The organism is Ruegeria atlantica, from assembly GCF_013032455.1.
In the GTDB taxonomy this organism is placed as follows: Bacteria; Pseudomonadota; Alphaproteobacteria; order Rhodobacterales; family Rhodobacteraceae; genus Ruegeria; species Ruegeria atlantica_B.
Map to the genome: position 1 here is coordinate 112,328 of NZ_WQCF01000003.1, position 54,731 is coordinate 167,058.

At 57.3% G+C, this 54,731-nt stretch carries 61 protein-coding genes (2 of these 61 running past the window's edge); 38 read left to right on the top strand and 23 right to left on the bottom strand.

What is annotated here, in order from left to right; all coding sequences use genetic code 11:
* The 3 genes from GOW93_RS07405 to tig all read left to right on the top strand — a co-directional run.
* Positions 1–131, top strand: partial view of an NAD(P)H-hydrate dehydratase gene (locus GOW93_RS07405; protein WP_170382734.1) — the final stretch only. 1,474 nt of this gene lie to the left of the window's left edge; only the last 131 of its 1,605 coding nucleotides appear in the window; its start codon lies beyond the left edge, outside the window; the stop codon is at positions 129–131.
* A gap of 305 nt (positions 132–436) precedes the next feature.
* Entirely contained in the window at positions 437–1,561 is a 1,125-nt protein-coding gene (locus GOW93_RS07410) for a porin (protein WP_170382735.1), read from the top strand.
* 184 nt (positions 1,562–1,745) lie between these two features.
* A complete protein-coding gene (gene tig / locus GOW93_RS07415; RefSeq protein WP_170382737.1) occupies positions 1,746–3,077 on the top strand; it encodes a trigger factor in 1,332 nt (443 codons plus the stop codon).
* Between the two features lie 100 nt (positions 3,078–3,177).
* On the opposite strand, the gene GOW93_RS07420 is transcribed toward tig, so the two are convergent.
* The 6 genes from GOW93_RS07420 to rpsF all read right to left on the bottom strand — a co-directional run bounded on the left by GOW93_RS07420 (position 3,178) and on the right by rpsF (position 6,934).
* The gene (locus tag GOW93_RS07420) at positions 3,178–4,026 is read right to left on the bottom strand and encodes an acyl-homoserine-lactone synthase (protein ID WP_170382739.1); all 849 of its coding nucleotides are present in this window, start codon (positions 4,024–4,026) and stop codon (positions 3,178–3,180) included.
* Between the two features lie 97 nt (positions 4,027–4,123).
* A complete protein-coding gene (locus tag GOW93_RS07425; protein ID WP_170383193.1) occupies positions 4,124–4,825 on the bottom strand; it encodes a LuxR family transcriptional regulator in 702 nt (233 codons plus the stop codon).
* 237 nt (positions 4,826–5,062) lie between these two features.
* On the bottom strand, positions 5,063–5,506 hold the full coding sequence (locus tag GOW93_RS07430; protein ID WP_438826186.1) for a transglycosylase SLT domain-containing protein: 444 nt from the start codon (positions 5,504–5,506) through the stop codon (positions 5,063–5,065).
* Positions 5,507–5,692: 186 nt separating this feature from the next.
* Positions 5,693–6,313 carry a 50S ribosomal protein L9 gene (rplI, locus tag GOW93_RS07435; RefSeq protein WP_170382743.1) on the bottom strand — a complete coding sequence of 207 codons (621 nt, stop codon included), beginning with the start codon at positions 6,311–6,313 and terminating at the stop codon, positions 5,693–5,695.
* Positions 6,314–6,325: 12 nt separating this feature from the next.
* Positions 6,326–6,553, bottom strand: a complete 228-nt coding sequence (rpsR, locus tag GOW93_RS07440; RefSeq protein WP_005608650.1) for a 30S ribosomal protein S18 — start codon at positions 6,551–6,553, stop codon at positions 6,326–6,328.
* 27 nt (positions 6,554–6,580) lie between these two features.
* Entirely contained in the window at positions 6,581–6,934 is a 354-nt protein-coding gene (rpsF, locus tag GOW93_RS07445; protein WP_170382745.1) for a 30S ribosomal protein S6, read from the bottom strand.
* Positions 6,935–7,238: 304 nt separating this feature from the next.
* Between rpsF and GOW93_RS07450 the strand changes: the two genes are divergently transcribed.
* The 3 genes from GOW93_RS07450 to GOW93_RS07460 all read left to right on the top strand — a co-directional run bounded on the left by GOW93_RS07450 (position 7,239) and on the right by GOW93_RS07460 (position 9,343).
* Positions 7,239–7,748 (top strand): hypothetical protein, encoded by a 510-nt coding sequence (locus GOW93_RS07450; RefSeq protein WP_254443487.1) that lies wholly within the window; start codon positions 7,239–7,241, stop codon positions 7,746–7,748.
* Between the two features lie 126 nt (positions 7,749–7,874).
* Positions 7,875–8,465: a YceI family protein gene (locus GOW93_RS07455; protein WP_170382749.1), complete on the top strand. Its 591-nt coding sequence runs from the start codon at positions 7,875–7,877 to the stop codon at positions 8,463–8,465.
* A gap of 293 nt (positions 8,466–8,758) precedes the next feature.
* On the top strand, positions 8,759–9,343 hold the full coding sequence (locus GOW93_RS07460) for a YceI family protein (protein WP_170382750.1): 585 nt from the start codon (positions 8,759–8,761) through the stop codon (positions 9,341–9,343).
* Positions 9,344–9,400: 57 nt separating this feature from the next.
* Here the strand turns inward: GOW93_RS07460 and GOW93_RS07465 are convergent, their stop codons facing one another.
* Positions 9,401–10,627, bottom strand: a complete 1,227-nt coding sequence (locus GOW93_RS07465) for a cytochrome b/b6 domain-containing protein (RefSeq protein ID WP_170382752.1) — start codon at positions 10,625–10,627, stop codon at positions 9,401–9,403.
* Positions 10,628–10,797: 170 nt separating this feature from the next.
* Here GOW93_RS07465 and fabD point away from each other — a divergent pair, with 170 nt between their 5' ends.
* The 7 genes from fabD (at position 10,798) to mltG (ending at position 17,126) form a co-directional block, all read left to right on the top strand.
* On the top strand, positions 10,798–11,736 hold the full coding sequence (gene fabD, locus GOW93_RS07470) for an ACP S-malonyltransferase (RefSeq protein ID WP_170382754.1): 939 nt from the start codon (positions 10,798–10,800) through the stop codon (positions 11,734–11,736).
* Between the two features lie 40 nt (positions 11,737–11,776).
* On the top strand, positions 11,777–12,514 hold the full coding sequence (gene fabG, locus GOW93_RS07475) for a 3-oxoacyl-[acyl-carrier-protein] reductase (RefSeq protein ID WP_170382756.1): 738 nt from the start codon (positions 11,777–11,779) through the stop codon (positions 12,512–12,514).
* A 208-nt stretch (positions 12,515–12,722) separates the two neighbouring features.
* Positions 12,723–12,956 carry an acyl carrier protein gene (locus GOW93_RS07480; protein WP_008756330.1) on the top strand — a complete coding sequence of 78 codons (234 nt, stop codon included), beginning with the start codon at positions 12,723–12,725 and terminating at the stop codon, positions 12,954–12,956.
* Positions 12,957–13,095: 139 nt separating this feature from the next.
* Positions 13,096–13,635 (top strand): GNAT family N-acetyltransferase, encoded by a 540-nt coding sequence (locus GOW93_RS07485; protein ID WP_170382758.1) that lies wholly within the window; start codon positions 13,096–13,098, stop codon positions 13,633–13,635.
* Between the two features lie 118 nt (positions 13,636–13,753).
* Positions 13,754–14,497, top strand: a complete 744-nt coding sequence (locus tag GOW93_RS07490; protein WP_170382759.1) for a HisA/HisF-related TIM barrel protein — start codon at positions 13,754–13,756, stop codon at positions 14,495–14,497.
* 202 nt (positions 14,498–14,699) lie between these two features.
* Positions 14,700–15,965, top strand: a complete 1,266-nt coding sequence (gene fabF / locus GOW93_RS07495; protein WP_170382761.1) for a beta-ketoacyl-ACP synthase II — start codon at positions 14,700–14,702, stop codon at positions 15,963–15,965.
* Positions 15,966–17,126: an endolytic transglycosylase MltG gene (mltG, locus tag GOW93_RS07500; protein ID WP_170382763.1), complete on the top strand. Its 1,161-nt coding sequence runs from the start codon at positions 15,966–15,968 to the stop codon at positions 17,124–17,126. It begins immediately after the preceding gene.
* Between the two features lie 36 nt (positions 17,127–17,162).
* Here the strand turns inward: mltG and GOW93_RS07505 are convergent, their stop codons facing one another.
* Positions 17,163–18,419, bottom strand: coding sequence for a DEAD/DEAH box helicase (locus GOW93_RS07505; protein ID WP_170382765.1), 1,257 nt, complete (start codon positions 18,417–18,419; stop codon positions 17,163–17,165).
* A gap of 835 nt (positions 18,420–19,254) precedes the next feature.
* On the opposite strand from GOW93_RS07505, the gene GOW93_RS07510 reads away from it, so the two are divergent.
* From GOW93_RS07510 to GOW93_RS07590, 18 genes are all read left to right on the top strand, one after another.
* On the top strand, positions 19,255–20,625 hold the full coding sequence (locus GOW93_RS07510; protein WP_170383194.1) for a DNA-packaging protein: 1,371 nt from the start codon (positions 19,255–19,257) through the stop codon (positions 20,623–20,625).
* Positions 20,626–20,986: 361 nt separating this feature from the next.
* Positions 20,987–21,298 (top strand): luciferase domain-containing protein, encoded by a 312-nt coding sequence (locus GOW93_RS21000; RefSeq protein ID WP_438826187.1) that lies wholly within the window; start codon positions 20,987–20,989, stop codon positions 21,296–21,298.
* Positions 21,299–21,439: 141 nt separating this feature from the next.
* Complete coding sequence (locus GOW93_RS07515; RefSeq protein WP_170382767.1) at positions 21,440–22,600, top strand: phage portal protein; 1,161 nt, start codon at positions 21,440–21,442, stop codon at positions 22,598–22,600.
* Positions 22,593–22,811, top strand: a complete 219-nt coding sequence (locus GOW93_RS07520; protein WP_170382768.1) for a GTA head formation protein, RCAP_rcc01685 family — start codon at positions 22,593–22,595, stop codon at positions 22,809–22,811. The genes GOW93_RS07515 and GOW93_RS07520 overlap by 8 nt, the downstream gene beginning before the upstream one ends.
* Positions 22,812–22,837: 26 nt before the next feature.
* Positions 22,838–23,383, top strand: a complete 546-nt coding sequence (locus GOW93_RS07525; RefSeq protein ID WP_254443488.1) for an HK97 family phage prohead protease — start codon at positions 22,838–22,840, stop codon at positions 23,381–23,383.
* Between the two features lie 36 nt (positions 23,384–23,419).
* Entirely contained in the window at positions 23,420–24,598 is a 1,179-nt protein-coding gene (locus GOW93_RS07530) for a phage major capsid protein (RefSeq protein ID WP_170382770.1), read from the top strand.
* 171 nt (positions 24,599–24,769) lie between these two features.
* Positions 24,770–25,369: a head-tail connector protein gene (locus GOW93_RS07535; protein ID WP_170382772.1), complete on the top strand. Its 600-nt coding sequence runs from the start codon at positions 24,770–24,772 to the stop codon at positions 25,367–25,369.
* The gene (locus GOW93_RS07540) at positions 25,366–25,704 is read left to right on the top strand and encodes a phage head closure protein (protein WP_170382774.1); all 339 of its coding nucleotides are present in this window, start codon (positions 25,366–25,368) and stop codon (positions 25,702–25,704) included. Before GOW93_RS07535 ends, GOW93_RS07540 begins: the two co-directional genes overlap by 4 nt.
* Entirely contained in the window at positions 25,701–26,114 is a 414-nt protein-coding gene (locus GOW93_RS07545; RefSeq protein ID WP_170382776.1) for a DUF3168 domain-containing protein, read from the top strand. The genes GOW93_RS07540 and GOW93_RS07545 overlap by 4 nt, the downstream gene beginning before the upstream one ends.
* Before the next feature lie 20 nt (positions 26,115–26,134).
* On the top strand, positions 26,135–26,548 hold the full coding sequence (locus tag GOW93_RS07550) for a phage major tail protein, TP901-1 family (RefSeq protein ID WP_170382778.1): 414 nt from the start codon (positions 26,135–26,137) through the stop codon (positions 26,546–26,548).
* A gap of 4 nt (positions 26,549–26,552) precedes the next feature.
* Positions 26,553–26,873: a gene transfer agent family protein gene (locus GOW93_RS07555; protein ID WP_170382780.1), complete on the top strand. Its 321-nt coding sequence runs from the start codon at positions 26,553–26,555 to the stop codon at positions 26,871–26,873.
* On the top strand, positions 26,870–27,079 hold the full coding sequence (locus GOW93_RS07560) for a rcc01693 family protein (protein WP_170382782.1): 210 nt from the start codon (positions 26,870–26,872) through the stop codon (positions 27,077–27,079). The genes GOW93_RS07555 and GOW93_RS07560 overlap by 4 nt, the downstream gene beginning before the upstream one ends.
* Complete coding sequence (locus GOW93_RS07565) at positions 27,066–27,728, top strand: phage tail tape measure protein (RefSeq protein WP_170382784.1); 663 nt, start codon at positions 27,066–27,068, stop codon at positions 27,726–27,728. Before GOW93_RS07560 ends, GOW93_RS07565 begins: the two co-directional genes overlap by 14 nt.
* A 16-nt stretch (positions 27,729–27,744) precedes the next feature.
* Positions 27,745–28,377 (top strand): DUF2460 domain-containing protein, encoded by a 633-nt coding sequence (locus tag GOW93_RS07570; protein ID WP_170382786.1) that lies wholly within the window; start codon positions 27,745–27,747, stop codon positions 28,375–28,377.
* Complete coding sequence (locus GOW93_RS07575) at positions 28,377–29,264, top strand: DUF2163 domain-containing protein (RefSeq protein WP_170382788.1); 888 nt, start codon at positions 28,377–28,379, stop codon at positions 29,262–29,264. Before GOW93_RS07570 ends, GOW93_RS07575 begins: the two co-directional genes overlap by 1 nt.
* Positions 29,261–29,707 (top strand): NlpC/P60 family protein, encoded by a 447-nt coding sequence (locus tag GOW93_RS07580; RefSeq protein WP_170382790.1) that lies wholly within the window; start codon positions 29,261–29,263, stop codon positions 29,705–29,707. The genes GOW93_RS07575 and GOW93_RS07580 overlap by 4 nt, the downstream gene beginning before the upstream one ends.
* Entirely contained in the window at positions 29,708–33,670 is a 3,963-nt protein-coding gene (locus tag GOW93_RS07585) for a baseplate multidomain protein megatron (protein WP_170382791.1), read from the top strand.
* An 8-nt stretch (positions 33,671–33,678) separates the two neighbouring features.
* Entirely contained in the window at positions 33,679–33,975 is a 297-nt protein-coding gene (locus GOW93_RS07590; RefSeq protein WP_170382793.1) for a DUF7742 family protein, read from the top strand.
* Here the strand turns inward: GOW93_RS07590 and GOW93_RS07595 are convergent.
* A complete protein-coding gene (locus GOW93_RS07595; RefSeq protein WP_170382795.1) occupies positions 33,956–34,294 on the bottom strand; it encodes a TraR/DksA family transcriptional regulator in 339 nt (112 codons plus the stop codon). The two genes, GOW93_RS07590 and GOW93_RS07595, sit on opposite strands and share 20 nt — an antisense overlap.
* A gap of 84 nt (positions 34,295–34,378) precedes the next feature.
* Between GOW93_RS07595 and cysE the strand changes: the two genes are divergently transcribed.
* Entirely contained in the window at positions 34,379–35,188 is an 810-nt protein-coding gene (gene cysE, locus GOW93_RS07600; RefSeq protein WP_170382797.1) for a serine O-acetyltransferase, read from the top strand.
* Between the two features lie 21 nt (positions 35,189–35,209).
* Here the strand turns inward: cysE and GOW93_RS07605 are convergent, their stop codons facing one another.
* The 7 genes from GOW93_RS07605 to GOW93_RS07635 form a co-directional block, all read right to left on the bottom strand.
* The gene (locus GOW93_RS07605) at positions 35,210–35,452 is read right to left on the bottom strand and encodes a hypothetical protein (RefSeq protein WP_170382798.1); all 243 of its coding nucleotides are present in this window, start codon (positions 35,450–35,452) and stop codon (positions 35,210–35,212) included.
* A 154-nt stretch (positions 35,453–35,606) separates the two neighbouring features.
* Positions 35,607–36,917 (bottom strand): pyruvate dehydrogenase complex dihydrolipoamide acetyltransferase, encoded by a 1,311-nt coding sequence (locus GOW93_RS07610; protein ID WP_170382800.1) that lies wholly within the window; start codon positions 36,915–36,917, stop codon positions 35,607–35,609.
* Between the two features lie 12 nt (positions 36,918–36,929).
* Positions 36,930–38,303 carry a pyruvate dehydrogenase complex E1 component subunit beta gene (locus GOW93_RS07615; RefSeq protein WP_170382802.1) on the bottom strand — a complete coding sequence of 458 codons (1,374 nt, stop codon included), beginning with the start codon at positions 38,301–38,303 and terminating at the stop codon, positions 36,930–36,932.
* Positions 38,304–38,318: 15 nt separating this feature from the next.
* Positions 38,319–39,308 (bottom strand): pyruvate dehydrogenase (acetyl-transferring) E1 component subunit alpha, encoded by a 990-nt coding sequence (gene pdhA / locus GOW93_RS07620; RefSeq protein WP_170382804.1) that lies wholly within the window; start codon positions 39,306–39,308, stop codon positions 38,319–38,321.
* 141 nt (positions 39,309–39,449) lie between these two features.
* Positions 39,450–39,731 (bottom strand): DUF3144 domain-containing protein, encoded by a 282-nt coding sequence (locus GOW93_RS07625; protein WP_170382806.1) that lies wholly within the window; start codon positions 39,729–39,731, stop codon positions 39,450–39,452.
* Between the two features lie 83 nt (positions 39,732–39,814).
* Complete coding sequence (locus GOW93_RS07630) at positions 39,815–40,114, bottom strand: FtsB family cell division protein (protein ID WP_068331927.1); 300 nt, start codon at positions 40,112–40,114, stop codon at positions 39,815–39,817.
* Between the two features lie 268 nt (positions 40,115–40,382).
* Positions 40,383–41,573, bottom strand: a complete 1,191-nt coding sequence (locus tag GOW93_RS07635) for a phosphoglycerate kinase (RefSeq protein WP_170383198.1) — start codon at positions 41,571–41,573, stop codon at positions 40,383–40,385.
* A gap of 135 nt (positions 41,574–41,708) precedes the next feature.
* Between GOW93_RS07635 and GOW93_RS07640 the strand changes: the two genes are divergently transcribed.
* Together GOW93_RS07640 and GOW93_RS07645 are read left to right on the top strand one after the other, a co-directional pair.
* Complete coding sequence (locus GOW93_RS07640) at positions 41,709–42,215, top strand: peptidylprolyl isomerase (protein ID WP_170382808.1); 507 nt, start codon at positions 41,709–41,711, stop codon at positions 42,213–42,215.
* Positions 42,208–42,756 carry a peptidylprolyl isomerase gene (locus GOW93_RS07645; protein WP_170382811.1) on the top strand — a complete coding sequence of 183 codons (549 nt, stop codon included), beginning with the start codon at positions 42,208–42,210 and terminating at the stop codon, positions 42,754–42,756. Before GOW93_RS07640 ends, GOW93_RS07645 begins: the two co-directional genes overlap by 8 nt.
* A 43-nt stretch (positions 42,757–42,799) precedes the next feature.
* Here the strand turns inward: GOW93_RS07645 and aqpZ are convergent, their stop codons facing one another.
* The 6 genes from aqpZ to GOW93_RS07675 form a co-directional block, all read right to left on the bottom strand.
* Positions 42,800–43,486, bottom strand: a complete 687-nt coding sequence (gene aqpZ / locus GOW93_RS07650) for an aquaporin Z (RefSeq protein WP_170382813.1) — start codon at positions 43,484–43,486, stop codon at positions 42,800–42,802.
* A 124-nt stretch (positions 43,487–43,610) separates the two neighbouring features.
* Complete coding sequence (locus tag GOW93_RS07655; protein WP_170382815.1) at positions 43,611–44,420, bottom strand: zinc-dependent peptidase; 810 nt, start codon at positions 44,418–44,420, stop codon at positions 43,611–43,613.
* A 97-nt stretch (positions 44,421–44,517) separates the two neighbouring features.
* Entirely contained in the window at positions 44,518–45,018 is a 501-nt protein-coding gene (locus GOW93_RS07660) for a bactofilin family protein (protein WP_170382817.1), read from the bottom strand.
* Positions 45,008–46,333, bottom strand: a complete 1,326-nt coding sequence (locus tag GOW93_RS07665) for a DUF5930 domain-containing protein (protein WP_170382819.1) — start codon at positions 46,331–46,333, stop codon at positions 45,008–45,010. The genes GOW93_RS07660 and GOW93_RS07665 overlap by 11 nt, the downstream gene beginning before the upstream one ends.
* A 181-nt stretch (positions 46,334–46,514) precedes the next feature.
* Positions 46,515–47,330, bottom strand: a complete 816-nt coding sequence (locus tag GOW93_RS07670; protein ID WP_170383200.1) for a ferritin-like domain-containing protein — start codon at positions 47,328–47,330, stop codon at positions 46,515–46,517.
* 84 nt (positions 47,331–47,414) lie between these two features.
* The gene (locus GOW93_RS07675) at positions 47,415–47,876 is read right to left on the bottom strand and encodes a peroxiredoxin (protein ID WP_170382821.1); all 462 of its coding nucleotides are present in this window, start codon (positions 47,874–47,876) and stop codon (positions 47,415–47,417) included.
* 49 nt (positions 47,877–47,925) lie between these two features.
* Here GOW93_RS07675 and GOW93_RS07680 point away from each other — a divergent pair, with 49 nt between their 5' ends.
* The 4 genes from GOW93_RS07680 to GOW93_RS07695 all read left to right on the top strand — a co-directional run bounded on the left by GOW93_RS07680 (position 47,926) and on the right by GOW93_RS07695 (position 54,490).
* Positions 47,926–51,327 (top strand): DUF3971 domain-containing protein, encoded by a 3,402-nt coding sequence (locus GOW93_RS07680; RefSeq protein WP_254443489.1) that lies wholly within the window; start codon positions 47,926–47,928, stop codon positions 51,325–51,327.
* A gap of 43 nt (positions 51,328–51,370) precedes the next feature.
* Positions 51,371–52,417: a tRNA preQ1(34) S-adenosylmethionine ribosyltransferase-isomerase QueA gene (gene queA / locus GOW93_RS07685; protein ID WP_170383203.1), complete on the top strand. Its 1,047-nt coding sequence runs from the start codon at positions 51,371–51,373 to the stop codon at positions 52,415–52,417.
* 112 nt (positions 52,418–52,529) lie between these two features.
* Positions 52,530–53,801, top strand: coding sequence for an MFS transporter (locus GOW93_RS07690; protein WP_170382823.1), 1,272 nt, complete (start codon positions 52,530–52,532; stop codon positions 53,799–53,801).
* A 110-nt stretch (positions 53,802–53,911) separates the two neighbouring features.
* A complete protein-coding gene (locus GOW93_RS07695; RefSeq protein ID WP_170382825.1) occupies positions 53,912–54,490 on the top strand; it encodes a DUF924 family protein in 579 nt (192 codons plus the stop codon).
* On the opposite strand, the gene GOW93_RS07700 is transcribed toward GOW93_RS07695, so the two are convergent.
* Positions 54,487–54,731, bottom strand: the 3' portion of a protein-coding gene (locus tag GOW93_RS07700) for a hypothetical protein (protein ID WP_170382827.1). Its footprint extends 190 nt past the window's final position; the window shows 245 of its 435 coding nt (coding positions 191–435); the start codon falls outside the window, past its right edge; the stop codon is at positions 54,487–54,489. The genes GOW93_RS07695 and GOW93_RS07700 overlap by 4 nt on opposite strands.

Sequence of the window (54,731 nt, forward strand, 5' to 3'; positions counted from 1 at the left end):
TGGAGCCCATGCAAGCCGCTGAAATGGCGGCTTGGTTGCATGTTGAGTGCGCGCGTAGTTTTGGGCCGGGACTGATTGCTGAAGATTTGCCCGAGCAACTGCCTAAAGTCTTAAAACAAATGAATATATGATTGTTTAGGCGGGAATTGGCCGATCGACAGAGTCGTCGGCGGCAATTGGCCGACCGCTTTGACATGGTGTCAAAGCGAGTGTTTGCCAGATGCATGGCTGAACGTCAGAATCCCCTTGGAGGGGGCCTCCAGCTGCGGTTACACCGCAGGTAATTCTTTGATTCAGATAGGAATTAATTCCAGCTTTTCGCGGACCGCGTGGCAAGCATGCAATAGTTCGAAAGTATCAGTGCAGGTTGCTGGAACCTTAGTAACATGTGCGCGATGTAGGGTTACTGATAGCCGGAATTTTCAAGGTGAGTGAAATGACCCAGAAACTAAAATTGTCTTCGATAGCTGCGGTTCTGGCCGCAACTACGGCAATTCCTGCCGCGGCAGAGTTGAAATACGAAAACAATAGCGGCGGCTATGTCCTGTTGTACGGACAATTGCACCCGGCCCTGATCTCAGTGGATGACGGCGAGGAAACGGATACCCGCGTTCTGGACAACGACCTGTCGAACAGCCGGGTCGGACTGCGCTTGATGCAACCCTATGGTGCAAACGAATTTACTTTCCGGTTTGAAACTGCGTTGGGCCTGCCGAATTCGACAGAATGGAACCAGGATGGCACTGATTTCAGCGGTTGGACGCGGGAAGACCTTCGCCATGTCGATTTCGCACTGAAGGGGAACTACGGTAAGTTTTCGGCTGGTCAGGGCAGCATGGTTTCCGACGGGGCGGCTGAAACCGACCTCTCTTATGTGGGGACCACTCTGTATTCATTCACGAATGACGAAAACTCGGCCTTCTTCTACCGAGGCACAGATGGAATCCTGAGCGATATCACTGTCGGCGCCTCGAGTAGCAACCTTGATGGGGCTCGCCGTGGACGAATTCGTTATGATACGCCGGATTTTAATGGGTTTTCGGCGGGTATTGCCTATGGTGAGAACATTCTGTCCAGCAGTGATGATGATACCTACTACGACATAGGCGTTTTCTACAAAAACACCTTTGCGGGCGGCATCGAATTCGCTGCAAGTGTTGCCTATGCGGTTCGCGACTATGATGACATATCGGGCGAGCGGAAAGACACTCTCGGGTCTGCCTCGGTTCTGTTCCCCAGTGGGTTCAGCTTTACCGCCGCTGCGGGTACGCGCGATGACACCGCCACCGACGCCAGCGATCCAAACTACTGGTATGCTAAGCTTGCATATGAAGATGACTGGGTATCTTGGGGTAAGACCGGCATCGGGATTGACTATTTCGATGGTTCGGATTTCGACACTGATGGTTCAAGCACCGAAGCTTGGGGTATAGCCGTTGTGCAGAAATTCGAGTCGATCAACACAGACGCGTATCTGAAGTACCGTAACCATGACTTCGATGACGGAACCTCGTTCGACAACAACGAGGCTTGGGTATTGGGTGCACGTTGGAAGTTCTAATCTGACCCTGTTTGATTCAAAGACGCCCCGGTTCTTTCCGGGGCGTTTTTTTGTTCAAATCGACGGCAAAACAAGGCTGATCGGGGCATTGCCCCTTGCACGCAGGCGGCAGGGCAAATAGAAGGCGTCAAATTTGCCCGGCGCGCCCTTTTTGCGCGCCCCGAATCCTATGGGGACTACCATAATGCAGGTTACCGAGACGCTGAACGAAGGTCTGAAACGCGGTTACAACATCGTCGTATCCGCAGCCGAGCTGGACGACAAGGTCAATGAAAAACTGACCGAAGCGCAGCCTGAAATCGAGATGAAGGGTTTCCGTAAAGGCAAGGTGCCGATGGCGCTGCTGAAAAAGCAGTTTGGTCAGCGCCTGCTGGGTGAAGCGATGCAGGAAAGCATCGACGGCGCCATGAGCAAGCACTTTGAAGACAGCGGTGAGCGTCCGGCGCTGCAGCCCGAAGTTAAGATGACCAACGAAGACTGGAAAGAAGGCGACGACGTCGAGGTTGCGATGTCCTATGAGGCGCTGCCTGAGATTCCGGAAGTCGACCTGAAGTCGGTCGAACTGGAGAAACTGGTCGTCAAAGCCGACGACGCAGCCGTGGAAGAAGCGCTGCAAAGCCTGGCCGAAACCGCGCAGGATTTCAAAGCGCGTCGCAAGGGCTCCAAGGCAAAAGACGGCGATCAGGTTGTTATCGACTTTGTAGGTAAGGTTGACGGCGAGGAGTTCGAAGGCGGTTCGGCCGAGGACTATCCGCTGGTTCTGGGCTCCAACAGCTTCATCCCCGGCTTCGAAGAGCAGTTGGTTGGCGTGAAAGTCGAGGAAGAAAAAGACGTCAACGTCACCTTCCCCGAAGAATACGGCGCTGAGCATCTGGCCGGTAAAGATGCTGTCTTCACTTGCACCGTGAAAGAAGTGAAAGAGCCCGTCGCCGCCGAGATCAACGACGAGCTGGCCACCAAATTTGGCGCCGAAGATCTGGAAGCGCTGAAAGGTCAGATCGCCGAGCGTCTGGAGGCCGAGTACACTGGTGCGTCGCGCGCGGTCATGAAGCGTGCTCTGCTGGACATTCTGGACGAGAAGGTTTCCTTCGACCTTCCGCCGTCGCTGGTTGAAGCTGAAGCCAAGCAGATATCACACCAGCTGTGGCACGAAGAAAACCCAGAAGTGGAAGGCCACGACCACGGTGAGATCGAGCCGACCGACGAGCACAACAAGCTGGCCGAACGCCGTGTGCGTCTGGGACTGCTGCTGGCCGAGTTGGGTCAGAAGGCCGAGGTGGAAGTCACCGATGCCGAGATGACCCAGGCGATCATGAACCAGGCGCGTCAGTACCCGGGTCAGGAACGTCAGTTCTTTGAATTCGTGCAGCAGAACGCTCAGATGCAGCAGCAGTTGCGCGCGCCGATCTTCGAAGACAAGGTCATCGACTACATCGTCGAACTGGCTCAGGTCGCGGACAAGGAAGTCAGCAAAGACGACCTGCAGAAAGCCGTTGAGGCACTGGACGAGGAGTAATCCTCGTCTGCCCATCCTACGGAATGGGTTTAAAAAAGCGGAGCCGCCTGTAAATCAGACGGCTCCGGTGGGTGGCTTTTGTACTTATGAGGTGAGGGGGTCAGGCCTCATGAGCAAAAGCACGGGGGGTACTTAGCAGAGCAAACTTCTGCTCTGGCGTGAAACGATCTGAGAGCGCTTCGATCAGTTTCAGAACGGCCTCGACTTCGTGTTTCGTTCTTGCCGAATGCATCTGTTCGACAAAGTAGCTTTCCAGCCCAGTTAGCGGTTGGTGATTGGAATTCGCTGGCTTGGCGGTGTTGCTTCGGGCGAAGCGTGCTACTGCCTGTTCGTCGGTCAGAAAGACATCATGCTCGATGCCCGCATACTCGCGGATGCCCGAGATCCTTTCCTCTGAACAATCCATCATCGCAGCCATTGCGACCACTTTGCCCATAGGTTTGGCCGTGCCAAGATAGTCGTACGGCGCGTTGCCCGAGCGTTGCAGGACGCGGTTCATGACTGGGTCGATCACAGCGATAGAATCCAGCACACCCGCAGTTTTAGCGTACTCGAACGAGCCGATCATCACTTCGCTGGTGACATATGAGACCGAGTTCTTGCCACGACCGCGGCCAAGCTTTTTCGTGTCGACGCAGAACCGGGTGGCTTCCCACACCTGTGTGCTGCGCAGCGGTGGTTCGCCATCCAAAATCGAGTTGAAGACGTCCGCAAGCATATGTGGGCCTGTCGTTTGCAACAGGCGCATGCATCCGACGACTTCCCCATCATCGTCGATGCTGACCACATGTGTCGGATTAAGGTCGTCGAACATGTCGCGTTCGCGCCCGTCCTTGATATTGACTTCCCAGCCCAACCGATCTCCGAACACGCGTGCGCGGAGCTTGAACATCTCGTCTAGGACATCACTAAATTTATGTTGGTTGATACCATCAATTACGATGATCATATCCATCCCCCTGCAGTCTGGTTACCGTGAACTCAAAGTTAACCAAGTTGTGATCAGGGGCTATTGGGGGTATCCCGTATTTTTGTGGGTTTTTTGCTTATCCAGGTGCGATTATGCCCAAGCCGATGGCTCGGCCTATGGCTTGAGGCGTGGTTAACGCACCTAGCTTTTCGCGACCGGATCGCATGTGAACCTCAACAGTTCGGTGGGAGATGGATAGGATGTCTCCGATATCCTGCTGGGATTTTCCAACGGCTACCCATTGCAGGATTTCTTTTTCGCGCGTGGAAAGCGCTGGTAAGTACAGTGCCTTGGAAAGAAGGCCGGATTGCATGACTGTGTCGTGTGCTTGGACAGCTGCCAGCTGAAGGTCGCCCATGACGTTTTTCTTCAGCTTCTCCCATTCGGCATCTGAACAATCCCGGGTAACGTTCAGCAAGCCGCATTCACCATATGGGCCACGGACGGGGACAGTTAAACCGCGTGAAGTAATCCCAAAGTCATGGGCATCTCGAAAGACGGAGTTGAACTTTTCATCCTGATCGAACCGTGCCCAATCCACGGGCGCGATGCTGAGTGCCGACTTGTACAAGGTTGGGTCAAAATGATGAAAGCCCTGACTGCCATAGTGGATTTTCCATTCGTCCGGGTAGTTGGCGTAGCCCTGAACATCCCCTTTGACCGGGTTCATGGTCGCGTAAGAGGCATAATCAAAACCCAACTCCTCACAGACGGAGTTTATGATGTCTGCAGCCGACTTCTCCTCGTGGTCGATTGCGGCCAAGTCTATGAGTTTCACCTGTCCAACCTTTGCAGCGACGCCCATCATCCCCACGAGCGCCAAGTCTGTACTTCCTAAAGTCTACGTTGCGTCAACCTATGGGGTAACTACAAGGGAATAGTTCGTTTCGCACAGGCATAATGCGTTCTTCAAGCAACAAAAGTACCCGACACATGCCGATGTCGGCAATAATCCACCTATCTTGAAGCGGTTTTTTGTCGGAAATCGAGTGTCATGTCGCGATTTGCCAGAGATCTATTGTGGTTCCAGTCCGGTTTCGACCAGCATACCTCGGGCTTTGGCTTCGGGATAATACCCCTTGGCATACAGAAAAATGGCTCTTTGCTGATCGCCGTCCGACAACAACCACGCGCCGCGTAAGTACTTGCCAGCAAATTCCAGATTTGTATCCGCGTCCAGCAACCCCTTTGCATTACCGGAATACCCCATGGAGCGAGCCGTCGCGGGCAGAATTTGCAGCAGGCCGTAATAGGGCCGGTTCACGGCCCATGGACGGTGCGTGCTTTCGCGGACCGCCAGTTTGTGCACAAGTTCGCGCGGCAGTTCGTAGTGATCGGCCCACTTATTTATCGACGCCCTTAGCTCAGGGGTTTCATTAGGATAAAGGGGTGGATCGAACGCTTCCTGCGTGGGTGTCTCGGGGCCGCCGCAGGCAGCGATGGGGATGGAAAGCAGCATGGTGAGTACGCTGCGGCGCAAGATAGATATCATCTGTGTACTCCGAATTTCAGGGCGCGATGATAGAAAGCAACGCACCAGCTGCAAGCATAGGGCTGGAATCTGGCTGAATTTTGCCCGTCTAGTGCAGGCATGAAAAAAGGCCGCACAAGTGGTGCGGCCTTCTTGTTCGTTCGTTAAGCCGGATCAGGCTTTGGCTTCGTCTTCCTCAGCCGGAGCTTCTTCAGCAACCAGATCGTCGTCTTCCGAAGCAGCGGAACCGATATCGTCAAACAGCTCGGCGATTTCGAATTCAGCGGCGGCTTCTTCTTCAGCAGCCAGTTCCTGGATCGACTTGCCCGACGCCTGCAGCTCGGCTTCTTCTTCCGAGCGAGCGACGTTCATTTTGATCTCGACTTCAACCTCGGGGTGCAGCTTAACCGCCAGAGAGTGCAGGCCCAGTTCCTTGATCGGAGCGATCAGAACGACCTGTTTCTTATCGACGGTAAAACCAGCTTCGGTTGCGGCCTCTGCGGCGTCACGCGGAGTGACCGAGCCGTACAGAGCGCCGGCATCCGATGCCGAGCGAATCACGATGAACTGCTGACCGTCCAGCTTTTCAGCCAGTGCTTCAGCTTCTTTCTTGGTTTCCAGGTTGCGGGCCTCAAGCTGCGCTTTCTGGGCTTCGAACGACGCGATGTTGGCGTCCGATGCGCTCAGAGCTTTGCCCTGGGGCAGCAGGAAGTTGCGGGCGTAGCCAGACTTGACGTCAACGACGTCGCCCATCTGACCCAGTTTCGCAACGCGTTCCAGCAGGATAACTTGCATGTCAGTCTCTCCTTACTTCACGGCGTAGGGCAGCAGGGCGAGGAAGCGGGCGCGCTTGATAGCACGGGCCAGTTCACGCTGCTTTTTCGCCGAAACGGCGGTGATGCGCGAAGGTACGATCTTGCCGCGCTCAGAGATGTAGCGCTGCAGCAGACGAGTGTCTTTGTAGTCGATTTTCGGCGCGTTCTCACCCGAGAACGGGCAGACCTTGCGGCGGCGGAAAAATGGTTTTGCGGCCATGGTTTATGTCCTTTCGTCAGGCGTTGATCAGCGGCGCTCGCGGCGGCCTTCGCGCTCATCGCGCTTCTGCATCTGGACCGAGGGGCCCTCGGCATGCTCGTCGACCTTGATGGTCAGAACGCGCATGACGTCTTCATGCAGGCGCATCAGGCGTTCCATTTCCTGAACGGCACCAGCGGGGGCGTCGGTCTTCAGGAAGGCATAGTGGCCTTTGCGGTTTTTGTTGATCTTGTAGGCCATCGTCTTGACGCCCCAGTACTCGCTGTCGACGACGTTGCCGCCATTGTCAGCCAGAACGGTGCCGAAATGTTCGACGAGGCTTTCTGCCTGCGCGTTGGACAGGTCCTGACGCGCGATCATTACATGCTCATACAGTGGCATGTGCACTCCTGTTTATATCAAGGCGCATTTCATAGGCGGGGCCATCTGGTCCTTCGCGACCCTGCCACGAGAGGCTGCGCGATTCACGTGATTTGCGAAGGATGGCCCCATATACACGTTTCAGCGTGGGGGGCAAGACCCGCACCGACGCCTTGGCATCGTCGCGCTATTAACAACCAATTAACATTGGCTTGCCCAATTCCTGACGCTTTTCGGCTCAAAGTTGTTTTGCATACCGGGGACGATCCGAACCGACGGAACCCAGAACGGCAACCTGAAAACAGGGCGAGAGATTATGAGTGTCATGAATACGAATGCATTCGGAGAAACTGCGACCAACACTGGCTATGAGAATTCTGTGCCTGTCTTAATCGCATTCGCGCCAAACTGGAAAGTTCGGATGATACTCGCTCGGGTGGTAGGTGCCTTTCTGGTCATGATGGCCTTCTCCATGTGGTTGGTGCCTGGCTCGGCAATGGCTGCCGAGGTCTGGCCGATCAAGCTTGCTTCGTCGCTGCTGTTTCTGCTGGTTGGTGTCAGCTTGCTGACTGTTCAGGTGCTGGATGCCCGCCCTGACGCTTACTTTGACCCCATTCGCCAAGAAGTTCGGGTTCTGCAAAAGAACGAAAACGGCCGCCCTCAGACGGTTCTGCGTCGCAGCTATGATACATTGGGCGGAGCGCGTTTCGCGGATGATCAGGTCGAGCTGTTCGATGTTGACGGCAGCCTGCTGATGAAACTGCCGCTGCAATCGGCCGACGTGAGCCGGGCGCTCAAGGGGCAACTCAGCGGAAGTGTAACAATCTTCGCCTAGAACTTATTCTGTTCATCTGGGAACAGATGCTGTGAGTGATTACAGGTTGCGTGCTGCCCTTGGGCAGCACATCTTCGTTTATGTGCATCCAAATAGGTTTGCGCCCTACATTTTGCGGAGATTGTTATGAAAACCAACTTATTTGCCACCACGATGTTCGCCGCCGCGGCAATGGCTTCATCAGCATTTGCAGAAACCTGGAAAGTGGATCCGGGTCACACTGAAGTTCGGGTGTACTACTCTCACGCCGGGTTTTCGCGGCAATCCATCGAGTTTGGAACCGTTGAAGGTGAGCTGGAATTTACCGAAGGCGCCGTTGCGGATGCAAAAGCCAACTTCAGCATTCCGGTAAGCAGCGTTGTAACGGGGAACGATCAGTTTAATTCGGACATAGTGGGCGAGGCTTTGTTCAACGAAGCGAACTTCCCAATTGTTCAATTCGTTTCAACTTCGGTAGAACAGACAGGTGACAACACGCTCAACGTCGTTGGTGATCTGACAATCAAGGATGTTTCGAAACCGGCAACTTTCGAAGTTACCGTCAATGGATACGGTGAACATCCGGTTGGGCAGTTCTTCGATTACTACAAGGGCCAGTGGTTGGGCATCACAGCGACCACCAAGATCAAGGCCTCGGATTGGGAAATGGGCGCATTCTTCCCGCCAAACGGCGACGAGCTGGAAATCGTCATCAATGCGGAACTGAAGGCTCAGTAATCGATTAAATCATTCGCTTCTTCGGGCGGTGCGCTTCGACGGCTAATAAGCGAGTTTGGTGAACGCTGACGGCAGGTTTTTGAAAAAGCCTGCCGGATTCGGCGGATGTCTGCCGAGTATTTTCGCCCAAATGAGCCAAAGATCAGCAATGATTGCCCAAAAGCATTTCTGTTCAAAAAAGAACAGAGATTGTGAGTCAGTTGGACTTGTGTGCTGCTGTTGCACAGCACATTTACTTAAGAGCAACCCAACCGGATTGCTCATAAACATACTCAAATAAAACGGAGATTGTCATGAAATCCACCCTTCTTGCTGCTGCTCTTGCCGTGTCGGCGACGTCGGCATTTGCCAGCGCCGAGAAATACGTTCTGGACCCCAGCCACAGCCAAGTTGTCTTTAGCTACAAACATCTGGGCTATTCGACCACTACCGGCATGTTCTCGGGCTTTGAGGGCGAGATCATGTTCGATCAGAACGACCCTGCCGCGTCCAGCGTGACCGTTTCGATGCCGGTCGTCGAAATGATCACAGGCTGGAAGCCGCGCGAAGACCATTTTATGACCGAGGATTTCTTTGGTGCCGACGAAGGTGATCTGGTGACTTTCACGTCGACGGCCATCGAGGTGACAGGCGAAAACACCGCCAATATCACCGGTGATCTGACCATGAACGGTGTGACCAAATCGGTTGTTCTGGACGCAACGCTGAATCAGGTGGGCGATCACCCGATGGCGAACAAGCCATGGGCCGGGTTCGACGCGACAACCACGCTGGTCCGCAGCGACTTCGATCTGGGCCAGTTCGCACCCTTTGTTAGCGACGAGGTCGAAATTCGGATTTCGATCGAAGCACAGAAGGCTGAAGGCGTAGGCGGCTAATCAAGCAAAGTCCTACTATCTGAAATGAAACCGCCGGGGCAGCCCCCGGCGGTTTTTTTATTCCTGACGCTCAGCTGTCAGATCGACTGATACTACGACACCAAAGCCCAGGGATTCCTCGGTTGGCTGGGAGATGCCGACATCGTAATCCATTCGGTTCAGCTCCAGCTGGCCGGATACGGTGGCGGTATTGCCCTGTATGTCCAGAGCAAATGGCAGAACCACGTCCAAGGACTTGTCGCGAATGGTCAGTGGGCCACGTGCCTCGTATCCGGAGTCGGTTTTATAGATGTCGGCTTTGAACTTAGCTGTCGGGAACTGGGCGCTGTCAAAGAAATCTGCGCCCAATGCCTGACCCGTGACAGTGCCAATTGTCAGAGATGGGATGGCTATTGTGACGTCAACCGTACCAGCCAACCCTGGTTCAGAGGGATCTTCGAAGGCAATCGCTGCAGTCCACTCGGCAAAGCCGCCGGTCACCGGATTGCCCAACTGGGTTATGGTGATGGACAGGGTGCCGTCCTGCACCTGCCAGTCCGACTGTACCTCTGTCAGTTCGGCCGTATCGGTCGCAGCGGCAGAGTGGTCCGAGAAGACGCCGTTGGACCAGCCAGCTGCCAGCACCGCGCCCCAAATCGCCAAGGCGGCCAAAGCAGGGGCAGTGGAATGGTGCTGAGCAGGGGGGTGCGGGGCATCGAACTGTCCCGGCAGCATCCGCCGCAAGGTGCTGTCTTTGTCGATTACGTGATGTTTGAGCGCTCCGGCGATGTGCAGCAGCAATGAGCCAGCAAGAACCATGATAAACAGCCAATGCAAACCAGCCGTGACCTCGGCCAGATAGGGCGATTTGGGCACGAAGGGCAGGTTCTGCCCGAATGGCCACAGAATTGGTGCAAACCCTTCCGAGGCTGCATGATGGATCCAACCGGTCAGTGGCACTAAAACCAGCGAGGCATAAAGCATCCAGTGCACGGTTTCGGCCGCGAAGGCCTCGAGCTTGTTGTCTGCGTTCAAAAGGCCGGGTTTCGTTTGCGTCATGGCCCAAAGGATTCGAGTAAGGGCGACGAAAAACACAGTGACACCCACAGTCTTGTGGGCGGTGAAAAGCCGCGCGGCCCAAATGATATCAGCTTCGGTAATTGCGATGTTCGGATCGTAGATGGCATGAGCCAACTGATTGGCGAACCAACCCAGCGGCAGGGCAGTGAGTATCAGCAGGGCTGTGAGCCAGTGAAAGGTCTTGGTCACGCTGCCATAGCTGGAAAACGTATTGGTCGAGGGCATCATTTGCTCCGAAATGGGGTGGCTGGGATCAAGTTAAGGCTATGGGATCAGGACGCAATAGCGAGACACGCACAGTCACAGTGCCAAAGTGCAGAGGTCAGGCAACGCTTGTGCCGAGCGGTCACACGGTTTACACCCCGCCGCAACCTAACGTCATCCAAGAGGTCGCAATGACACGCGCATTTGTTTTTCCGGGGCAGGGCGCCCAAACCATCGGGATGGGCAAGGCTCTGGCCGAGGCTTACCCGGCAGCTCAGGCTGTTTTCGACGAGGTCGACGAGGCGCTGGGTGAAAAGCTGAGCAGCCTGATCTGGGAAGGTGATATTGCGGAACTGACGCTGACGCAGAACGCGCAGCCGGCACTGATGGCGACTTCGATCGCCGCAATGCGCGCGCTGGAGGCCGAGGGCGCCTCAGTGACCGACGCAGCGTTTGTTGCAGGTCATTCGCTGGGTGAGTATTCGGCACTGGCGGCAGCTGGCGCACTGTCTGTTGCCGATACGGCCCGTTTGCTGCGCACTCGTGGTCTGGCGATGCAAAGCGCCGTGCCGGTGGGTGAAGGTGCGATGGCCGCAATTCTGGGCCTTGATCTGGATGCTGTCCGTGCCGTCGCCGAGGAGGCTGCACAAGGTGAGGTCTGTCAGGCGGCGAATGACAACGACCCGACGCAGGTTGTGGTGTCGGGTGCCAAGGCCGCCGTGGAACGCGCGGCTGAGATCGCCAAGGAAAAGGGCGCCAAGCGCGCGGTAATGCTGCCAGTGAGTGCTCCGTTCCATTGTGCGCTGATGCAGCCCGCGGCTGATGTGATGGCCGAAGCTTTGGCGGCCGTGGAGATCAAGGCGCCTTCCGTGCCTCTGGTGGCCAACGTGCGCGCCGAGGCGGTCAGCGACCCGGACCTGATCCGTCAGTTGCTGGTCGAGCAGGTTACAGGCTCGGTCCGCTGGCGTGAAAGCGTGCAGTACATGGCAGCGCAGGGTGTGACCGAGACGTGGGAAATCGGCGCAGGCAAGGCTCTGTCTGGCATGATCCGCAAGATCAATCGAGACATCGCGGGCAAAGCCGTTGGTACGCCGGATGATGTTCAAAAGGTTCTTCAGGCCGAATCGTAAGTTAGTAAAGTCCCAATGGACATACCAAGAGGGAAACCGAATGTTTGATTTGACAGGTAAAAACGCGCTGATCACCGGTGCTTCGGGCGGTATCGGGGGTGATATCGCGCGTGCTTTGCACGGCGCGGGGGCCACTGTTGGTCTGTCCGGTACGCGGGTTGAGCCGCTGCAGGCATTGGCGGACGAACTGGGTGAGCGCGTTCATGTGCTGCCTTGCAACCTGGGCGATGCCGAAGCGGTTGCTGCGCTGCCGAAGCAGGCGGCGGATGCGATGGGCTCGGTTGATATTCTGGTCAACAACGCGGGTATTACGCGGGACAATCTGTTCATGCGCATGTCGGACGAGGAATGGCAGAGCGTCATCGACGTGAACCTGACCGCCACCGCCAAGCTGTGCAAAGGCGTGCTGCGAGGAATGATGAAGGCGCGTTGGGGCCGGATCATCAACATCTCGTCCGTGGTTGGTGCGACCGGCAACCCTGGTCAGGTTAACTATGCCGCGTCCAAGGCGGGTATGGTCGGAATGACCAAATCGCTGGCCTATGAGGTCGCAAGCCGCGGAATCACGGCCAATGCGGTGGCCCCCGGTTTCATCACAACTGCGATGACAGACAAGCTGACCGACGATCAGAAGTCCGGTATTCTGGGGCAAGTTCCCGCCGGTCGCATGGGGGATCCGTCGGAAATTGCTGCGGCAGTTCTGTACCTTGCAAGCCCCGAGGCAGGATATGTCACAGGAACAACCTTGCATGTGAATGGCGGTATGGCCATGTTGTGAGCGCACACCGAAGTGGACGCGAAAGCGTTTGCCTCGGGCGTTGTCTGTGCTATAGGCGGCGCATGTATGCAGGGGTCGACCGATTGGTCGGCCTTCTACTTTCCCGGTCTTCCGGGACCCAACCGCCCGGACCGGGCAAATCAAAGCCAGCCTGAGCGGGCAAGGGCTGAACCGGGCATTACGCCCTGAAACGGAATGAGGAATAGACATGAGCGACGTCGCAGATCGCGTTAAAAAGATCGTTGTTGAGCACCTGGGTGTTGAAGAAGACAAAGTGGCTGAAAACGCTTCCTTCATCGACGATCTGGGCGCAGACAGCCTGGACACCGTTGAGCTGGTTATGGCCTTCGAAGAAGAGTTCGGCATCGAGATCCCGGATGATGCAGCCGAAACCATCCAGACCTTTGGCGACGCCGTCAAATTCATCTCTGAAGCCTCCTAAGCGCTTCAAACCCTTAAAAACGGCGCTTCCGGGCAACGGAGGCGCCGTTTTTTTTGCCCCCGTTAAATTCGTCCTTGCTTGACGCAAATCCGCTAAGCACAGTCTGAGCTGAGGCAAATTTTTTCCGAGCGGGCAGGGCATGATACGATCCACCCCGACGATAAACACAGCACGCTTGATGCTTAGCGCCATGCGGCCCGAAGATTTCAACCGGTTCGCCGAGATTTGGCGCAACCCGTGCATCGTGCAGCATATCGGCGGCAAGCCACGTTCGCGCGGTGAGGCGTGGGATTCCTTCCTTAGAAACGCCGGACATTGGCATATGGCTGGATTCGGACAATGGGCGGTTTTACAGCAATCGAATCGGCTGATGATCGGGCAAGCCGGTTTCTTTTATGGCAACCGTTCCATGGGCGAGGATTTTGACAGCTTCCCCGAGGCGGGTTGGATTCTGGTTCCCGAGGCGCAGGGGCAGGGACTGGGGCTTGAGGCCGCGCAGGCCGCGCATGACTGGTTTGACCGCATCATGCCCGGCCCATTGGTAGCAATGGTAAATTCAGCCAATGCGGCCTCGCAAAAACTGGCCAAGAAGTTGGGCTATGTGGCAATGCGCGAAAGTGAATACAACGGCTCTCAGGTTGTGTTGCTGCGCCGGAACGGGCCGCCGAAACGCCTGTAGTCTCAATATATGTCGATGCCGCAAATTGTCCTCATTTTGCCGAAACTGGTAAATCCAGCTTTAGCGCGGCGTATATGGTACACTGGATTGCCATGTGATTGAGCGGAGGAACGGGCTCATGAGGATTTACCCCACTATGGAACTGCAGAACGGCCGGTGCGTTACACTGGATAAGGGCCGTCTGGACAACGCCATGATTTGGCATGTGGATCCAGTGGAAACGGCGCGCGGGTGGTCGGCCGCCGGGGCCGAATGGATGCAGTTGACGGATTTCGACGCTATCGAAGGTCGGGATACCAATGCCGAATTGGTCGAAGAGATCATTCGTACGGCAGAAATGCCGGTGCAGTTGGCCGGAGGGATGCGCACACGCGAACAGGTTGAACACTGGATCGACAAAGGGGCTGGGCGGATCGTGATCGGTACTTTGGCAGCGTGGGATCCCCATCTTGTCAAGGAACTGGCCAAGCTCTACCCGGATCAGATCGTTCTGGCCGTTGACGTGTGGCAGGGCTTTGTCATGACTGAAGGCTGGCGCAGTCAAAGTGCTTTTACACCCGAAGCCTTTATCGAAGCTTTCGCTGACACCCCGTTTGCGGCCATCGTGGTCACGGATATCGACAGCGATATGGAAGACGTCGAAGCGCAACTGGGCCTTATCTCGGGCCTGGCGGAAAAATCCCGCACGCCGATAATCGCAAGCGGTGTTGTACGCACGGCCGACGACATCTCTCGGTTGGCTTATATTCACAATATTTCGGGTGCTATTGTTGGCCGGGCCTTGTTCCGCAAATCGATCAGCCTGGCCGAGGCGCTTGAAGTTGCTCAAACGGCGCACGAACCGGTGGCGCAGTTCCAGTAACGTGTCTGACATTGGACGCCGCCTGTTGTCCGTCGCGGCAGCAGGCGGTTTTTCTTTTTGTATGGTTTGGAGGGACAACGCGGCGCATTCGTTTTGCTTTTGGCAGGATGATGCCGGAAGGGAATACGTCGTGGCTCTTGCCCCCGGCCCCCTGGCCGGGGTATGAGCGGTTCTCAAACAGGAAGCAGGCAAGAGGCATTTCATGCGCAGAGTCGTTGTAACCGGTCTGGGATTGGTCACTCCGTTGGCCAGTGGGGTCGAAGAAACCTGGTCGCGGCTGCTGGACGGAGAATCCGGCGCGGGCCCGATCACTCAGTTCGATGCTGAGGCAAGCGGGGTCACCACGACCTATGCCTGCGAAGTGCCGCGTGGCGATGGCACTGACGGAACGTTTAACCCCGACGATTGGATGCCGCCGAAAGAGCAGCGTAAAATCGAAGATTTCATTCTGTATTCCATCGCGGCTGCCGAGATGGCCTGTAAGGATGCCGATTGGCTGCCCGAAGACGAAGACGCACGTCTACGCACCGGGGTCCTGATCGGTTCGGGCATTGGTGGTCTGGGATCCATTGCGAACACGGCCAACCTGATCCGCGACAAAGGTCCGCGCCGAGTGTCGCCGTTCTTTATTCCGGGTGCGCTGATCAATCTGGCCTCGGGGCAGGTTTCGATCCGCCATGGATTCAAAGGGCCGAACCACTCGGTCGTGACGGCCTGTTCGACAGGTGCACACGCCATTGGTGACGCCAGCCGTATCATCCGCGCCGGTGACGCGGATGTCATGGTGGCAGGCGGTGGTGAGGGCTGCATCTGCGAGATCGGCATCGCGGGCTTCAACGCTTGCAAAGCGCTGTCTACCAAATATGCCGACGATCCGAAAAAAGCCAGCCGCCCATATGACACTAACCGTGATGGGTTCGTCATGGGTGAGGGCGCGGGTATCGTTATTCTGGAAGAGTACGAACACGCCAAGGCGCGGGGCGCGAAGATTTACGCCGAGGTTCTCGGCTATGGCATGTCCGGCGATGCCTATCACATCACGGCACCGTCAGAGGACGGTGATGGCGCGGAACGTTCGATGAAGGCCGCGCTGCGCAGCGCTGGGCTAGAGCCGAAGGACCTGGACTATATCAACGCGCATGGCACCTCGACCATGGCTGATACGATCGAGCTGGGTGCTGTGGAGCGTCTGCTGGGTGAACACGCAAGCAACGCGACCATGACCTCGACCAAGTCGGCCACTGGTCACCTGCTGGGTGCGGCTGGCGCGATCGAGGCAATCTTCTCGATCCTTGCAATCCGAGATCAGGTGGCTCCGCCGACGATCAATCTGGACAACCCGGCAGTTGAAACGCCAATTGACCTTGCACCCAATGCAAAGCGTGAGCGTGAAATCAACGTTGCCCTGTCGAACTCGTTCGGATTTGGTGGCACCAACGCAAGTGTGATCTTCGGAAAGGTCAGCTAAATGTGGCGGGCTTTGGCATCGAATGCGCTGACCATCCTGGTGGTCGGCTTATTCTTGGTTGGTGGTCTGATCCTTTGGGGTCAGTCGCAGTACAAGTCCGAAGGCCCGCTGGAAACCGCCATGTGCCTGCAGGTGAAACGCGGTTCAAACATGACTGTGGTCAGTCAAAAGCTTGAGGATAACGGCGCCATCAGAAGCGCGCTGATCTTTCGGCTGGCCGCAGATTATTCGGACAAGGCCCAGCAGTTGAAGGCGGGCAGCTTTCTTGTGCGCGAAGGCGCGTCGATGGAGCAGATCATCGACGACATTACGCACAGCGGAGCTAGCACCTGTGGGTCCGAGATCGAATACCGGATCGGTGTGACACGTGTTCAGACGCGTGTACGTGAACTTGATCCATCGACGCTGGAATTCGTTGAGATTACCAGTTTTGAAGCCTCTGAAGAGGAAGCCCCTTCTGAATATGTTGAAAAGCGACAAGACTCCGACACGCGGTATCGGGTTTCTGTAGCTGAGGGTGTCACCTCGTGGCAGGTAGCCGAGGCACTGAAGGGGATCGATGTTCTAACCGGTGACGTAACCGAGGTTCCTGCCGAGGGCATGTTGGCTCCGGACAGCTATGAAGTGACGCCGGGAGATAACCGAACTGCAGTGCTGCAAGACATGCAGGAAAAACAGCAGCTTCGGATCAATGCGGTTTGGGAAAGCCGAGAGGGCGGTCTGCCGATCAGCAGCCCCGAAGAGATGCTTATTCTCGCTTCGATCATCGAAAAAGAAACCGGTGTTCCGCATGAGCGTGGACAGGTGGCCAGTGTCTTTGTGAACCGACTGGAACGGGGCATGAAGCTGCAGACGGACCCGACCGTGATCTATGGGGTCACCAAGGGGCAAGGTGTATTGGGCCGTGGTCTGCGCCGTAGCGAATTGCGCAGGGCGACACCCTGGAATACCTACGTGATTGACGGGCTTCCGCCGACACCGATTGCCAATCCCGGTTTAGCCAGCCTTGAGGCTGCCGTGGCTCCGGACGAAACTGATTTCGTGTTCTTTGTGGCAGATGGCACCGGCGGCCATGCCTTTGCGGAAACTCTGGATGAACACAATCGCAACGTTGCCAAATGGCGCGAGATCGAGGCTGAGCGAAACAGTTCAAGCAACTAAGAAAAGGGCCGCGTACAAAACGCGGCCCTTATTTTATTAAGCAGCGGGACGCCTGCGAGGGCGGCGGCGCTTGGCTGATGCGGGTTTTTGGGTTGAATTGGCACCATGGGGTTTGCGTCCCCGGAATCCACCCCGTTTCTGCGGTCTCTTCGGTTCAGCAAACTCGGGCATCGTTCCGCTGGCGATCGGAATTTCGATCTTCATGAGCCTCTGAATCTGGCGCAACTGGTCCAATTCATCTGGCGCGCAGAAGGCAATTCCTTCACCTTCACGTCCGGCACGGGCGGTACGGCCAATCCGGTGGACATAGTTGTCGGGAACCTCGGGCAGGTCATAATTGATCACATAGGTCACACCTGGAATGTCGATGCCGCGTGCTGCGACGTCGGTGGCAACCAATACGTTGATCTCACCGGCCCGGAACGCTTTGATCGCACGGTCGCGTTGACCTTGGCTTTTGTTTCCGTGAATTGAGGCTGCGTTAAAGCCATCGGCCACAAGCCCCTTCATCAGCTTTTCCGCTCCGTGCTTGGTGCGGGCAAAGACCAGCGTCAGTGCATTCATGTCTGCCGAGAGAATTTCGCGCAGTTTCCCCGGCTTTTCTGCCCGACTAAGGAAATGCACAGACTGCGTGATTTTATCTGCTGCTTTGCCCGGAGGCGAAACCTGCACTCGCTGCGGGTTGTTCAGGTAAGATTGGCTGAGTTCCTCCATCAGTTTCGGCATTGTCGCCGAGAACAGCATGGTTTGGCGCGGTGTGCCCAGAGCGGGTTCAATTTTGCGCAAGGCATGGATAAAGCCCATGTCCAGCATCTGGTCAGCCTCGTCCAACACAAGATGGCGGACGGAACTGAGGTCAACGGCGCCACGTTCCATCAGGTCGATCAGTCGGCCTGGTGTTGCGACCAGAATATCGGTGCCGCGCGACAGGAATGAGATCTGTTTGCCGATGGACTGCCCGCCAACCACAGTGGCCACGCGCAGTTTCGTCTTTTTAGTCAGGTCGCGAAGGCTTTCTGCAATCTGGTTCACCAACTCGCGGGTGGGGGCGAGGATCAACGCCTTAACTGTTTTGGGGGCAGGTTTGCCCGGTTGGGCCAAAAGGTGGTCAATCAGCGGTAGGCCAAATGCCAGCGTCTTACCGGTGCCGGTCTGCGCCAGCCCGAGAATATCGCGGCCTTGCAGGGCCAGCGGAATCGCCTGGTTCTGGATCGGGGTGGGTTGGGTGAAGTTGGCGCGCAGCAGCGCGTCATTCAAAGCCGGAGCAAGGCCCAGCATGTCGAAGTCGAACACGTAATAATCCTTTGTAATCCGGGACTGTAAATCAGCCACGGACAAGAGTGTCTGGCCACGCAAATCGCGCGACCGGCAGGGTTTACGCGAAGCCTCGGATAGCACAGGCGAATCCTGTAACGTCCGGCTGTCGCATCAAGAACCCTGCGTGAAGGGGAACTGGAGGTTGTAGTGGCGCTGTAGGGGCCGGGGTTTCGGCCGCCGATGCTCACGCGTCAGCGCTGTCTTGTGGGGCACATGCGGGTTATCGACCGAATTGTCAAGGTTTTGTTCTTGTTTCAATTTGTGCGGGGGGATCCGATGCCTCCAGGTGAACGAACCCACTTTTTAGTGCTTCGAGAGGCTATGCGCGTCGAGGGATGTTATTATGCGGACGATTGACAGGCGCGTAGATCAGAATTTCTTACTTGAGCGCACGCCAAGTGTTGCGCCATGTGTTGCGTAAGTTATTGACATTGCGATAGTAATCATCTATAGGTTGAGTTATGCTAGAAGAAGTGGGCAACGGCCCCGGGGCGACCCGGTGGCCGTTTTTCGTTTCTCTCGTGCGGAGAAAACTCACGCATGAGGTCACAGGCAAACATGACTTTGATTACCCCGGAAGAGCGGATTTCTCAGACGGCCGACTTGTTGCAGTCGCTTGAGCGATCCATTCGCGATTTGCGCCAGACAGCGGAAGAACTGCGCAGGCAGATCGGTGCCGGGGAGGATGCAGACCTTGCCGGAACAGGCAAGCAACTTGGGCAGCTAGAGGGGCTGATCCGAAGTTGTCAGAAAGTGGAGACAAGCTTTGTCGAACAACATCACAGACAAGCCGGAATTGCCCAGGGAGGGTATGCGCTCGACCTTGAGCGGGCTCGATTTGAAATCGGGTGCAGGCTGGCTCGCCTCCGCAGATGCTGCGGTTCGGGAGCGATTTCTGAGTGAGATCGGGGAGGGGGGGCTGTGTGCCCTCCCTTTCTTGTTCGAGTTCTGGGCGCTACCGCATCAATTGCCGCCCGAAGGCGACTGGCGGTCCTGGGTGATCATGGGCGGGCGCGGGGCCGGTAAGACGCGCGCCGGGGCTGAATGGGTGCGCTCGATGGTCGAAGGGTCTTTGCCGTTGGATTGCGGAGAGGCCAGTCGCGTGGCTCTGGTTGGCGAGACTTTTGATCAGGTGCGCGATGTTATGATTTTTGGGGACAGCGGGATCTTGCAGTGTTCGCCTCCGGATCGGAGGCCTGCATGGAAAGCATCGGAGCGGAAACTGGTCTGGCCCAACGGGGCCGAGGCGCAAGCGTTCTCGGCGCATGATCCTGAGGGGCTGCGTGGCCCTCAGTTCGATGCGGCCTGGGTGGATGAACTGGCCAAGTGGAAGAAGGCGGGCGAGACCTGGGATATGTTGCAATTTGCGCTACGGCTGGGGGAGCGGCCTCGGGTCTGTGTGACCACCACGCCGCGCAATGTGAAGGTATTGAAGGAGTTGCTGGCGTCGCCGTCCACCGTGCAGACCCATGCGCCGACCGAGGCGAACCGGGCCAATCTGGCGGAGTCCTTCCTGGACGAGGTGCGCGCGCGCTATGCAGGCACGCGGCTGGGGCGGCAGGAGTTGGATGGGGTGTTGTTGTCGGATGCCGAAGGCGCGTTGTGGACGGGCTCGATGCTGGAGGCGGCGCGGGTGGACCGGGTGCCAGAGTTGGACCGGGTGGTCGTGGCGCTGGACCCGGCGGTGACAGCGGGGTCGGATGCGGATGCCTGTGGGATCGTGGTTGTGGGTGCGCGGGTGAAGGGGCCGCCCGAAGACTGGCGCGCCTATGTGCTGGCCGACCGGACGGTGCAGGGCGTCGGCCCGGCGGGCTGGGCGCAGGCGGCGATTGACGCGATGGATGAGTTCGGCGCTGAACGGCTGGTGGCCGAGGTCAATCAGGGCGGGCAACTGGTGGAAGAGGTCGTGCGGCAGGTGGAGCCTCTGGTGCCTTATCGGGCAGTGCGGGCATCGCGCGGCAAAGTCGCGCGGGCCGAGCCTGTGGCGGCTTTGTACGAACAGGGGCGGGTAAGCCATGTGGCGGGGCTAGACGCACTGGAGGAGCAGATGTGCCAGATGACCGCGCGCGGGTTTGAGGGACAGGGCTCCCCCGACCGGGTCGACGCGCTGGTCTGGGCGTTGCATGAGTTGATTGTAGGGCCAGCCGGGGCGTATCGGCGGCCTAGGGTGCGGAGTTTGTGAGGGGGCCGCAGCCGAGAGCCTAGTAAATCCCCCAACTATGACACTAAGCTCGAACGCAAAACCTACCCAGAAGCATTGCTTTGCACCTAAGTTGATGCGATCATATCGGGACGGGAGGCTAGTTATGAGCATCCGGCACACTTTCCAAATTTGCTTCGTTGTAGCGATGATATGTATTGCTCTTGAGCCTACTGTCGCGCAAAGCATCGAAGTGCCAGAAAGGACAACTCCGAGACCGGAAACAACCCGAGGCGTCCCACATGTCCAGATTGGAGTTGCGCCTGTTCCGGAGTTAACAGAGGACCTATTGAGGCGCGTCAACGAAATTCCTGATGTGGAAGTTCGTGAGACTGTGATCTCAATGCCCGGAGCCAAAGGGTTTTGGTTGGCAGACAACCTTTCGTTAGCGCATCCTGAGGTAATAGTGGGTGGTCGAGAATTTGCACATGTGCATCCTGATGGCTCACTCCACGCATCGCTGGAACCTGAAACGGCTCGGGTCGCGATAGATGCAGGCTGGGCCGTCGCGCACCCCTGGTCGCAAAAACGACCGGGGTGGGAAGGATTTGTGATGATTTTCACTCCTTCATCGGAAAACGAGCTAGACGTTGTTTTCCAATTGGTTTTGGCATCATACAACTATGTGACCGGAAGGTCATTGCAGAGGAATTAGCACCTAGCCGGTGAAGCGGATCGTTTCCTGATCGCCTCTGCGTTGCCCACCCCCCGTACGCCCCATTCTCGAGGCTTAAACTTCTTTCCGTCATAACTCCTCTCAACAAGCCGGGCAGAGCGGCGGCAGAAAGGAGCACAGATGGTATTCGATTTCTTGCGTCGTGGAACGGCTGAAACAGCGCCCGAGGCGAAGGCGAGCGCGGCGGGGCCTGTGGTGGCGTGGCAGACCGGTGGGCGCGTGGCGTGGAGCCCTCGGGACACGGTGACGCTGACGCGGACGGGGTTTTCGGGGAATCCGGTGGGGTTTCGCTCGGTCAAACTGATTGCCGAGGCGGCAGCGGCGTTGCCTTTGGTACTGCAGGATCAGGCGCAGCGTTATGATGTGCATCCGATCCTGTCCCTCATGCGCCGTCCAAATGCGGCGCAGGGGTGGGCGGAGTTGATGGAGGCCTTGTTCGGGCAGTTGCTGCTATCGGGCAATGCCTATGTTGAGGCGGTGCAGGCTGAAGAGGGCTTGCCGGTTGAACTGCACGTATTGCGCTCGGACCGGATGAGCGTGGTGCCGGGTGCGGATGGCTGGCCCAAGGCGTATGACTACGCGGTGGGTGGCAAGAAGCACCGGTTTGCGGCAGAAAATATCTGTCATATCAAGGCGTTCCACCCGCAGGATGATCACTATGGGTTCTCGCCGATGCAGGCGGCGGCGATGGCGATTGATGTGCATAACAGCGCGTCTCGGTGGTCGAAATCGCTGTTGGACAATGCGGCGCGGCCTTCGGGGGCGCTGGTGTGGAAAGGTGATGGCCACGGAGTGATGGCCGAGGATCAGTTCCGGCGTCTGTCTGACGAGATCGAGCAGAACTATCGCGGAGCGCGTAATGCCGGGCGTCCAATGGTTCTGGAAGGGGGGCTAGATTGGAAGCCGATGGGTTTCTCGCCCTCGGACATGGAGTTTCAAAAGACCAAGGAAGCCGCCGCCCGCGAGATCGCGCTGGCCTTTGGGGTCCCGCCGATGCTGCTGGGGATACGAGGCGACGCGACCTATTCGAACTATCAGGAGGCCAACCGGGCGTTTTATCGCCTGACCGTGCTGCCCCTGGTGACGCGGGTGGCGGCGGCTGTGTCGGAGTGGCTGGCGGGCTTTACCGGTGAGGAACTGGTGCTAAAGCCCGATCTGGATCAGGTGCCCGCGCTGTCGGCAGAGCGCGATGCGCAATGGGCGCGGGTCAACGGGGCCGATTTCCTGAGCGATGCCGAGAAACGCGCGCTGCTGGGGCTGCCGGAGCGTGCGGATGGCTGAGGGGTTTCCTCCGTTTGAATGTGCGCCGGGCTTGCGTCTGGACGCGCATGAGCGGGTGGCCGAGATCCAGCACGCTCATCTTTGTCGGCGGCTGGATCAGATCGAAGAGATGATGGAGCGGCTGGAGAAACGGTTGTGGCTGACGGTCTATGGTGTGGCCGCGGTGATCCTGGCGCAGGCGTTTCAGTCATTCCTTGTAGTAACGCCATAATGTCAGTGGATTACATGGAGAAGTTCATGGATTTGGAACACAAATTCACGCGGTTTGGCGATGGGCTTTCCGTATCTGAGGATGCGGTGATCGAGGGCTATGCCAGCCTGTTTGGGCAAGTCGACCAAGGCAGCGATGTGGTTCAGCGCGGGGCGTACCGCGGTTCGCTTGAGGGGCTCAAGGCCGCTGGTCAGCGTGTCAAGATGCTGTGGCAGCACGATCCGGCGCAGCCCATCGGTGTCTGGGACGAGGTGCGCGAGGATGACAAGGGCCTGTGGGTCAAGGGGCGTCTGCTGGAGTGCACGCAAAAGGGCCGTGAGGCGGCGGAACTGATCCGGGCAGGCGCGATGGATGGCCTGTCGATTGGCTATCGCACCAAGCGGGCTGTGAAGAATGATAGGGGCCTGCGGCTCTTGACCGAACTGGAGCTGTGGGAGGTGTCTCTGGTGACCTTCCCAATGCTGCCAAGTGCGCGGGTTACGGCCAAGGGGGCAACCCCTGAAACCGATGAAACCCTGCGCAGTATTGCCGAGGTGTTCAACGATGCCCGGCAGGAGCTGGCGCGAACCTAGCGCGCCTCAAACCCACCTAAAAAACAGGAAGTGCTGATGAGCAAGACCGAAACCCCGGCCTTGACCGGAGAAGGTGCGCCCCTGGTTCAGGAGGTGAAGCAGGCAATGGCTGGCTTCGTGAATGAATTCAAGGGCCTGAAGGCTGAAGTTAAAACCAAACTGCAACAGACAGAAGAGCGACTGACCATGCTGGATCGTAAATCAACAATCGCGGCACGCCCGCATCTTGCGGCCTCGATCGAGGACGGCGCACCGCATCAGAAGGCTTTTGACGCCTATGTGCGCTCGGGCGACGATGATGGTCTGCGCGGGCTGGACATAGAGGCCAAATCGCTGACCAGTGCGGTCAACAGCGACGGCGGCTATCTGGTCGATCCACAAACTGCCGAGATTATCAAGTCGGTGCTGAAATCCACCGCCTCTATCCGCTCGATTGCGTCGGTGGTGAATGTCGAGGCGAATTCGTTCGACGTGCTTATCGACCACACAGATGTGGGTGCGGGCTGGGCAGATGAAGCCTCGACCGCGACCGAGACGGCGACGCCGTCGATTGACCGTATTTCGATCGCGCTGCATGAGCTGAGCGCGCTACCGAAAGCCTCGCAGCGTCTGCTGGACGATAGTGCGTTTGACGTCGAAGGCTGGCTGGCCGGTCGTATCGCCGACAAGTTCGCCCGCGCTGAGGCGGCGGCGTTTATCAGCGGCGATGGTGTCGACAAGCCCAAGGGCATCCTGGACCACGCCAAGGTCGACAACGATGTCTGGGATTGGGGCAATATCGGTTACGTGCCGACCGGAATCGACGGTGGTGTCGACGCCGATGCGATTGTCGATGTTGTCTATGCGCTGGGTGCGCAGTACCGGGTCAATGGTACCTTCGTGATGAACTCGAAAACCGCGGGTCTGATCCGTAAGCTGAAGGACAGCGATGGCCGCTTCCTTTGGTCGGATGGTCTGGCCGCTGGTGAGCCTGCGCGTCTGATGGGGTATCCGGTGCTAATCGCCGAAGATATGCCGGATGCGTCGTCCGACAGTTTCTCAATCGCTTTTGGCGACTTCCAGTCGGGCTACACTATCGCTGAACGCCCTGATCTGCGCGTTCTGCGCGACCCGTTCAGCGCCAAGCCACATGTTCTGTTCTATGCGACCAAGCGCGTGGGCGGAGACGTGAGCGACTTTGCTGCAATCAAGCTGGTGAAATTCGGCACTGCCTAAGCGGTGACGGATCCGGGGGGTGCAGGCCCCTCGGGCGGCGGGCGCGGGCCGGGGTGAGATCCCCCGCGTTGTCTAGCTGCTCCCCTCCGTCCGAGCAACGTGGGGCGGCGCGTGCCTGCCAATTTCCTGAAGTTACGGCCCCGGAGGGGTCCGAGATTGCGGAGTGAATGAATGATGTTGATCGAAGAAACCGCCATCGCGGATGCGGCGCTGCCGGTGGATCAGTTCAAGGCGCATCTGCGGTTGGGAACCGGCTTTGCTGAAGGCAGCGTGCAGGACGAGGTACTAAAGGGATTTCTGCGGGCGGCAATCGCAGCGATCGAGGCGCGCACCGGCAAGGTTCTGATTGTGCGCGAATTTTTCTGGAGTTTGAGTGAATGGCGCGACCCTGCCAGCGAAATTCTGCCCGTGGCTCCGGTGGTATCTTTGAATTCAGTGACTGTCACTGACACAGCGGGTGCGGAAACAGTAGTTGCGGCGGAAACCTATCGATTGGATCAGGACAGCCAGCGGCCGTTATTGCGTCCGGTAGGGGCGAGATTGCCCACAGTTGCCTCTGGTGCCTCAGTCAAAATTGGTTTTACCGCAGGAATGTCGTTTGGTTGGGGCGGCTTACCTGCTGATCTGGGGCAGGCCGTGCTGCTGCTGGCCGCGCATTACTACGAATACCGCGATGAAACGGCTCTGGGCGCGGGCTGCATGCCATTTGGCGTGACCAGTTTGATCCAGCGTTATCGCACGGTGCGGTTCGGTGCGGGGGTGATGCAATGAATGCGCCAAGACTGACCCGAAAGCTGGTGCTTGAGGCGCCAGTGCGCAGCGCTGACGGCGCAGGCGGATACACCGAGACATGGGCTGCGCTGGGCACTCTTTGGGCTGAAGTGACGGCGCGAAGCGGGGCGGAACGCGAGGTGGGCGAAGCTTCGGTATCCCGCGTTGGTTACCGCATCGTGGTACGAGGCGCACCCGAATGGTCCTCAATGCGACCTTCGCCGGATCAGCGCTTTACCGAAGGCGCCCGCCGTTTTGTCATTCGCGCGGTAGCTGAACGAGACCCGCGCGGCCAGTACCTGATCTGTTTTGCAGACGAAGAGGTGGTGGCATGAGTTATGGCATTTCAGCGGCCCTGCAGGCGGCTGTTTATCAGAAACTTTTAGGCGATGCCCAGATCGGCTTGCTGTCCGGTGGCGCAATCTATGATGCGGTCCCTGCCGGGGCTGTACCGCACACCTACGTGACATTGGGGCCGGAAGAGGTTCGGGATGCCTCGGATCAATCGGGTGCGGGTGCCGTGCATCGCTTTACCGTGTCCGTCGTTTCCGAAGCAGCGGGCTTTGGCGCAGCCAAGTCGTTGGCCGGCGCGGTGTGTGATGCGCTTGAGGGGGCTGCGCTGACTTTGGACAGGGGGCGCCTTGTGGGGCTGTGGTTCGAACGCGCCTCGGCCCGCCGCACGGGAACCGGCGGGGCAATCCGCCAGATCGACCTGAGATTCCGCGCCCGCGTGGAAGATGATTAAGCAATCAACGGAGAGAGCATATGGCTGCCCAGAACGGAAAAGACCTGTTGGTCAAAGTAGATATGAACGGCTCGGGCCTGTTCGAGACCATCGCGGGGCTACGCGCCACGCGGGTCAGTTTCAACGCAGAAAGCGTGGATGTCACCAGCCTTGAAAGCCAAGGCGGATGGCGCGAGCTGCTATCGGGGGCAGGGGTCAAGTCGGCCTCGATTTCGGGTTCTGGCGTGTTCAAGGATGCAGGCACGGACGAACGTGCGCGGCAATTGTTCTTTGATGGCGAGACGCCGAACTTTCAGGTGATCATCCCCGACTTCGGGATTGTCGAAGGCGCGTTTCAGGTCACGGGCATTGAATATGCAGGCTCGCACAATGGCGAGGCGACATACGAAATGAGCCTAGCCAGCGCGGGCGCTCTGGCATTCACTGCGCTTTAATCCGATGGCCAATCCATGGACGGGTGAGGTGGCATTGACCATCGACGGGAAACAACGGGTGCTCAAGCTGACGCTGGGAGCCTTGGCGGAATTGGAACAAGAACTGGGCGCCGGGTCCTTGGTTGAGCTGGTGCAGCGGTTCGAAGGTGGGGCCTATTCCAGCGGTGATGTGCTGGCGCTGATCGTGGCAGGACTGCGGGGTGGTGGGGCGGATGTGACCCGCGCTGAATTTATGCACGCCGAGATCCACGGTGGCCCGATGGAGGCTGCCAAGACGGCGGCTGAATTGCTGGCGAGGGCCTTCATGGTGCCGAGTAGCGCATGAGCGGGTTCGATTGGCCCGCCCTGATGCGGGCCGGTTTCGTTGGTCTGCGCCTGACGCCGGATCAGTTCTGGCGTCTGACACCGGCTGAACTGCGGCTGATGCTGCGGCAGGGCGATGGGGTGCCGTCGATGAATCGAGCAGGCTTAAATGCCTTGCTGGCGGCTTATCCGGACAAGGAACAAGGAGAGCGTGATGACGGATCGTGACGGGTTGGACGACCTGCAGGAACAGGGCGAGGCGCTGGGCGACTCGCTGGGGGATGCGGCGTCGATGGCTGCGGCTTTCGACAACCAGATGAAACGGATCAGCGCGGCGTTTGAAGAAACGGGTAAGGACGTTGCAACGTTGGAGCGCGGCATGTCTGGCGGGTTGCGCAAGGCATTTGATGGCGTGGTACTGGATGGCCAAAACCTGTCTGACGCATTGAATGTGCTGAAAGAGTCAATGATCCGCACAGCCTATTCTGCAGCGATCAAGCCGGTGACGGATCACTTTGGTGGCATGTTGGCGAACACGGTCGGAGGTCTGGTGCAGGGTATTTTGCCTTTTGCCGACGGCGGAAGTTTCTCACAGGGCCGGGTGATGCCTTTTGCCAACGGCGGTGTGATCAGCGGCCCCACAACTTTTCCCATGCGCGGTGGCACCGGATTGATGGGCGAAGCTGGGCCCGAGGCGATCATGCCTCTGGCACGCGGGCCGGATGGCAAACTGGGCGTTCGGACTTCGGGCGGAGGTCGCGCGGTGAACGTGGTGATGAACATTACGACTCCGGACGTGGAGGGGTTCCGACGCAGCCAGGGGCAGATTGCCGCTCAGATGAGCCGCGCGTTGGGTCGCGGCAATCGCAACAGGTGAAATGAGGGAGCAGCTCATGAATTTCCACGAAGTCAGATTTCCCGCCAGCCTTAGCTTTGGTTCGGTTGGCGGCCCGGAGCGTCGCACAGATATCGTGACGCTGGCCAACGGGTTCGAAGAGCGCAACACACCCTGGGCGCATTCCCGTCGCCGTTACGACGCCGGGTTCGGAATGCGGTCCCTGGACGATATCGAAACACTGATCTCATTCTTTGAGGCCCGTCAGGGCCAGATGTTCGGGTTTCGGTGGAAAGATTGGTCAGACTACAAATCTGGTACGGCCACGGCAGACGTGGCCTACGACGATCAGGTCATTGCGCTGGGCAATGGTAGCCAAACCGAGTTTCAATTGGTGAAGACCTATAGCTCGGGTGGATTTAGCTATGTCCGGCCGATCGTAAAGCCCGTACTCGGGACAGTGACAATCGGCTTAGAGCAGGACCTTATGCGCGAAGGCATAGACTTCGAGGTGGATCTTGCCAATGGACTGATAGCATTTTCAGCCCCCCCGCCGGAAAATGTGGAGATAACCGCCGGATTTGAATTTGATGTTCCGGTTCGGTTCGACACCGACAAGATTCAGACCAGCGTCGCAAGCTTTCAAGCTGGTGATGTTCCCAATGTTCCGGTTGTCGAGGTGCGCGTCTGATGGGTGGTGATAGGCAGGGGCTGCATACACATCTACAAAGCGGGTTAACCACGACTTGCCGTTGCTGGGCAATCAAGCGCGTGGATGGGCAGGAATTCGGGTTCACCGATCATGACATGGGATTGAGCTTTGAGGGTATCACCTTCAAGGCCAGCACCGGACTGACCGCTACCGCAATCGAGCAGGCGACGGGCCTGTCAATCGACAATTCCGAGGCCATGGGCGCGCTGTCTGATGCTGCAGTCACGGAAAACGATATCGAAGCGGGTCGCTTTGATGGTGCGGAAGTGCGCGCGTGGCTAGTCAACTGGGCCCAACCCGAACAGCGGATATTGCAATTCAGAGGGTCCATCGGCGAGATGCGACGCGCTGGTGGCGCATTCCACGCCGAATTGCGGGGCCTGACGGATTTGCTTAACCGACCATTGGGACGGATTTACCAGAAACCCTGTACGGCCGTTTTGGGGGACGTAACCTGCAAATTCAATCTCGATACGCCTGGGTATTGGGTCGAAGCAGTGATCGCCGAAATGGGGACGGACGGTAACTTGCGGCTAACAGGCGCGGAGGCAGCGGCACCGGCTTGGTTCCAGCGAGGCAGGCTAGACGTTGTCTCGGGGACAGCGAGCGGGCTGTGGGCCGCTATCAAACTGGACGAGCCTATCTCTGGCGGGCGCAACATATCGCTTTGGTCCGGAATTGGTGGCGGCTTGGCCGTCGGAGATCGGGTGCGGCTGACGGCTGGATGCAGTAAGCGAATGAGTGATTGCAGGGAGAAATTCAATAATCTCATAAATTTTCAGGGTTTCCCTGATCTGCCAAGTGAAGATTGGATGCTGGCAGTCCCCAAGCAAAGAAACGCGAACAATGGGGGCAGCAGGCGATGAGTATCGAAAGGCATGTCATTGTTGATGAGGCACGCAGTTGGCTTGGAACACCGTATGTCCATCAAGCTTCGGTCAAAGGCGCAGGCACGGATTGCCTCGGTTTGTTGCGCGGCGTTTGGCGGGCTGTGCTCGGGGGTGAGCCCGAAGCTGTGCCGACTTACAGCATGGACTGGTCAGAGCCTCAAGGTGAGGAGCGCCTGTGGGCCGCAGCGCGTCGGCACCTGATCGAGAAATCTCGCGAGGATACGGTCATGGGCGATGTATTGCTGTTCCGTATGTGTGACGGGCGAGTTGCAAAGCATGTGGGTATCGTCAGTCAGTCAGAATCCGTGCTGCGTTTTATCCACGCATATTCAGGATACGGCGTTGTCGAAAACACGTTGAGTGATCCTTGGCGTCGCCGGGTGGTCGCCTGTTTTGAATTCCCGCTGGAGAATAAGTGAATGGCAACAATAGTTTTTTCCGCAGCAGGGGCTGCACTGGGCGGCGCGATTGGCGGAACGGTTGCTGGGCTGTCAACGGCGGTAGTTGGTCGCGCGGTTGGTGCCACCTTGGGGCGGGTCATCGACCAGCGGTTGATGCACCAGTCTGTTTTGGGAAGCGGCAGCGAGGTTGTCGAGACTGGGCGACTGGACCGATTTCGCCTAACGGGAACCGGAGAAGGTGCACCCGTTGCAACGATATTCGGGCGCATGCGAGTGGGTGGTCAGGTGATCTGGGCGTCGGATTTTCTGGAAACCAAAAGCACAAGCACAACCAGACAAACGGGTGGCGGGGGAAAGGGCTCTCCAAGTACGCCCGAGGTCAAGACCACCACGCATAGCTACAGCTATTCAATTTCTCTCGCAATCGCGGTCGGTGCCGGGCAGATTTCGGATGTTCCCAGGATCTGGGCAGATGGTGAAGAACTGGAACGTTCGGGCCTGAACATGCGCATTTACAAGGGGACGGGCGATCAATTGCCGGACCCTTTGATCGAGGCGATCGAGGGATCAGGTAAAGTTCCTGCCTATCGCGGAACAGCTTATGTTGTGATCGAGGATCTGCAACTGGCATCGTTCGGGAATCGGGTGCCGCAATTTTCATTCGAAGTTGTGCGACAAGAACAACTCGGAATGCCAGATACAGCAGATGCTTTGTCAAAAACGGTGCGTGGTGTGGCGATGATGCCGGGTACTGGCGAGTACGCACTGGCCAGCGAGCAAGTCAATTATACCAAAGGGCGTGGACGTAGCTGGGCGGCAAATGTCAACTCGGCCTCAGGCGTTCCAGATTTGGTGACATCGACGCGGGCGTTGCAATTTGAACTGCCGGCCTGTGACTCAGCCTCTTTGATAGTGTCGTGGTTCGGGGGTGATCTGCGATGCGGCCAATGCCAGCTTCAGCCGAAAGTTCTGCATAAGAACTACGAAGGTGAAAACATGCCTTGGCGTGTGGCAGGCATGAACCGGGAGGCGGCCCAGATTGTACGTCATGAGGACGATCGTCCGCTTTACGGTGCAACCCCCACAGACCAATCAGTGGTGCAAGCGATTCAACATATGAAAAGCATCGGTAAACGGGTGATGTTCTATCCGTTTATCCTGATGGATCAGGTTCAGGGCAATGGTTTGCCCGACCCTTGGTCTGATGCGGACCACCAACCGCATTTGCCCTGGCGTGGTCGGATTACGCTAAGTGTTGCTCCGGGACGAGACGCTTCGCCGGACCGGACGGCAGCGGCGGACGCCGAAGTGGCAGCGTTCTTTGGGACCGCACGAGCCAGCGATTTTATCGTTGGCGACGGTGAAGTGACTTTTACTGGCCCGCAGGAATGGGGCATGCGCCGGTTTATCTTGCACTATGCGGCCTTATGCAAAGCCGCAGGTGGAGTGGACTCGTTCTGCATTGGGTCCGAGATGCGCGGTTTAACCCAGATCCGGGGCTTATCCGGATTTCCGGCTGTGTCCCAGCTGCGCTCTCTGGCTGCCGAGGTGCGTCACATTTTAGGAACGGATACCAAGATCGGCTATGCTGCGGATTGGAGTGAGTATTTCGGCTATCAACCCAATGATGGGTCGGGGGATCGCTATTTCCACCTCGATCCGTTATGGGCGGATGACAATATCGACTTTGTGGGTATCGACAATTACATGCCCTTGTCGGATTGGCGGGATGGCGTGGATCATATGGATGCGCAGTCCGGCGCGCATTCGATCTATGATCTGGGTTACCTGCGCGGCAATATCGAAGGCGGCGAAGGATATGACTGGTACTATGCTTCACCCGAAGAGGCCGAGGCCCAAATCCGGATGCCTATCATAGATGACGACCACGATGAGGCCTGGGTCTGGCGATACAAGGACCTGCGCAATTGGTGGTCGCAACCGCATCACGAACGCATCGGAGGAGTTCGGCAAATTGAACCAACGGAATGGGTGCCGGGTTCGAAACCGATCTGGTTCACCGAACTGGGTTGTGCGGCGATTGAAAAGGGTACCAATGAGCCGAATAAATTTCTGGACCCGAAATCTTCGGAATCCAGCTTGCCGCGATATTCGAACGGGCAGCGCGATGACTTCATGCAGGTCCAATACCTGAAGGCAATGTTGGGTTACTGGTCTGATCCCGCCGTCAATCCGGCTTCAGATCAGTACGACGGGCGCATGGTGGACATGGAAAATACCTATGTCTGGGCGTGGGACGCACGCCCTTTCCCAACATTCCCAAATCTGCGCAGCCAGTGGAGCGATGGCGAAAATTATTCCAAAGGTCACTGGCTAAATGGACGATCGGGTACGCGCACGCTGGCATCAGTGGTCACGGAAATATGTCATGGTGCCGGGGTAGTAGATATTGATGTCTCGCGACTTGAGGGTGTCGTGCGGGGCTACGCGATTGAAGATGTGAGCAGTGCACGCGCTGCATTGCAACCGCTGATGTTGCGCTATGGTTTCGATGCCATTGAGCGGGACGGAGTGCTTTTGTTCCAGATGCGTGATGGTCGCCAGGCTGTGGAACTGGACACTGATATTCTGGCCGAAAGCTCTGATATAGATGGTCAGATTGAGTTCCGCCGAGAGGCCGAGGCCGAATTGACCGGTCGTGTTCGGTTGCGGTTCGTTCAATCAGATGCCGATCACGATGTGGTTTCGGAAGAGGCCATATTGCCTGACACGCGCACGCATTCGGTGTCCGAGAATGAAATGCCCTTGTCGATGACGCGCGCCGAAGGTCGCCAGACGGCCGAGCGATGGCTGAGCGAGGCGAGGGTTTCGCGTGAGACGGCGCGGTTCGCGTTGCCGCCGTCAATGCTGCATTTGGGGGCGGGCGACGTTGTCAGTTTGGCAAAAGAAGGCCACGGTGCACGGTATCGTATCGACCGGCTCGAGCAGGCTGATTTGCAACTGGTCGAGGCGGTTCGTATCGAGCCGAGCGTTTATGAACCATCCGACTTACCCGATGATGTAGTGAGCGCCACGCCTTTTGTTGCGCCGGTACCGGTGTTATCCGTCTTCATGGACCTACCGCTTATCACTGGCTCAGAACGGCCTCATGCCCCGTATATTGCTGCATCGGCCAATCCTTGGCCTGGTGGCGTAGCCGTCTATTCGTCTGCCAATGATGAAGATTACGACCTGCAAGATGTGATCACGGGTCAGGCTATCATCGGTTTTACAGAGACACCTATGATGCGTGCGAGCGCCGGTGTTTGGGATGAAGGTGCGCCATTGCGCGTCAATTTGATCGACGGCGTGCTGGAATCTCGCCCGCGCGAAGCCTTGCTCAACGGCGCCAATCTGGCGGCAATCGGTGACGGAACGCCCGGTAATTGGGAGCTTTTCCAGTTCGCCAACGCAACTCTTCAGGACAGCGGCATCTACACCTTGTCCGGGCGTTTACGTGGACAGCTGGGGACAGATGCGATTGTTCCGGACGTATGGCCAGATGGGTCGATGTTCGTACTTTTGGATCAGAGCGTGTATCAGACCGGTCTATTGCGGTCCGAGCGGCGAGTCAGCAAACACTATCGTATCGGTCCGGCGACACGAGGTTATGACGACCCGTCTTTTGTCCATTTGGTCGAAGCTTTCGACGGGAACGGATTGCGGCCCTACTCTCCGGTGCATCTGCGGGCTAATACTTCGGCTGCAGACGATCAATTTTCCTGGATACGTCGCACTCGCTTGGATGGGGACGACTGGGCTGCGTTGGACGTTCCGCTGGCGGAGGAAAGCGAATCCTATCTGGTTCAAGTTCGCGCAAATGGCGCATTGATCCGAGAGCAGGTCGTCGGTCAGCCGAACTGGGTATATTCCGCCGCAATGAAAGCCATGGATGGCGTTAGCGGGTCCTACGACGTACAGGTGGCACAGATCTCGGCCAGCTATGGCCCGGGCTATCCGGCTAGCCTGACGGTTGCGTAGGCGGGTTCATGCGTACCGTCCTTCACGGTGATATCAGTGCAGCGGCGCGGGCTCTAATGGCCGCGCCGCCGTCCGAACGGGACCGTCTTTGTTCTCGTATGATCGAAGAGGCCGAACTGGCCGACAAACATGTTATCCAGAAGGGGAAACTCCACCCTATATTCGGCAATGGATCACTGATGGCGGCAGCTCGGAACCGAAAGTTGGTAGACGAACCAAATTTTGATGACCTGCAATACTGCCATTGTTTCGAATTGGTTCTGCGCCATTTAATCCGGTTTCTGGTCAACCGGACGCACAGTTGACGCACTTGGTGGCGGCGAGATCAATTCGCAACCGGCCTTCGGGAATTTCGTCTCCGCAGTCTTCGCAATAGCCGAATTCACCGTCCTGAATGCGGGCCAACGCAGCCTGCAGTCTGTGTGTTTCAATATCCCGATTTGCCTGCTGCGCCTTGGCCATCGCCTGATTCTGCAAAGCGTCCATCCGGCTGAGGCGACCGACAGCCTGCTGTTCCAACTCGACGATGGATTGGGCTTCCTTCTCTGACGCTGAATGCTCTGCCAAATCGGCCAGTCGCGCCTCTATCCTTGATTTAAAACCGGCCAGTTCAGTTTTATTCATTTTCGTTATCCTGCTGATCACGGGTTTGCGTTTGGCCTTTTTGCAACTAAATGGCATTCTAGGCGCAGCAAAGGAATAAACACCATGTTGGAAAAGCGCAGTCAGGTTACACCTGTCGATCCTGTTTGGAACCGTATCACGACCGAAGCTCAAGCGGCGGTTGAGGACGAACCGTTGATGGGAGGGCTGGTTCATGCCTGTATTCTGCACCATCGCAGCTTAGAACGCGCGCTATCTTACAGGGTTTCAGCCAAGCTGTGCTCTAACGAGATGTCGATGATGGTTCTGCGTGAAATCGTGGACGAAGCCTATGATGCCGACCCGTCTCTGATTGAGGCGGCGCGCGCTGACCTGATGGCCGTTTACGAACGCGACCCGGCCTGCCACCGCCTGTTGCAGCCAATTCTGTATTTCAAAGGCTATCAGGCGATGCAGGCCTATCGCGTGGCCCATTGGCTTTGGATGAAGGGGCGTCACGATCTGGCGTATTTCTTCCAGATGCGTTCGTCCGAGATTTTCGGGATCGACATCCATCCGGCCGCGAAGATCGGCAAGGGCATCATGATCGACCATGCGCATTCCATCGTGATCGGTGAAACTGCTGTTGTGGGCGACAATGTCTCGATGTTGCATTCCGTGACCCTGGGCGGCACGGGAAAGGAAGAAGAGCAACGCCATCCGACCATCGGCAACGGTGTGCTGATCGGTGCCGGGGCCAAAGTGCTGGGCAATATCAAAGTGGGCGATTGCAGCCGCATCGCAGCGGGTTCGGTTGTTTTACAGGAGGTCCCGGCCTGCAAGACTGTGGCCGGTATTCCCGCTAAGATCGTGGGTGCGGCAGGCTGTGATCAGCCGGCGATCTCGATGGACCACATGTTGGGTAAGGACCAGTAGTCCAACCCTTCCCAATCGCAATCAGTTCGAGCGGTTGTTCTTTTTGTTCAACCGCTTGAGCCGCCGCTCTTCCCGACGCTTCTTCCGCAGTTCGATCCTTTTTTCCCGTTCCGCTTTTTGTTTGGCAACCACTGCGGGATCGGATGAATTAAACTTTGAGTTTTCGCCCGGATAGCCGTTGGGCTTCGCGTGTGGCTCTGTTGGCAGAGCTGTCGCTAGCAGTACCAGCACCAGAAGAGTTTTAGCTGAGTTTACAAGGATCATTGCACACCTGTTGAGTCAGGAACCTGTGCAATGAAATTGATGATTTCGGTATACAGGAGCAATGGCTCTGGTGTTCACGCTTGCTCACATCATGGGCAAACGAAAATGCCCCGCCGATTCAAGAACTGGCGGGGCATTCGATTTAACACGTTACTCAGGCGAGCATTACCATCGGGTTTTCCAGGTTGTCGACGATGGCCTTCAGCAGTTCAGCGCCAAGAGCACCGTCAATCACGCGGTGGTCAACCGACATGGTCACTGACATAACGGTAGCTACGGTCAGCTCTCCGTCATCGCCAACAACCGGTTTCTTCACACCAGAGCCTACGGCCAGAATGCCGGCATGGGGCGGGTTCACGATGGCGTCGAAATTATCGATGCCGAACATACCCAGATTCGAGATGGCAAAGGTGCCGCCCTGATATTCATGCGGGGCCAGCTTACGCTCGCGCGCACGGCCCGCGAGGTCTTTCATCTCGGTCGACAAGGCAGACAGTGACTTCATGTCCGCATCCTGAAGAACTGGCGTGAACAGGCCACCTTCAATTGCAACCGCGACAGCCACGTCCGAGGGCTTCAGTTGCAGAACCCGATCGCCCGCCCAGACAGCGTTGCACTCGGGAACCTGTTGCAGCGCATTCGCGACCGCTTTGATGATGAAGTCGTTGACGCTGAGCTTGACGCCACGGCCTTCCAACTGCTTGTTCAGCTGGCTGCGGAACTTCAGCAGCGCGTCCAGCTTGATGTCGCGACGCAGATAGAAATGCGGGATGGTCTGTTTGGCTTCACCCAGACGTGCCGCGATAGTCTTGCGCATACCGTCGAGTTTGATTTCCTCGTATTCGCGACCTTCATACATGCGTGCCACGGCATCTGCGGAAGGACCGGCAGGTGCAGCGGCAGGCGCTGCTGCGGGGGCCGCTGCGGCAGCAGGGGCCGAAGCTGCGGCTGCCGGAGCCGCCGTGGCGCTTTCAACATCTGCCTTGACGATGCGGCCATGCGGACCAGAGCCTGCGATCTGCGCCAGATCAAGCCCCTTCTGCGCGGCGATGCGCCGGGCCAGGGGTGATGCGAAGATACGACCACTATCCGCCTTGGCCGGAGCCGCCGGAGCAGGGGCGGGCGCCTCGGGTGCCGCTGGCGCGGCAGCCTCGTTGGCCGCGGCTGCAGGTGCAGCTGCTGGAGTTGCAGCAGGCGTGGCCGCGATATCATCGGCGCTTTCGCCATCTTCCAGCAGAACCGCGATGGCGGTGTTCACCTTGACCCCCTCAGAGCCTTCGGGGATCAGGATTTTGCCAATGGTGCCTTCGTCAACGGCCTCGAACTCCATCGTGGCCTTGTCGGTTTCGATTTCGGCCAGCAGGTCGCCAGACGAGACGGTGTCGCCTTCCTTGACCAGCCATTTGGCAAGCGTGCCTTCCTCCATGGTCGGAGACAGGGCGGGCATCAGAATTTCTGTAGGCATCTGTGTCGCTCCTTACCGGTAGGTCACTTGTTTGACGGCGGCGATCACCTCATCCGTGGTGATCAAGGCCAGCTTTTCTAGGTTTGCGGCATAGGGCATCGGAACATCCTTGCCGGTGCAGTTGATGACCGGTGCGTCGAGGTAATCGAACGCTTCCTGCATCACGACCGATGAGATGTAGCTGCCAACCGAACCCTGCGGCCAGCCTTCTTCTACTGTGACCAGACGGTTGGTTTTCATCACCGAGTTGATGATCGCGCCAGTATCCATCGGGCGGATGGTGCGCAGGTCGATCACTTCGGCGCTGATACCGTCCTCGGCCAGCTTATCAGCGGCTTCGAGTGCGTATTGCATGCCGATGCCAAAGCTGACGATGGTCACGTCCGAACCTTCACGCCAGATGCGGGCCTTGCCCAGCGGGACGGTCAGATCATCCACCTGCGGCACGTCGAAGGAACGACCGTAGAGGATTTCGTTTTCCAGGAATATCACCGGGTTGGGGTCGCGGATGGCCGATTTCAGCAAACCTTTGGCGTCGGCGGCCGAGTAAGGCATGACGACTTTCAGGCCGGGGATCTGCATATACCATGCGGCATAATCCTGACTGTGCTGTGCGGCCACGCGAGCGGCAGCACCATTTGGACCACGGAACACGATGGGACAGCCCATCTGACCGCCGGACATATAAAGCGTCTTGGCTGCAGAGTTGATGATGTGGTCAATCGCCTGCATGGCGAAGTTGAACGTCATGAACTCGACAATCGGTTTCAGGCCGCCAAAGGCAGAACCCACCGCGATACCAGCAAATCCGTGTTCGGTGATCGGGGTGTCGATCACGCGTTTCGATCCGAATTCATCCAACAGACCTTGGGAAATCTTGTAAGCGCCCTGATACTCGGCAACTTCCTCGCCCATCAAATAGACATCTTCGTCGCTGCGCATTTCTTCGGCCATGGCGTCACGCAGAGCTTCACGCACGGTTTCAGATTTCATTTTCGCGTCGGCAGGCCAATCAGGAGACAAGTCCACTACCGGCGCTGCAGGGGCTGCGGCGACAGGAGCGGGTGCCTCAACCGCCGCGGGGGCAGCTTCGGTATCCGCTGCGGCAGCAGGCGCTGCCGCGGGCAGGGCCGAGGCGTCTTCGCCTTCTTCCACAAGAATAGCTATGGGGGTGTTAACCTTGACCGCCTCGGTACCTTCCGCGATCAGGATTTTGCCGACGATACCTTCATCGACAGCTTCGAACTCCATCGTGGCCTTGTCGGTTTCGATCTCGGCCATGATGTCGCCCGAGTTTACGGTGTCGCCTTCCTTGACCAGCCATTTGGCCAGCGTTCCCTCTTCCATGGTGGGTGAAAGGGCGGGCATGAGAATTTCGGTTGCCATGTCTTAATCGTCCTCTCAGGCGTAAATATCGGTCCAGAGCTCTTCGACGGAAGGCTCGGGGCTTTCTTTCGAGAATTCAGCGGCCTGATTGACAATCTCTTTGATTTCCTTGTCGATCGCTTTCAGGTCATCCTCGGATGCGTGTTTGCCGCTCAGCAGCAATTCGCGGACATGTTCGATCGGGTCGCTTTGTTCGCGAACCTTCTGAACCTCTTCGCGGGTGCGGTACTTGGCCGGGTCGGACATCGAGTGGCCGCGATAGCGGTAAGTCTTGATCTCAAGAATATAAGGGCCCTTACCCGCGCGGCAGTGGGCAACGGCTTTTTCACCGGCCTCTTTGACCGCAAGAACATCCATGCCATTGACGATCTCGCCGGGGATGCCGAAGGCTTCGCCACGCACATAGATGTCTTTGGTCGAGGTCGAGCGTTCTTGCGAGGTTCCCATGGCGTACTGGTTGTTCTCGATCACGAACACCACTGGAAGATCCCAGAGCGCGGCCATATTGAAGGCCTCATAGACTTGACCCTGGTTCGCCGCACCGTCCCCGAAATAGGTGAAGGTGACGCCACCATTTCCCTTGTACTTGTCCGCGAATGCCAGACCGGCACCCAGAGGTACCTGCGCGCCGACGATGCCGTGGCCGCCGTAGAAATGCTTCTCTTTCGAGAACATATGCATCGAACCGCCCTTACCCTTGGACAGGCCGCCCTCGCGCCCGGTCAGTTCGGCCATCACGCCGCCCGGATCCATACCGCAGGCCAGCATGTGACCGTGGTCCCGATAAGAGGTGATCCGCTTATCACCCTCTTTGGCTGCGGCTTCCAAGCCCACAACGACGGCTTCTTGCCCGATGTAGAGGTGGCAGAACCCACCGATCAGACCCATGCCGTATAATTGGCCTGCCTTCTCTTCGAATCGGCGGATCAAAAGCATTTCGCGGTAGTAGGTTGTAAGCTCTTCCGCAGAAACATTTGGTTTCTTTGTGGTTTTTCGCGCAGCCATCGTGGCGATCTCCCCCTTCCGGACAGATAGTTTAGCGTTAAACTATCTCATAAAGCATTTCCGGCTTTCTGGCGAGAGCAAATGTGACGCAGGGTTATTGGTCGGCGGATTGCCTGCGTTCCAAGTGGTCAAAAGCAATAGCTAGCGCATATAGTCTTCAAAATTATCGATGTAGTCGTCCAGGTTCTCAGTCAGCATCTTTCGATACTCCTGTACAAAGTATTCGATCGTTTCGTCCTTATGGTCTTTCATGTCGGCGCTGTCATTGAAACCACAGGCGCTGACCCACGAGCTAAATCTCGCGGCGGCGTAAAGAAGCGATGCGCTTACTTTTCCACGTCCAACGTGTTCCAGGTGGGTGTTGGCCAAATTGATTACGGCGTCAGCTCGGTCGAAAAAATCGTCGTCGGGTTTGTTCGTCATGCCAGTAGACCCTTTCGAATAGATGCAAAAACTATTTGGTTAGCCCGATACATCAAACCGCGAAGCATTTTAACGCTTGGGGGTTACCGAATAACAATCTCATCCGAGCGGATCATACCCAGAACCGAGCGCGCCTGCTGATCCAGCAGATCGAGATCCAGATAAGTGTCAGACAGACGTCGGGTCAGGTTTTCCATCTCGGCAATCTCGGCCTCAAGCTTGGCCAGATCACGTGACAGGGCGTCCCGTTCCGCTGCAATCTCGACCCGTCGGAACAGGCCATAGTCGCCCTGCACAGCGGCAAAGGTGAAATACACACCCAGCATAAACGCCACCATGAAGAAAACGACTGCGCCCAAACCGGGCCGATGGGAACGGGACACTCTGTTTACCGCCGTATGAACTGCCTCAATAACGTGCCCTTTGCGAGCATCTGACCGCACTATGTCACAGGTGATTCGGCTTGTGAATCCCTTGATTCGCACTTTTTAAAGTTTGTTATGGGATTGAGTGCGCGATCCGCGATTCCCATTTTATGCCGCGTAAAATTCTAACTTCAAACAGTGTTTGCCCTCCGCAACTGTATTGTGCTGCGGAAGACTTGGGGCTCAGAATGGATATCGGCGCGGGCATGAGGCCAAGTGGCCCGCACTAGCCTTCCAGTGCGGCGACACCGGGCAGGGCTTTGCCTTCCATCCATTCAAGGAACGCGCCTCCTGCGGTCGAGATGTAGGAAAAGTCCTTGGCTGCCCCGGATGCGTTCAGCGCCGCGACCGTGTCGCCCCCGCCTGCGACTGATGTCAGTTGGCCCGATCGCGTCAGCGCGGCGGCTTTCAAGGCTGCCGCGTTGGTGGCAGCGTCGAAAGGTTCGATCTCGAAAGCACCCAGCGGGCCATTCCAGATCAGGGTTTGGCTTTTGGCGAAGATGTCAGTGATGGTTGCAACGCTTTCCGGTCCGGCGTCCAGGATCATGCCGTTTTCGGTGCATTGGTCGGCGGGCAATACCTGATGGGGGGCGTTTGCCTCGAATTTTTCCGAAACCACGATATCGTTGGGCAGTACGATCGTGCAGCCCGCGCTTTCCGCCTTGGCCAGGATTTCGGCTGCGGTGTCTTTCATGATCCGCTCGGCCAGCGATTTTCCGACATTCAGGCCCTTAGCCACCAGGAAGGTATTGGCCATGCCGCCGCCGATTACCAGATAGTCTACTTTGTTGATCAAGTTACCCAGCAGCTCTAGTTTGGTTGAAACTTTCGCACCTCCTACAACGGCCGTTACCGGGCGTTTTGGTGCACTCAGTGAACCTTCCAGCGCCTCAAGCTCTGCCTGCATCAGGCGACCGGCACAGGCGGGCAGCAAGCGGGCAATGGCCTCGGTCGAGCTGTGCGCACGGTGCGCGGCTGAGAATGCGTCATTGCAGTATACGTCACCCAATTTGGCCATACCTGCCGCCAGATCAGCGTCGTTCTTGGTTTCGGCTGCATGAAACCGGGTGTTTTCCAGCAACAGCACCTGACCGGGTTTCAGGGCGTGGGCGGCCAGATCAGCTTCGGTTCCGACGCAATCGGCGGCAAAAAGAACTTCGGTGCCAAAGGCGGCTTCAAGCGTGGGGATCAGTTGTTTCAGCGACAGATTCTCGCGACGCTCACCGCCCGGGCGTCCGAAATGGGCCAGCAGGATAGGTTTACCCCCGGCAGCCAGAATATCTTTGACTGTTGGAACGATGCGCTGAATCCGGGTTGCGTCGGTGACAACCCCGTCGACGATTGGCACATTGATATCGACACGCACCAGCACGCGTTTGTCCTTCAGGTCCATGTCGTCCAGCGTATTCCAGCCCATCGCGCTATCCTCAGATTGTTTCAATCGGTTTAGGCGGTTCTTTTCCTGCATTTTGCCTTCAGGTCAATGCGTCACTTGGCATTCATGCGCATGGCGAATAGGTATTTGCGCAAGACTAAATGACAGGAGGGCCTCATGGCCGAGATCAAGGATCCCGAAAACACAATCATCGTCGAGCTGAAAGACGGTAAAGTCGTAATCGAACTGCTGCCCGACGTGGCGCCACAGCATAGCGCACGGATGAAAGAGCTGGCGCGTGGCGGTGAATATGACAACGTGGCTTTTCACCGGGTGATTGACGGCTTTATGGCCCAGACCGGCGACGTGCAGCACGGCGACATGGAAGACGGGTTCAACATTCGCATGGCAGGCACCGGCGGCTCGTCGCTGCCGAATGTTCCCGCAGAGTTCTCGAAGCTGCCCCATGATCGCGGCACACTGGGCGCGGCGCGTTCGCAGAACCCTGACTCGGCCAACTCGCAGTTCTTTATCAACTTCAAAGACAACCACTTCCTGAACGGCCAGTACACCGTTTACGGTCGCGTGATCGAAGGTATGGAGCATGTGGACGCCATCACCCGCGGTGAGCCGCCTGCGAGCCCCGATCGCATGATCAGTGTCAAGGTGGCGGCCGATGTATAAGCTGGCCGCTGCTTTTGCCCTGTTGGCCAGCCCTGCGCTGGCCACTGGTCTTCAGATCGAGATCGAAGGTGAGGGCGCGAACGGCACCGTCACCGTCGACCTGTTCGAAGATCTCGCCCCCAAACATGTCGAGCAGATCAGCACTCTGGCCGCTGAAGGCAAATATGACGGGGTGGTTTTCCACCGTGTGATCGACGGCTTTATGGCGCAGACCGGCGATGTCGAGTTTGGCCGCATCGGTGGCGACATGCGCCGTGCCGGAACCGGCGGGTCGAACCGACCCGATCTGCCGGCTGAGTTCTCGGACTACAACTATGACCGCGGTGTTGTAGGCATGGCGCGGGCACAGGACCCCGACAGTGCGAATTCGCAGTTCTTCATCATGTTTGAACCTGGTCCCTTTCTGAATGGCCAGTACACGGTCGTCGGTCAGGTTACTGAAGGCATGGATGTGGTGGACGCCATCAAGCGAGGCGATGGCCCGAACGGAGCCGTCATAGGACAGCCGGACGTGATGAAAAAAGTCACTGTGACAGAGTAAATAGTAAGCCCCGATGCGAAAATGCTTCGGGGCTTATTTAGTTTCAGTCGTCACCCATGGCCATCCAGATCAGCGCGCCTATGGCCGCGCCGATGAGTGGGGCGACCCAGAACAGCCAGAGCTGACCAAGGGCCGGAGCATCTGCAAACAGGGCCACACCTGTGGACCGCGCCGGGTTGACCGATGTGTTGGTCACCGGAATCGAAATCAGGTGAATCAGTGTCAGGCACAGGCCAATGGCAATCGGAGCGAACCCGTCAGGTGCAAAGTTGGATGTTGCGCCAAGAATGACAATTATGAAGAACGCGGTCATCGCGATTTCGATCACCAAGGCGGACATCATCGAATAGCCTTCGGGCGAAGCTTCTCCGTAGCCGTTCGAAGCGAATCCGCCGACGCCTTCGAAACCGGGCGCGCCGCTGACGATCAGGTACAGAACAACCGCGGCGGCAATTGCGCCGATTACCTGCGCGATCCAATAGGGGATCAGGTCTTTTGCTGGAAACCTTCCGCCGATCATCAGGCCGAGGCTGACCGCCGGGTTGAAATGCCCACCCGAAATATGTCCGACCGCATAAGCCATGGTTAGAACTGTTAGGCCGAAGGCAAAGGAAACACCCAGCCAACCAATGCCCACATCGGCAACTCCCGCAGCCAGAACTGCGCTGCCGCAGCCGCCCAGCACCAGCCAGAACGTGCCGAAAAACTCGGCCATGAGTTTTGATGACATGAAAAACCCTCCTGAAAACACTGATTTAAGGTTAATTCAAAAATTATATTTTGTGAAATAGTGGGGCGCGGGGAAATTCTATGTGTCTTATTCAGGAGTGAAACGCTGGATTTTCGGGGCGCAGCTAACGCCAGTTGACTGGATCCAGCCGAAACAACTCTGACAATTGCTCGTACACTTCAGGCACGGCAGATTTCAGCTGTTTTGGTTGTTCAAAAAACACCTCGACCGAGACAGCGAAAAACTCTTCATGGCCTACTGCACCATAGGGATCAATGACGGTGTGCTGGCCCTGTTCGACGGCTTTCACATGGGTGTCGTAAGCAGTCAGAAAGACGCGTTCCCATTCGGCAAAGCTCTGCCCGTCGCTCAGGATTGGAACGCCGTTGGTGCCGCCTGAAAGGTCATCAACCTGATGCGCAAACTCGTGCAGAACGACATTCTGCCCGTCATGGTCGTTCGCCGCTCCTTGTTTGCTGTGCGACCAAGACAGAATCACTGGCCCGCGATCCCAGCTTTCGCCGGTGCGCACGATTTCCTTCTCGCTGATGACATAGCCATCCTGTCGGCGCTGGCGCGACTTGAAGGCATTGGGGTAGATGAGGATCGTTGTCAGATGATCATACCAGAGGTCACTGTTCACCAGCAGCAGGCTGGCCTGCGCTGCGATGGCCAACTCCATCTCCTCTGTGACTTCCAACCCGTCGCAGCCGTGGAACTGCACCTGGTTCAGAAACAGGTTCACCTTGCCGTCCAGCTTGGCCCGCAGATCAGGGGGCAGGCGGCGGATCAGGGGCACTTGCTGTTCGATGACACTGCGTTGGTGTTCGGTCAGAGGAGTGGCCAGCAGTTCCTTACGCGCCTGCGACTTGGACCAGTGGTGGTAGAGGAAGAAGCCCACGATCAGCAGCAGGATGGAGAAAAAGATCAGCATGTCAGTACCCTATACCCACCGATCCCGTCGGCAAGGGCAAAAGAAAAACGCCGCAGGGTGGCCTGCGGCGTTTGATAATTCTGATATAGGGTCAGTATTACTGCTTGACCTCGGCCGCCGGATTGGCACCGGATTTGGCGCTGCGGCCCGGGTTCAGCGGGTCATCCTGACGCTGCACCGAACCTTCGAAATGGGCACCGCTTTCGATGGCGATGGTCTTGTGAATGATGTCGCCTTCGACGCGCGCGGTCGAGGTCAGACGCACTTTCAGACCACGTACGCGGCCCACGATGCGACCGTTGATCACGACGTCATCTGCGGTAACTTCGCCCTTGATTGTGGCGGTTTCACCGATGGTCAGCAGGTGCGCGCGGATGTCGCCTTCGACAGTGCCTTCGACCTGAATGTCGCCGGTGGTCTTCAGGTTACCCGTGATGTGCAGGTCCGAGGACAGAACCGATGCCGGAGGCTTGGGCTTGGGCGCGGTGCTGGCCTTGCTTTCCGATGGTGCCGGGGCCGCAGGAGTCGCCGGAGCGGCGGGTTTTGCCGTCTCGGGTGTTGTCGACGCGGGCTCGTTTATTTTGCTCTTAGAAAACATTTCTCGCAGCCTTGATGTAAGTCATTGGATTTTTAGGGACACCGTCGACGCGAACTTCATAATGCAGATGCGTGCCGGTAGACCGTCCGGTGCTACCCATATCAGCAATATGATCCCCGCGCGAGACCCTTTGGCCAACCTTGACCCGGATCTTGGTGTTATGAGCGTAAAGTGTCTCAACACCAAAGGCGTGTTTGATTTTTACCAGCCTGCCAAAACCGGATTGCCACCCTGCATGCGTCACCACACCGTCTGCAGTTGCATAGATGTCGGTGCCGTGAGCGCCTGCGAAATCGGCACCGTTATGCATGCGTCGGCCGCCGGTTTTGGGATCCCGGCGCGTGCCGAAGCCGCTGGTAAAACGGACAACGTCACGCACCGGGCTGGCAAAGGGGGCCTTTTCGGCAGCAATGCGGTATAGGTTCAACTGATCCATCTGCTGCAGCAGTACATTGGCGCGGATTTCGTCGGGGGTCAGGTCCTCACCGCGCGTGCTGAAAGAGATGGGTGTCAGGGGCCCGCCCATACCGCTGTAACCGCGGCGGACCTCTTCAATGATACGGTCAGTTGGCATTCCGGCCTGGCGGAACATCTTGTCCAGTGGCTCGACTGAGATCACCATCGCCTCTTCCAATTGGCGGAAGATCTCGTCGCTGCGCTCCTGCATCAGCCGGATTTCCAGCTCAAGCTCATCACGCTGAGCCAGCGCATCCTGTGCGTCAGTGGCGATCTGATCGCGCTGCGCAGCAGTCCGGGCCAGAGCCTCGGTCATGAAATTCATCTGCTCGGGATCGGCCGCAGCTGTCAGGTACACGTCGCCGTCAGTGGTATCACCCTGCATGCCTGCCAGTTCGGTGCGGGCCTCTTCACGCTGCTTCATGGTGGCGCGCAAGGTGGTTTGAATCACCTCGATACCCGTCTCCAGCTCGCGGCGGCGGTTCTCCGAGGCCAGAAGTTCCGATTGCATCGCCGAAATCTGTTCCAACGCCGCGTTGAACCTGTCTTGCGCGGCCAGCGCTTCCTGAGCGCGCGCATCGCGTTCGGCCGACAGGATATTCAGGCGTTCCTGATACGTCGCCTGATCCCGTTTGGCCTGCTCGCGGAAGTTGCCCGATCCGATGCTGTCCATCAGCAGGATCGCTGTGGAAACTGCCGTCCAGCCAATAATCACGGCAACCCCGGCCACAGCAGCCACCTGCGTTTCCGAGCTGAGCCGGATGAATCGCGTATCGTTGTCAGATTTCAGAAAAACCCGGCGCTCCGGGAAATGCCGTTCAAGCAGTGAGTGTAGTTTTATTGCCAGACGGGTTCGCACGCGCCTATCCCTCTCATCCCCAAGATATCGGGATCGGTCGTGAGTGATCGCCATCCCTTGGGCGCACTGCATAGAGGGCGCAGGCTAATTGGGCAAGTTTGTTAACTAGTTCACACATAAAACCTACTTTTTCCCGCCAATTCTCGGCGAGAATTTGCCGAAAACGTCAAGTTGCGCGCGTTTATTGCGGGGTGCCCGGCGGCGGCAGGTCTTCGGTTAGGGGCCAGTAAAAATCGGGTGGCAGCCCGGCTTCGGCGCGTTTTTCCTCGTTGAAGGGTGGTTTCAGAACGCCGTGGAAATACCGTCGGACCAATTGGTGGAACACATCCTTGGGGTCGGCGTTCTCTCGCCCGCACAAAAAGTGGAACCATTTTGAACCATATGCGACATGGCCGACCTCTTCGGCGTAGATGATTTCCAGCGCTGTGATGGCCTGTTCTTCCTTGGCCTTCCGGAAAATGTCTATCATCCCTGGCGTTACGTCCAACCCGCGCGCCTCAAGTACCATTGGAACCACGGCCAGACGGCCCATCAGGTCCTCGGCCGTGTCTTCAGCCGCACGCCACATTCCGGCATGGGCGGGCAGGGCGCCATAGTAGCTGCCCATGGTTTCCAGACAATCGCAGACCATTTCAAAGTGCCGCGACTCTTCTTCGGCGCATTTGACCCAATCGTCATGGAACCCGATCGGCATCGGCACGTGACCAAAGCGCGCGATGATGTCCCAATGCAAATCCACTGCGTTCAATTCGATATGCGCGACGGCATGCAGCAGGGCGATCCGCCCCGCTTCGGTTCCGGGTTTCCGTTTTGGAACTTCGCGCGGAGATAACAGTTCAGGCCGTTCAGGGCGCGAAGGTTGCAGCGGAGGAGATGCGGTGCCGACCTCTATAACAGGCCCGTCACCCTTGCGGGATGCAAACCACGCAGCGGCATGCCTTTTTGAAAGGGCGGTCTTTTCCCGCCCATTCGCCGTGGTCAGTACTTCGGTCGCCATCTGTGTTAGCGTTTTGGACACCAGGTTTCTCCGCCTAAATGGTTGCGCGGGTCTTAGACCGGATGGTGCTCGTGGTCGAGAGGGCTAAAAGGCGCGCACGGCCTCAAGCACCTCATCGACATGACCGGGCACTTTGACCTTGCGCCAGACCTTGGCAATCTTGCCGTCGCCGTTGATGATGAAGGTCGAGCGTTGGATCCCCATCGACTTGCGCCCGTACATGTTTTTTTCCACCCATACGCCGTAATCCTCACAAACAGTCGAGTTTTCGTCCGACAGCAGCGGCGTTGTCAGGTTGTGCTTGGCGACGAATTTATCGTGTTTGGCCACACTGTCGCGCGAGATGCCGAAAACTTGAGCGCCTGCATCGGCAAAGTCTTGAAGTTGTTCCGAGAAACCGATGGATTCCTTGGTGCAGCCCGGCGTATCATCACGGGGATAGAAGAACAGAACCACGATGCCACCGCGCAGGTCTGACAGGGTGACCTCACCACCTCCGTCGCGTGGCAAAGTGAAATCAGGGGCGATGTCTGAAACGTCGGGCATTGGAAACTCCGCTGAAGCTTTATAGGGCTGCCCGTCATCATAGGGCGGCATGAGCGGGTTGGAAGGCGTGGATCGAAAATTGGCGCAGCACGAGGAAAAAAGTGCGACCCAGCCGGAGGAACCTCCGCGTCGTCGTCGCTCGCGCCGTCGCAAAGCTGCGCATTTTTCCGGGTGGACGATATTATCCCTAGGTTTGCTGGTGTTTGCAGGCTGGTTCTTTTTGTTCGGTCAGAACGTGCATGCGCCCGAATGGCTGCGAAAGAGGGTTGAGCATCGTCTTGAGCAAAGCCTTGGTGGCCTGCAATTCCGGTTTGGTGACGCCAGCTTTATTGTAAATGAAGACTGGCGCCCCCGATTGCAGCTGATGGACGTTACGATCAGTGATGCAGCGGGGCAGCAGATTGCTCAGGTCTCGGAATTGCAGACCCGGCTATCCATGCGTGGATTGCTGCGGGGGCAAATTCGGCCACGGCGTATTCTGCTACGCGATGCGCAATTTGCTTTGACCCGTGGTCTGGATGGTGCGCTGACGCTAACGGTTGGAGCGGGCAGCGCCCCAGTGCAAAAGGCGCCGGATCTGGCGCAACTGATTGAACAATCCGACGATGTATTTTTGTCGCCTATCCTGTCGGGATTGCGGTCGGTAGAGTTGGAATCCCTGACGCTCGATTATCAGGATCTGCGCCTTGGCAGGGCCTGGATCTTTGATGGTGGCCACATAAGAATAGATCGCAGTGGTGATGAGATGCGGCTGGCCACTGGATTTTCCGTACTGACCGGGCGTGACTACGCCAGCACGATCGAGGCCAACTACACCAGTGTGTTGGGTACACCTCGGGCCGAGTTCGGTGTTTCGATCACCGACTTGCCTGCTGAAGATATCGCCAATCAGAGTGTCGCGCTGTCGTGGATGCAGGTTCTCAAGGCTCCGATTTCCGGGGCGTTGCGAGGCAGCGTCAATGATGACACGACGCTTGGCCCGCTATTTGCCACACTGAATCTTGGTTCGGGGGTGGTTCAACCGACACAGGAAACGCGCCCGATCCCCTTTGAGTCAGCCAGCACTTATTTCACCTATAAGCCCAGCCATCAGTTGCTGGAATTCAATGAGATATCAGTGGTTTCGGCTTGGGGCGCCTTTCAGGCCGAAGGTAAGGCGTTTTTGCATGGTATCGAAGACGGTGTGCTGGATAGCCTGACCTCTCAGCTGAGCCTCAACAATATTAACATCAATCCAGCAAACTTGTTCCCCGAACCGCTGGATTTGGCACGTGCCAATCTGGATTTTCAAATGAAACTAGCCCCGTTCGAGCTTCATTTGGGGCAAGTGATGGTTGAAGATTCAAATTACCGTCTATTGGCCTCGGGTAAGTTGCTTGGCGAAGCAACTGGGTGGTCCGCGCAGTTGGATGCGCATTTAGACAGTATGAACGCAGACCATCTGCTGAATTATTGGCCTGAACGGCTGGCCTCGAAGCCTCGGAAATGGGTGGCGGAAAATCTGTTTGAGGGAGAGTTTTCAGACGTTGATTTTGCGTTGCGCCTAAAGCCGCGCGCCAAACCTGATATCTATCTGGATTTTGGTTTCGACAAAGCCAAGATTCGGTTCGCCAAGACCCTACCACCAATCGAAAATGCACAAGGCCAGGCCAGCTTGATTGGTCAACGTTTCACAGCCACGGCAGAAGCGGGCCATGTCGTCGCCGATCTGGGGGGTGCAATTGACGCCTCGGGTACGTCGTTCATCATCCCCGATACCAGCATCAAAGGCGTGTCCCCGTCGATCACCCGGATTACGGCCAAGGGCAGTGTAACTGCAGCCATGTCTCTGCTCGACCGACCTCCGTTGCAATTGTTGACGAAGGCAAATTTGCCGGTTGACGTGGCGAACGGGCAGGTGGCCCTGTCGGGAACACTGGCGCTGCCGATGAAAAAGGGGCTGAAGTTTGAGGAGACTCAGTTCCACTTTCTTGGCGAAATTGACAACGTTCAAAGTGACAGGCTTGTGCCGGGTTTTTCGGTCAGTGCCGACAGGTTGACACTTGTGGGTGACCAAACAGAGGTTGAAGTCGAAGGCCAAGGAAATTTCGGTGATGTCCCGCTTCGGGCAAGTTGGCGGCAGCCGATAGGAGGTCGTGAACCCCAGCGCAGTGAGCTGACAGGACAGATTGAACTGTCGCCCCGTCTTATGACTGAACTGAAGGCTGGCCTGCCGCAAGGGATGCTGACGGGTAAAGGCACGGCAGATATTGCGCTGGGCATTGGTGCAGGCGGGCCGCCGAAGCTTACGGCGAAATCCGACCTTGCGGGGGTTGTTCTGGCTATCCCTGAACTCGGTTGGAGCAAGGCAGCGGGAACAACCGGAACAATGACGGTTGACGCAACATTGGGCGACGCCTTGCGCGTGGATGAGCTCCGGCTGGATGCGGCTGGATTACGAACCTCTGCGTCAATTTCGTTCAACGAGGGGAATTTCGACCGTGTGCTTTTTAGTTCATTCGATCTAGGTGACTGGCTGGCAGTTCCTGCCGAACTGGTCAATACCGGACGGGCTGTGCCTGATATTCGTGTGTTGGGCGGAGTAATGAATCTGGGCCGCGCAACCTTTGGTAGTGGTAGTGGCGGTGGGGGCTCTGGCACGGGGCCTCGGATGGACGTGACGCTGGATCGCCTGCAAGTGACTGAAACCATTGCGTTGACCGGGTTCAAAGGAGCATTCCAAACTACAGGAGGCGTCAATGGTGCCTTTACGGCCAGTGTCAATGGCGGTGCCGCCGTTCGCGGGCAGGTCTCTCCACGTTCGGGCCGCAGCGCGGTGACGCTGACGTCGGGCGATGCGGGAGAGGTCTTGCGGTCCGCGGGCCTGATCACTCAGGCGCGGGGAGGGGCGTTGAACCTGCAATTGGAACCAGTGGCCGGTCCGGGTAATTACGATGTCAACGTGAAGATCACTAATACCCGCATCACGGATGCCCCAGCCATGGCCGCTTTGCTGGACGCCATCAGCCTTGTGGGTCTGCTGGATGAAATGACTGGGCAGGGCATCTTTTTTTCGACGATCGAAAGCCGGATGCGCATCACGCCGACCGTTATCAAGGTTCTCAGCGGCAGCGCGGTTGGCCCGTCCATGGGGCTCTCCTTTGATGGCACCATCGACACGGTCGCCGGAATGCTGAACCTGCGGGGTGCCATTTCCCCGATCTATCTGGTGAATGCAATTGGCAGTGTCTTTACCAAGAAAGGCGAAGGTGTCATCGGGTTCAACTACACCCTGACCGGCCCGCTGAAGCAGCCGAAAGTTTCGGTGAACCCGTTGTCGGGCCTTGCACCGCTTTTCCTGCGGAATTTGCTGAGAGCCCCAGCGCCTACGGTGTCTGATGGCCCCAACGCGCAGCCCATCAAACCGGATGAGCCCACACGAACTTTCGGTGCACCTAAGTCGGACCGGTAAACGTGCTGTGGCCGAATCTGCCAAGGCGCTGTATGGCGCGGCCATGAAACTCAGCGATTTTGATTTCCACTTGCCCGAAGACCTGATTGCCACACGGCCCGCGAGCCCGCGGTCGTCGGCGCGACTGCTGGTGGCCAATGGTGACGCGTTGTCCGACGCGCATGTCTATGATCTGCCTGATTGGCTGCAACCCGGTGACCGGCTGGTGTTGAATGATACCCGTGTGATCCCGGCGCGTCTGAGCGGGCGCCGGCACCGCGACAGCGCCCAAGGGCCGGTGGCCGCTGCGATTGAAGCAACATTGTTGGAGCCGCAGGCCGACGGCACATGGAGCTCGCTGATCAAGCCTTTGAAAAAGGTCAAGATTGGCGAAACGATCGTTTTCTCTGACGATCTCGGTGCCACGCTGGACCGGATTGAAGACGGACAGGCCTATCTGCGGTTCAACCTTACAGGCGACGATTTCGACACGGCGCTTGAGCAGGCAGGCGCGATGCCTTTGCCGCCATATATTGCTGCAAAACGCCCAGCGGACGAGCAAGACAAGACGGATTATCAGACCATTTGGGCGCGTAACTCTGGCGCAGTCGCGGCCCCGACGGCCTCGTTGCATTTCGACGATGCGCTTATGCAGGCGCTTTCGGCGCGCGGGGTAACGCTCAGCCATGTGACGCTGCATGTTGGTGCGGGTACTTTTCTGCCGGTCAAGGTCGAAGACGTGACCACCCACAAGATGCACGCCGAATGGGGGCGGGTCAGCGCCACCGCGGCCGAAGAAATTCGCGCGACCAAGGCCGCAGGCGGTCGAGTCATCCCGGTTGGCACAACAGCCCTGCGTCTGATCGAAAGTGCAGCGCGCTCTGGACAGATCGAACCGTGGGAAGGTGACACAGATATCTTCATCTATCCGGGTTTCGAGTTTCACGTGACAGACGCCTTGATGACCAATTTTCATCTGCCTAAATCCACCTTGCTGATGCTGGTCTCGGCCCTGATGGGGCAGGATCGGATGCGCGACGTCTATGCGCATGCGATTGAACGGAAATATCGGTTCTTTTCCTACGGTGACGCGTCGCTTTTGATCCCATAAAGGGCGCGTTGTCGGGATCGTTCTATGTCATTGTCGTAGACAAGCATGACCAGAGCCGTTTTTCATATCAAAACGAATCCATAGTATAGTTTGGCATTTTACGGAGGCCCCAATGATTCAGGTCCTTTCCAGCGCGTGGGCGCTTTTGCTTGGTATGGGCTTGTTGATGGTCGGGAATGGCCTTCAGGGTACGATCCTAGGTGTTCGGGGTGAGATCGAGGGCTTTTCGACCCTAGAGATGTCGCTCGTAATGTCGGCTTATTTTATGGGTTTTCTGGGCGGTTCACGCCTGGCACCCGAGATGATCCGGCGTGTCGGACATGTCCGGGTGTTTGCTGCACTGGCTTCGTTCATTTCAGCCGTCATGATCATGTACCCATTGATGACCAACCCGGTTGTCTGGATTTTGGGGCGCGTCGTGATAGGGTTCTGCTTTTCTGGAGTATATGTCACCGCGGAAAGCTGGCTCAATAATGCAGCGAGTAACGAGAACCGCGGACAGGCCCTGTCGCTTTATATGATCTTCCAGATGACGGGGATTATCAGCGCTCAGGGGCTGGTGCTGTTGGGCGACCCGGCTGGGTTCGATACCTTCGTTATCGCGTCCATTCTGGTTTCAGTTTCTTTTGCGCCAATTTTGCTGTCGATCTCGCCAACGCCCGCGTTTGACACAACAAAACCGATGACCTTGCGCGAATTGTTCAATAGCTCCCCGCTAGGCTGCGTAGGTATGTTCCTTCTGGGCGGCGTATTCTCGGCCCAGTTCGGCATGGCTTCGGTTTATGGAGCGCGCGCGGACCTGACGCTGGTTGAGATTTCGACCTTTATCGCAACTTTCTATATCGGCGCCTTGGTGCTGCAATACCCGCTGGGCTGGATGTCAGATCGCATGGATCGCCGCTTTCTGATCATGCTGGTTGCCGGGGTGGGGGCGTGCGCTGCTGTGGTGGGTATGCTGTTCGGGGTCACTTTTCCGGTCCTTTTGGGCGCGGCTTTCTTTATCGGCGGCATGTCAAACCCGCTTTATTCACTACTGATCGCGCACGCGAACGACTTCCTCAACCACGAAGACATGGCTGCTGCTTCGGGCGGGCTGTTGTTCATCAACGGGCTTGGCGCCATTGCAGGGCCACTCATCACCGGTTGGCTTATGGGAGATGCCATCTTCGGTCCGCCGGGTTTCTTTCTGTTCATCGCCGCTCTGTTGGTCACGATGGCTGTCTATGCGCTCTACCGTATGACACAGCGCGCCGCGATCCCGATCGATGAGACGGGTACCATGTCTCCGGTCTATCCAACGGCCTCTCCGGTTGCCTTCGAAGTTGCGCAGGAAGTGGCCATCGAAGCCGCCGAAGCCGAGCAGGAATCGCAAGATGTTGCCTAAGACACACGATTATGTCGCCAATGTTGCAATTTTTTACTGTAACAAATCTGTAAAACAGCATTTAATACTCTTACGTGCCTGGGGAGGGCAACACGACGGAGTTTAGGGCAATGGTAAGTCCTGAAGAAGTATTGAGTTTTTGGTTAGATGAGATTGGTCCCAAGGGATGGTATCTACAGGACGATGCCTTGGATGCCGAAATTCGCGAAAGGTTTTTGACAACCTGGGAGGCCGCGAGTGAAGGAAAGTTTTCCCTTTGGATGACCTATCCCAGCGGTTCACTTGCCTACATCATCCTAATGGATCAATTTCCGCGTAATATGTTCCGGGGCAGTGCAAAGGCTTTCGCTTCTGATCGCGCTGCACTTTCGGTCGCAAAGTGTGCGGTTGACAAGGGCTGGGATCTGAAGATTGACGAACCTGCCCGGCAGTTCTTTTACCTGCCGATGATGCATTCGGAAAATCTGTGTGATCAGGAACGTTGTGTGCGTCTGATGTGCCAGAACATGACAGGCAGTGATCAAAGAAACCTGTTGCATGCACGGGCGCATCGCGAAGTGATCCGCAAGTTTGGCCGCTTCCCCTATCGGAACGAGGCGCTTGAGCGTCCGATGACCGAGAACGAAGTAACCTATGTGAATATGGGTGGTTATGGCGCCACTGTTCGCGAGTTGCAGGCTGCCGGTTAAGTCGACGGCTCGCACCCCCTGATTGCGATTATGCGGTCGGCAATTTTGTCGGCCGTTTTTTCTATTGCACTGTTTATTAGCGCGTCAGGGGATTCCGTGATCTCGGAAATGCGGGATTGAGTAGCCTGCATTTTCTGTTCCAGTTGATCCAGCTTAGCCAGCGCAGCAAAAACTCGCCCTGCTGTGGCGCTGTCGGTGACGCCGCCGTTCGTTTGAATACTGGAAAGATCGCTGCGCAGAG

Excerpts from the sequence above, each read along its gene's own strand:
- GOW93_RS07520 (WP_170382768.1), top strand. The coding sequence starts at position 22,593 with ATGGCTGAGGGGTTTCCTCCGTTTGAATGTGCGCCGGGCTTGCGTCTG.
- GOW93_RS07595 (WP_170382795.1), bottom strand. The coding sequence starts at position 34,294 with ATGAATAAAACTGAACTGGCCGGTTTTAAATCAAGGATAGAGGCGCGA.
- GOW93_RS07645 (WP_170382811.1), top strand. The coding sequence starts at position 42,208 with ATGTATAAGCTGGCCGCTGCTTTTGCCCTGTTGGCCAGCCCTGCGCTG.
- GOW93_RS07640 (WP_170382808.1), top strand. The coding sequence starts at position 41,709 with ATGGCCGAGATCAAGGATCCCGAAAACACAATCATCGTCGAGCTGAAA.
- rpsR (WP_005608650.1), bottom strand. The coding sequence starts at position 6,553 with ATGGCCGCAAAACCATTTTTCCGCCGCCGCAAGGTCTGCCCGTTCTCG.
- pdhA (WP_170382804.1), bottom strand. The coding sequence starts at position 39,308 with ATGGCTGCGCGAAAAACCACAAAGAAACCAAATGTTTCTGCGGAAGAG.
- GOW93_RS21000 (WP_438826187.1), top strand. The coding sequence starts at position 20,987 with ATGCCCGGAGCCAAAGGGTTTTGGTTGGCAGACAACCTTTCGTTAGCG.
- GOW93_RS07585 (WP_170382791.1), top strand. The coding sequence starts at position 29,708 with ATGGCAACAATAGTTTTTTCCGCAGCAGGGGCTGCACTGGGCGGCGCG.
- tig (WP_170382737.1), top strand. The coding sequence starts at position 1,746 with ATGCAGGTTACCGAGACGCTGAACGAAGGTCTGAAACGCGGTTACAAC.
- GOW93_RS07485 (WP_170382758.1), top strand. The coding sequence starts at position 13,096 with ATGATACGATCCACCCCGACGATAAACACAGCACGCTTGATGCTTAGC.
- GOW93_RS07455 (WP_170382749.1), top strand. The coding sequence starts at position 7,875 with ATGAAAACCAACTTATTTGCCACCACGATGTTCGCCGCCGCGGCAATG.
- GOW93_RS07575 (WP_170382788.1), top strand. The coding sequence starts at position 28,377 with ATGGGTGGTGATAGGCAGGGGCTGCATACACATCTACAAAGCGGGTTA.
- GOW93_RS07605 (WP_170382798.1), bottom strand. The coding sequence starts at position 35,452 with ATGATCCTTGTAAACTCAGCTAAAACTCTTCTGGTGCTGGTACTGCTA.
- GOW93_RS07515 (WP_170382767.1), top strand. The coding sequence starts at position 21,440 with ATGGTATTCGATTTCTTGCGTCGTGGAACGGCTGAAACAGCGCCCGAG.
- GOW93_RS07590 (WP_170382793.1), top strand. The coding sequence starts at position 33,679 with ATGCGTACCGTCCTTCACGGTGATATCAGTGCAGCGGCGCGGGCTCTA.
- rpsF (WP_170382745.1), bottom strand. The coding sequence starts at position 6,934 with ATGCCACTGTATGAGCATGTAATGATCGCGCGTCAGGACCTGTCCAAC.
- GOW93_RS07580 (WP_170382790.1), top strand. The coding sequence starts at position 29,261 with ATGAGTATCGAAAGGCATGTCATTGTTGATGAGGCACGCAGTTGGCTT.
- GOW93_RS07545 (WP_170382776.1), top strand. The coding sequence starts at position 25,701 with ATGAGTTATGGCATTTCAGCGGCCCTGCAGGCGGCTGTTTATCAGAAA.
- GOW93_RS07530 (WP_170382770.1), top strand. The coding sequence starts at position 23,420 with ATGAGCAAGACCGAAACCCCGGCCTTGACCGGAGAAGGTGCGCCCCTG.
- GOW93_RS07555 (WP_170382780.1), top strand. The coding sequence starts at position 26,553 with ATGGCCAATCCATGGACGGGTGAGGTGGCATTGACCATCGACGGGAAA.
- GOW93_RS07465 (WP_170382752.1), bottom strand. The coding sequence starts at position 10,627 with ATGCCCTCGACCAATACGTTTTCCAGCTATGGCAGCGTGACCAAGACC.
- GOW93_RS07550 (WP_170382778.1), top strand. The coding sequence starts at position 26,135 with ATGGCTGCCCAGAACGGAAAAGACCTGTTGGTCAAAGTAGATATGAAC.
- GOW93_RS07680 (WP_254443489.1), top strand. The coding sequence starts at position 47,926 with ATGAGCGGGTTGGAAGGCGTGGATCGAAAATTGGCGCAGCACGAGGAA.
- GOW93_RS07660 (WP_170382817.1), bottom strand. The coding sequence starts at position 45,018 with ATGTTTTCTAAGAGCAAAATAAACGAGCCCGCGTCGACAACACCCGAG.
- GOW93_RS07695 (WP_170382825.1), top strand. The coding sequence starts at position 53,912 with ATGGTAAGTCCTGAAGAAGTATTGAGTTTTTGGTTAGATGAGATTGGT.
- GOW93_RS07525 (WP_254443488.1), top strand. The coding sequence starts at position 22,838 with ATGGATTTGGAACACAAATTCACGCGGTTTGGCGATGGGCTTTCCGTA.
- mltG (WP_170382763.1), top strand. The coding sequence starts at position 15,966 with ATGTGGCGGGCTTTGGCATCGAATGCGCTGACCATCCTGGTGGTCGGC.
- GOW93_RS07510 (WP_170383194.1), top strand. The coding sequence starts at position 19,255 with ATGCGCTCGACCTTGAGCGGGCTCGATTTGAAATCGGGTGCAGGCTGG.
- GOW93_RS07670 (WP_170383200.1), bottom strand. The coding sequence starts at position 47,330 with ATGGCGACCGAAGTACTGACCACGGCGAATGGGCGGGAAAAGACCGCC.
- GOW93_RS07675 (WP_170382821.1), bottom strand. The coding sequence starts at position 47,876 with ATGCCCGACGTTTCAGACATCGCCCCTGATTTCACTTTGCCACGCGAC.
- GOW93_RS07570 (WP_170382786.1), top strand. The coding sequence starts at position 27,745 with ATGAATTTCCACGAAGTCAGATTTCCCGCCAGCCTTAGCTTTGGTTCG.
- GOW93_RS07450 (WP_254443487.1), top strand. The coding sequence starts at position 7,239 with ATGAATACGAATGCATTCGGAGAAACTGCGACCAACACTGGCTATGAG.
- GOW93_RS07625 (WP_170382806.1), bottom strand. The coding sequence starts at position 39,731 with ATGACGAACAAACCCGACGACGATTTTTTCGACCGAGCTGACGCCGTA.
- GOW93_RS07460 (WP_170382750.1), top strand. The coding sequence starts at position 8,759 with ATGAAATCCACCCTTCTTGCTGCTGCTCTTGCCGTGTCGGCGACGTCG.
- GOW93_RS07565 (WP_170382784.1), top strand. The coding sequence starts at position 27,066 with ATGACGGATCGTGACGGGTTGGACGACCTGCAGGAACAGGGCGAGGCG.
- cysE (WP_170382797.1), top strand. The coding sequence starts at position 34,379 with ATGTTGGAAAAGCGCAGTCAGGTTACACCTGTCGATCCTGTTTGGAAC.
- GOW93_RS07430 (WP_438826186.1), bottom strand. The coding sequence starts at position 5,506 with ATGCTGCTTTCCATCCCCATCGCTGCCTGCGGCGGCCCCGAGACACCC.
- fabF (WP_170382761.1), top strand. The coding sequence starts at position 14,700 with ATGCGCAGAGTCGTTGTAACCGGTCTGGGATTGGTCACTCCGTTGGCC.
- GOW93_RS07560 (WP_170382782.1), top strand. The coding sequence starts at position 26,870 with ATGAGCGGGTTCGATTGGCCCGCCCTGATGCGGGCCGGTTTCGTTGGT.
- GOW93_RS07480 (WP_008756330.1), top strand. The coding sequence starts at position 12,723 with ATGAGCGACGTCGCAGATCGCGTTAAAAAGATCGTTGTTGAGCACCTG.
- GOW93_RS07615 (WP_170382802.1), bottom strand. The coding sequence starts at position 38,303 with ATGGCAACCGAAATTCTCATGCCCGCCCTTTCACCCACCATGGAAGAG.
- GOW93_RS07540 (WP_170382774.1), top strand. The coding sequence starts at position 25,366 with ATGAATGCGCCAAGACTGACCCGAAAGCTGGTGCTTGAGGCGCCAGTG.
- GOW93_RS07610 (WP_170382800.1), bottom strand. The coding sequence starts at position 36,917 with ATGCCTACAGAAATTCTGATGCCCGCCCTGTCTCCGACCATGGAGGAA.
- GOW93_RS07420 (WP_170382739.1), bottom strand. The coding sequence starts at position 4,026 with ATGATCATCGTAATTGATGGTATCAACCAACATAAATTTAGTGATGTC.
- GOW93_RS07690 (WP_170382823.1), top strand. The coding sequence starts at position 52,530 with ATGATTCAGGTCCTTTCCAGCGCGTGGGCGCTTTTGCTTGGTATGGGC.
- GOW93_RS07655 (WP_170382815.1), bottom strand. The coding sequence starts at position 44,420 with ATGCTGATCTTTTTCTCCATCCTGCTGCTGATCGTGGGCTTCTTCCTC.
- rplI (WP_170382743.1), bottom strand. The coding sequence starts at position 6,313 with ATGCAAGTTATCCTGCTGGAACGCGTTGCGAAACTGGGTCAGATGGGC.
- queA (WP_170383203.1), top strand. The coding sequence starts at position 51,371 with ATGAAACTCAGCGATTTTGATTTCCACTTGCCCGAAGACCTGATTGCC.
- GOW93_RS07635 (WP_170383198.1), bottom strand. The coding sequence starts at position 41,573 with ATGGGCTGGAATACGCTGGACGACATGGACCTGAAGGACAAACGCGTG.
- GOW93_RS07490 (WP_170382759.1), top strand. The coding sequence starts at position 13,754 with ATGAGGATTTACCCCACTATGGAACTGCAGAACGGCCGGTGCGTTACA.
- GOW93_RS07410 (WP_170382735.1), top strand. The coding sequence starts at position 437 with ATGACCCAGAAACTAAAATTGTCTTCGATAGCTGCGGTTCTGGCCGCA.
- fabD (WP_170382754.1), top strand. The coding sequence starts at position 10,798 with ATGACACGCGCATTTGTTTTTCCGGGGCAGGGCGCCCAAACCATCGGG.
- fabG (WP_170382756.1), top strand. The coding sequence starts at position 11,777 with ATGTTTGATTTGACAGGTAAAAACGCGCTGATCACCGGTGCTTCGGGC.
- aqpZ (WP_170382813.1), bottom strand. The coding sequence starts at position 43,486 with ATGTCATCAAAACTCATGGCCGAGTTTTTCGGCACGTTCTGGCTGGTG.
- GOW93_RS07535 (WP_170382772.1), top strand. The coding sequence starts at position 24,770 with ATGATGTTGATCGAAGAAACCGCCATCGCGGATGCGGCGCTGCCGGTG.